Source organism: Microbispora corallina (genome assembly GCF_016863035.1).
GTDB classification, from domain to species: domain Bacteria; phylum Actinomycetota; class Actinomycetes; order Streptosporangiales; family Streptosporangiaceae; genus Microbispora; species Microbispora corallina.
The window spans coordinates 1-45,012 of the sequence record NZ_BOOC01000054.1 but is presented as its reverse complement, the minus strand read 5'-3'; the positions used below and the strand labels follow the sequence as shown (position 1 = coordinate 45,012).

Annotated in this window: 44 protein-coding genes and 1 pseudogene; 22 read left to right on the top strand and 23 right to left on the bottom strand. The window is 69.8% G+C overall.

Translation table 11 applies throughout. The features are described from left to right. Window positions 1–226: pseudogene (locus Mco01_RS35830) on the top strand (patatin-like phospholipase family protein); the annotation flags it as partial. A 123-nt stretch (window positions 227–349) separates the two neighbouring features. Here Mco01_RS35830 and Mco01_RS35825 read toward each other — a convergent pair. Beyond that, window positions 350–1,252: a helix-turn-helix transcriptional regulator gene (locus Mco01_RS35825; RefSeq protein ID WP_204061253.1), complete on the bottom strand. Its 903-nt coding sequence runs from the start codon at window positions 1,250–1,252 to the stop codon at window positions 350–352. Between the two features lie 178 nt (window positions 1,253–1,430). Here Mco01_RS35825 and Mco01_RS35820 point away from each other — a divergent pair, with 178 nt between their 5' ends. Next, the gene (locus Mco01_RS35820; RefSeq protein WP_204061252.1) at window positions 1,431–2,882 is read left to right on the top strand and encodes an MFS transporter; all 1,452 of its coding nucleotides are present in this window, start codon (window positions 1,431–1,433) and stop codon (window positions 2,880–2,882) included. A 25-nt stretch (window positions 2,883–2,907) separates the two neighbouring features. Here the strand turns inward: Mco01_RS35820 and Mco01_RS35815 are convergent, their stop codons facing one another. The 7 genes from Mco01_RS35815 to Mco01_RS35785 form a co-directional block, all read right to left on the bottom strand. Next, entirely contained in the window at window positions 2,908–3,291 is a 384-nt protein-coding gene (locus Mco01_RS35815; protein ID WP_239104171.1) for an MmcQ/YjbR family DNA-binding protein, read from the bottom strand. 252 nt (window positions 3,292–3,543) lie between these two features. Next, window positions 3,544–4,191 carry a nitroreductase family protein gene (locus tag Mco01_RS35810; protein ID WP_204061251.1) on the bottom strand — a complete coding sequence of 216 codons (648 nt, stop codon included), beginning with the start codon at window positions 4,189–4,191 and terminating at the stop codon, window positions 3,544–3,546. Window positions 4,192–4,251: 60 nt separating this feature from the next. Then, on the bottom strand, window positions 4,252–5,076 hold the full coding sequence (locus tag Mco01_RS35805) for an isocitrate lyase/PEP mutase family protein (RefSeq protein WP_204061250.1): 825 nt from the start codon (window positions 5,074–5,076) through the stop codon (window positions 4,252–4,254). A gap of 216 nt (window positions 5,077–5,292) precedes the next feature. Continuing rightward, window positions 5,293–5,847 carry a carboxymuconolactone decarboxylase family protein gene (locus Mco01_RS35800; RefSeq protein WP_204061249.1) on the bottom strand — a complete coding sequence of 185 codons (555 nt, stop codon included), beginning with the start codon at window positions 5,845–5,847 and terminating at the stop codon, window positions 5,293–5,295. Window positions 5,848–6,250: 403 nt separating this feature from the next. Continuing rightward, window positions 6,251–6,619 (bottom strand): GNAT family N-acetyltransferase, encoded by a 369-nt coding sequence (locus Mco01_RS35795; protein ID WP_204061248.1) that lies wholly within the window; start codon window positions 6,617–6,619, stop codon window positions 6,251–6,253. 197 nt (window positions 6,620–6,816) lie between these two features. Further along, window positions 6,817–7,443 carry a TetR/AcrR family transcriptional regulator gene (locus tag Mco01_RS35790; protein WP_239104174.1) on the bottom strand — a complete coding sequence of 209 codons (627 nt, stop codon included), beginning with the start codon at window positions 7,441–7,443 and terminating at the stop codon, window positions 6,817–6,819. Continuing rightward, entirely contained in the window at window positions 7,443–7,892 is a 450-nt protein-coding gene (locus Mco01_RS35785) for a hypothetical protein (RefSeq protein WP_204061246.1), read from the bottom strand. The genes Mco01_RS35790 and Mco01_RS35785 overlap by 1 nt, the downstream gene beginning before the upstream one ends. A gap of 200 nt (window positions 7,893–8,092) precedes the next feature. Here Mco01_RS35785 and Mco01_RS35780 point away from each other — a divergent pair, with 200 nt between their 5' ends. From Mco01_RS35780 to Mco01_RS35755, 6 genes are all read left to right on the top strand, one after another. Continuing rightward, a complete protein-coding gene (locus Mco01_RS35780) occupies window positions 8,093–8,419 on the top strand; it encodes a hypothetical protein (RefSeq protein ID WP_204061245.1) in 327 nt (108 codons plus the stop codon). Continuing rightward, entirely contained in the window at window positions 8,409–11,162 is a 2,754-nt protein-coding gene (locus Mco01_RS39965; protein WP_204061244.1) for a tetratricopeptide repeat protein, read from the top strand. Before Mco01_RS35780 ends, Mco01_RS39965 begins: the two co-directional genes overlap by 11 nt. Window positions 11,163–11,351: 189 nt before the next feature. Next, entirely contained in the window at window positions 11,352–12,269 is a 918-nt protein-coding gene (locus tag Mco01_RS35770; protein WP_204061243.1) for an NADP-dependent oxidoreductase, read from the top strand. A 202-nt stretch (window positions 12,270–12,471) separates the two neighbouring features. Further along, window positions 12,472–13,416, top strand: a complete 945-nt coding sequence (locus tag Mco01_RS35765) for an NADP-dependent oxidoreductase (RefSeq protein WP_204061242.1) — start codon at window positions 12,472–12,474, stop codon at window positions 13,414–13,416. Window positions 13,417–13,475: 59 nt separating this feature from the next. Further along, the gene (locus Mco01_RS35760; protein ID WP_204061241.1) at window positions 13,476–13,928 is read left to right on the top strand and encodes a GNAT family N-acetyltransferase; all 453 of its coding nucleotides are present in this window, start codon (window positions 13,476–13,478) and stop codon (window positions 13,926–13,928) included. An 83-nt stretch (window positions 13,929–14,011) separates the two neighbouring features. Continuing rightward, window positions 14,012–15,310 carry an MFS transporter gene (locus tag Mco01_RS35755; RefSeq protein ID WP_204061240.1) on the top strand — a complete coding sequence of 433 codons (1,299 nt, stop codon included), beginning with the start codon at window positions 14,012–14,014 and terminating at the stop codon, window positions 15,308–15,310. A 138-nt stretch (window positions 15,311–15,448) separates the two neighbouring features. On the opposite strand, the gene Mco01_RS35750 is transcribed toward Mco01_RS35755, so the two are convergent. Then, window positions 15,449–16,087 carry a sigma-70 family RNA polymerase sigma factor gene (locus Mco01_RS35750; protein ID WP_204061239.1) on the bottom strand — a complete coding sequence of 213 codons (639 nt, stop codon included), beginning with the start codon at window positions 16,085–16,087 and terminating at the stop codon, window positions 15,449–15,451. A gap of 573 nt (window positions 16,088–16,660) precedes the next feature. Beyond that, window positions 16,661–17,836, bottom strand: coding sequence for an endo-1,4-beta-xylanase (locus Mco01_RS35745; RefSeq protein WP_204061238.1), 1,176 nt, complete (start codon window positions 17,834–17,836; stop codon window positions 16,661–16,663). A 915-nt stretch (window positions 17,837–18,751) separates the two neighbouring features. Between Mco01_RS35745 and Mco01_RS35740 the strand changes: the two genes are divergently transcribed. Further along, window positions 18,752–20,209: an MDR family MFS transporter gene (locus tag Mco01_RS35740; RefSeq protein ID WP_239104170.1), complete on the top strand. Its 1,458-nt coding sequence runs from the start codon at window positions 18,752–18,754 to the stop codon at window positions 20,207–20,209. An 86-nt stretch (window positions 20,210–20,295) separates the two neighbouring features. Here Mco01_RS35740 and Mco01_RS35735 read toward each other — a convergent pair whose 3' ends face one another. Together Mco01_RS35735 and Mco01_RS35730 are read right to left on the bottom strand one after the other, a co-directional pair. Beyond that, entirely contained in the window at window positions 20,296–21,471 is a 1,176-nt protein-coding gene (locus Mco01_RS35735; protein WP_204061237.1) for a hypothetical protein, read from the bottom strand. Next, complete coding sequence (locus Mco01_RS35730; RefSeq protein ID WP_036324976.1) at window positions 21,468–21,797, bottom strand: PadR family transcriptional regulator; 330 nt, start codon at window positions 21,795–21,797, stop codon at window positions 21,468–21,470. Before Mco01_RS35730 ends, Mco01_RS35735 begins: the two co-directional genes overlap by 4 nt. 234 nt (window positions 21,798–22,031) lie before the next feature. Between Mco01_RS35730 and Mco01_RS35725 the strand changes: the two genes are divergently transcribed. Next, window positions 22,032–22,955 (top strand): Ppx/GppA phosphatase family protein, encoded by a 924-nt coding sequence (locus tag Mco01_RS35725; RefSeq protein WP_204061236.1) that lies wholly within the window; start codon window positions 22,032–22,034, stop codon window positions 22,953–22,955. A gap of 505 nt (window positions 22,956–23,460) precedes the next feature. Here Mco01_RS35725 and Mco01_RS35720 read toward each other — a convergent pair. Next, entirely contained in the window at window positions 23,461–23,631 is a 171-nt protein-coding gene (locus tag Mco01_RS35720; RefSeq protein WP_204061235.1) for a hypothetical protein, read from the bottom strand. Between the two features lie 271 nt (window positions 23,632–23,902). Here Mco01_RS35720 and Mco01_RS35715 point away from each other — a divergent pair, with 271 nt between their 5' ends. The 3 genes from Mco01_RS35715 to Mco01_RS35705 all read left to right on the top strand — a co-directional run bounded on the left by Mco01_RS35715 (window position 23,903) and on the right by Mco01_RS35705 (window position 25,921). Beyond that, window positions 23,903–24,421, top strand: coding sequence for a GNAT family N-acetyltransferase (locus Mco01_RS35715; RefSeq protein WP_204061234.1), 519 nt, complete (start codon window positions 23,903–23,905; stop codon window positions 24,419–24,421). Between the two features lie 93 nt (window positions 24,422–24,514). Next, on the top strand, window positions 24,515–24,949 hold the full coding sequence (locus tag Mco01_RS35710; RefSeq protein WP_204061233.1) for an ester cyclase: 435 nt from the start codon (window positions 24,515–24,517) through the stop codon (window positions 24,947–24,949). A gap of 126 nt (window positions 24,950–25,075) precedes the next feature. Next, complete coding sequence (locus Mco01_RS35705; protein WP_204061232.1) at window positions 25,076–25,921, top strand: MBL fold metallo-hydrolase; 846 nt, start codon at window positions 25,076–25,078, stop codon at window positions 25,919–25,921. A gap of 45 nt (window positions 25,922–25,966) precedes the next feature. On the opposite strand, the gene Mco01_RS35700 is transcribed toward Mco01_RS35705, so the two are convergent. Further along, window positions 25,967–26,989 carry a LacI family DNA-binding transcriptional regulator gene (locus tag Mco01_RS35700; RefSeq protein WP_275410672.1) on the bottom strand — a complete coding sequence of 341 codons (1,023 nt, stop codon included), beginning with the start codon at window positions 26,987–26,989 and terminating at the stop codon, window positions 25,967–25,969. Window positions 26,990–27,239: 250 nt separating this feature from the next. Between Mco01_RS35700 and Mco01_RS35695 the strand changes: the two genes are divergently transcribed. Together Mco01_RS35695 and Mco01_RS35690 are read left to right on the top strand one after the other, a co-directional pair. Beyond that, the gene (locus Mco01_RS35695) at window positions 27,240–27,497 is read left to right on the top strand and encodes a hypothetical protein (RefSeq protein ID WP_204061231.1); all 258 of its coding nucleotides are present in this window, start codon (window positions 27,240–27,242) and stop codon (window positions 27,495–27,497) included. A 151-nt stretch (window positions 27,498–27,648) separates the two neighbouring features. Further along, on the top strand, window positions 27,649–29,361 hold the full coding sequence (locus Mco01_RS35690) for an RICIN domain-containing protein (protein WP_204061230.1): 1,713 nt from the start codon (window positions 27,649–27,651) through the stop codon (window positions 29,359–29,361). Window positions 29,362–29,508: 147 nt separating this feature from the next. On the opposite strand, the gene Mco01_RS35685 is transcribed toward Mco01_RS35690, so the two are convergent. From Mco01_RS35685 to Mco01_RS35665, 5 genes are all read right to left on the bottom strand, one after another. Beyond that, on the bottom strand, window positions 29,509–30,576 hold the full coding sequence (locus tag Mco01_RS35685) for an MFS transporter (protein ID WP_275410673.1): 1,068 nt from the start codon (window positions 30,574–30,576) through the stop codon (window positions 29,509–29,511). Between the two features lie 142 nt (window positions 30,577–30,718). Then, window positions 30,719–31,975: a calcium:cation antiporter gene (locus Mco01_RS35680; RefSeq protein ID WP_204061229.1), complete on the bottom strand. Its 1,257-nt coding sequence runs from the start codon at window positions 31,973–31,975 to the stop codon at window positions 30,719–30,721. A gap of 216 nt (window positions 31,976–32,191) precedes the next feature. Continuing rightward, window positions 32,192–33,067, bottom strand: a complete 876-nt coding sequence (locus tag Mco01_RS35675; protein WP_204061228.1) for an NUDIX hydrolase — start codon at window positions 33,065–33,067, stop codon at window positions 32,192–32,194. A gap of 38 nt (window positions 33,068–33,105) precedes the next feature. Further along, entirely contained in the window at window positions 33,106–33,354 is a 249-nt protein-coding gene (locus Mco01_RS35670) for a hypothetical protein (RefSeq protein ID WP_036324994.1), read from the bottom strand. A 330-nt stretch (window positions 33,355–33,684) separates the two neighbouring features. Continuing rightward, the gene (locus tag Mco01_RS35665; protein ID WP_239104168.1) at window positions 33,685–34,476 is read right to left on the bottom strand and encodes a M15 family metallopeptidase; all 792 of its coding nucleotides are present in this window, start codon (window positions 34,474–34,476) and stop codon (window positions 33,685–33,687) included. Between the two features lie 311 nt (window positions 34,477–34,787). On the opposite strand from Mco01_RS35665, the gene Mco01_RS35660 reads away from it, so the two are divergent. The 5 genes from Mco01_RS35660 to Mco01_RS35640 all read left to right on the top strand — a co-directional run bounded on the left by Mco01_RS35660 (window position 34,788) and on the right by Mco01_RS35640 (window position 39,858). After that, window positions 34,788–35,621 carry a prolipoprotein diacylglyceryl transferase gene (locus Mco01_RS35660; RefSeq protein WP_239104167.1) on the top strand — a complete coding sequence of 278 codons (834 nt, stop codon included), beginning with the start codon at window positions 34,788–34,790 and terminating at the stop codon, window positions 35,619–35,621. Window positions 35,622–36,081: 460 nt separating this feature from the next. Next, window positions 36,082–36,372, top strand: a complete 291-nt coding sequence (locus tag Mco01_RS35655) for a hypothetical protein (RefSeq protein WP_204061226.1) — start codon at window positions 36,082–36,084, stop codon at window positions 36,370–36,372. Between the two features lie 70 nt (window positions 36,373–36,442). Next, a complete protein-coding gene (locus Mco01_RS35650; protein WP_239104166.1) occupies window positions 36,443–38,011 on the top strand; it encodes a radical SAM protein in 1,569 nt (522 codons plus the stop codon). Continuing rightward, complete coding sequence (locus Mco01_RS35645; RefSeq protein ID WP_239104165.1) at window positions 38,008–38,430, top strand: hypothetical protein; 423 nt, start codon at window positions 38,008–38,010, stop codon at window positions 38,428–38,430. Before Mco01_RS35650 ends, Mco01_RS35645 begins: the two co-directional genes overlap by 4 nt. Before the next feature lie 246 nt (window positions 38,431–38,676). Next, window positions 38,677–39,858, top strand: coding sequence for an ATP-binding protein (locus Mco01_RS35640; protein ID WP_204061225.1), 1,182 nt, complete (start codon window positions 38,677–38,679; stop codon window positions 39,856–39,858). Between the two features lie 106 nt (window positions 39,859–39,964). Here Mco01_RS35640 and Mco01_RS35635 read toward each other — a convergent pair whose 3' ends face one another. After that, a complete protein-coding gene (locus tag Mco01_RS35635; protein WP_204061224.1) occupies window positions 39,965–40,780 on the bottom strand; it encodes a MauE/DoxX family redox-associated membrane protein in 816 nt (271 codons plus the stop codon). Between the two features lie 3 nt (window positions 40,781–40,783). After that, a complete protein-coding gene (locus Mco01_RS35630; protein WP_204061223.1) occupies window positions 40,784–41,722 on the bottom strand; it encodes a hypothetical protein in 939 nt (312 codons plus the stop codon). A gap of 287 nt (window positions 41,723–42,009) precedes the next feature. On the opposite strand from Mco01_RS35630, the gene Mco01_RS35625 reads away from it, so the two are divergent. Beyond that, complete coding sequence (locus Mco01_RS35625; protein ID WP_036325003.1) at window positions 42,010–42,513, top strand: SigE family RNA polymerase sigma factor; 504 nt, start codon at window positions 42,010–42,012, stop codon at window positions 42,511–42,513. A gap of 8 nt (window positions 42,514–42,521) precedes the next feature. Here the strand turns inward: Mco01_RS35625 and Mco01_RS35620 are convergent, their stop codons facing one another. Both Mco01_RS35620 and Mco01_RS35615 read right to left on the bottom strand, forming a co-directional pair. Continuing rightward, on the bottom strand, window positions 42,522–43,358 hold the full coding sequence (locus tag Mco01_RS35620) for a thermonuclease family protein (protein ID WP_204061222.1): 837 nt from the start codon (window positions 43,356–43,358) through the stop codon (window positions 42,522–42,524). 223 nt (window positions 43,359–43,581) lie between these two features. Beyond that, window positions 43,582–44,064 (bottom strand): MarR family winged helix-turn-helix transcriptional regulator, encoded by a 483-nt coding sequence (locus tag Mco01_RS35615; protein WP_204061221.1) that lies wholly within the window; start codon window positions 44,062–44,064, stop codon window positions 43,582–43,584. Between the two features lie 100 nt (window positions 44,065–44,164). Between Mco01_RS35615 and Mco01_RS35610 the strand changes: the two genes are divergently transcribed. Next, window positions 44,165–44,728: a YceI family protein gene (locus Mco01_RS35610; protein ID WP_204061220.1), complete on the top strand. Its 564-nt coding sequence runs from the start codon at window positions 44,165–44,167 to the stop codon at window positions 44,726–44,728. The last annotated feature ends 284 nt before the right edge of the window (window positions 44,729–45,012 follow it).

The following is a 45,012-nucleotide window of genomic DNA, read 5'->3' as shown; positions in this document are numbered from 1 at the left end:
TGCGGATGTGTTGATCGTTGCTGAGCCGATGGCACACATGTCTGGTACGAACGGTGTTGCGGCAGGTGCGGGGGTGGTCATACGGCTGGTTCCGGACGCCGAGGCGATCGAGGCGTTCGGTCCGAACATCACCGACCGGGCCACCTGGGCACCCGCATATCAGGCCGGCCTCAGGCAGGCTTCCGACGCCGCCGAGCGTATTAGGGCAAGCTCCGTGATCATGTGATGGGTCCCGGAGCCAGACGCGGATCGAGGCGGCGGAGTAGGCCTTGTCGGCCATCGCCCGCGCCGGTCGGGTGTGCGGCTTGCGTTCCTACGGAAACCGGAGGGGCTCGGCCCGCCCCGGCGATCAGAGGCGTTCGCCGGTTTGGCGTGCCGTGGTGGCCTCGTCCGGGCCGGTCAGGGCGGGCCGGGCGTGGGCAAGGGCGCTGAGCAGCCGCAGAGCAGCGTCAGAGGGGCTGCCGGGGATGGTGTGGTAGGTCATGATCCGCTGCCAGCTGTCGTCGGGAACGTGCAGGATCCCGAACTCCAGCTCCATGTCGCCCGCCTGGGGGTGGCGGAACCGTTTACGGCCGGAGAAGCAGGTGCGGATGGGGTGGTCGGCCCACAGCGACGCGAACTCAGGGCTTTTCACTGTGAGTTCGCCGACGAGCTCGGCGAGACCGCGGTCGTCGGGGTAGCGGCCGGCGACCAACCGCAGTGAGGCGACCGCGCGCAGGGCCTCGCGCTCCCAGTCGGGATACAGGGCGCGCGTCCGGTCGTCGAGAAACAGCATCCGGGTGAGGTTGGGCGGCCGCCCGGCGGAGATACCGAAGTCCAGATGGCAGGCCAGGAGCGCGTGCCCCAGCCGGTTCCAGGCCAGCACGTCGCTCCGCCGGTCCAAGACGGCGGCCGGGACGTCCGTCATCGCCTCGATCAGCCGGACGGTGCCGGCCCGGCCGCCGCTCGGACCCTGGGGTTCCCGGCCGCGCCGGATCGGGCGGGCCAACGTGTGCAGGTGGGCCCGTTCGTCGTCGTCGAGGTTGAGGACTCTGCCGATCGCGTTGATCACCGCGTCCGACACGTTCATGGCCTGTCCCTGCTCCAGGCGCGTGTAGTAGGTCAGGCTCACTCCGGCCAGCTGCGCCAGTTCCTCCCGCCGCAGACCCGGGACGCGGCGGGTCCCGTAGGACACCATCCCGACCTCCTCGGGGGTGAGCCGGGCCCGTCGGCTGCGCAGAAACCCGCCCAGAGAATCACCGGAGTCGCTCATTTCCCCATTGTCGCTGCTCAGCGGCCATGCAATCACCGTGAGCCTGTCACTGGCAGTGCCAGGCACCACGAGGCTGGGCTGCTCGGGGACCTGGCTGCACGCATGGCCCGCTGGTCGGATGGGTGACCGGAACCGAAAGCGCGTTCACCGTCCGTCGACGAAAGGCGTCCCTGCGATCATGACCAGCACCTTCCCGGCGCGCTCCTCGGGCGGCCCGCGCGGCCGGGCCGACCGGACGACCGTTCGGCAGGGCCTGGCCCTGGCCGTCCTGCTGACGGCCAACTTCACCGTGACGGCCGACTTCTCGATCCTCAACGTCGCCCTGCCCCGCATCGGCGCGGAGATCGGCTTCTCCCTCGGCGGGCTGCAGTGGGTCGCCACGTCTTTCTCGCTGTGCTCGGCCGGGTTCATCTTGCTGTTCGGCCGGATAGCCGACCTGTTCGGTCGCCGCCGCATCTTCCTGCTCGGTATCGCCGCCCTCGGAGCCTCCTCCCTGGCCGGAGGCCTCGCAGCCGCACCTTGGATACTCATCGTCGCGCGTGTGATCCAGGGGTTGGCGACCGCAGCGGTGACCCCGGCCGCCCTGTCGCTGCTGACGACGTCGTTCCCCGAAGGGCCGCTGCGCGAGCGCGCGCTCGGACTCAACGGCGCACTGATGGCCGGAGGATTCACCACCGGCGCCGTTGCCGGAGGGCTGCTGACCGACCTGCTCAGCTGGCGATGGGCGTTCTTCGTCAACGTGATCATCGCGGTCGCCGTCCTGGCCGCCGGGCCGACCGTCCTGCCCGAGAGCAGGCCACGACGCCGCCCCCGGATGGACATCCCTGGCGCGCTGACCGTCACCCTGGCCCTGCTGGCCCTGATCTACGGTCTCACCCAGGCCGGCGAACGCTCCTGGACCGACCCGCACGTCTACGCCGCCCTCGCCCTGGGCGCCACGCTTCTGGCCCTGTTCGCCGCCGTCGAAAAACGGGCGGACGAGCCTCTGATCCCCACGCGGATCCTGCGCCTGCCCGCCGTCCGCTGCGGCAACATCGCCGGGCTCCTGGCCTTCGCGACCATCACCTCCGTCGTCTACCTCCAGACCCTCTACTCCCAGGACGTCCTAGGCCACTCCCCGCTGTGGACCGGGTGTTCCTTCACCGCCATGGGCGGCGGCAGCATTCTCGGTGGCGCGCTCGGCCCGAAGATCATCGCCCGCATCGGTATCCGCACCGCCTTCACCTTGGGTCTCACCCTCCAGGGCGTGACCACCCTGCCCCTGGCCTTCCTGGGCTTCGATGGCGCCTGGACGGCCGTGCTGCTGGCCGCGACGTTCCTGGCCGGAGCTGGCAACCTTGTCGCGATCGTCGCGTTCATGGTCACCGCCACCAGCGGCCTGTCCGATCGGGACCAGGGCATTGCCACCGGCCTGGCCACCATGAGTCAGCAGATCGGCTTCACCGTCGGCATCCCCGTCATGTCCGCGATCACCACCGCCCGCCTCCATGCCCTGGGCGCCTCCACCCCTTACACCCTCCTGCACTCCCTGACGCTGGCCCTGGCTGTCAACGCGCTTATCTGTCTGGCCAGCGCCCCCCTCCTCCATCGGGTTCTGCCCGCCTCCGGTCCCCGCCCGGCCACATCATGATCACCGCTGATGGGCACGACGAAGGTCAGGCGCGGCGGCCGTAGGTCCGCGGATCCACGGGCTGCTCGGACTTGGGAAGCCCGTCGACCACGAGACGGTAGGAGTCGAGCACGAGCTCCTTCACCAGCTTCTCGTCGACGGTGCCCCCGCCTTGCACCGTGATCCAGTGCCTCTTGTTCATGTGATAGCCGGGGGTGATGTCTGCGTACTGCTCACGCAGGGCTGCGGCGTTGTCCGGATCAGCTTTCAGGATCACGACGGGGCGCCCCGGCATGTCGGTCATGAGCATGAAGACCTTGCCGCGCACCTTGTAGAGCTCCCAGTCGGGGTCGAAACGACGCTCCAGGTCGGCGCCAGGCAGTTCCATGGTGCAGTCGCCCGCGATCTTCTGCAGTTCCTGTCCGTCCAAGGTGATCAACTCCTCTGTCGATCCGAGTGCCCCGACCGGCGGCACAAGGCCCAACGTGGCGTCTGGCGCATGGCCGCCACGAACGGCGGCGTCCGCACGCCGGCAACAGTGACGGCCAGGACAGTGGCGATGGCCGAGACGATGACCGGCGGCGCCTGCCGCCGGTCTGGTCGTCCCGGCTGGGCCGACTCGAAGACCGAGGTGCCCGCGGTCCGCGTACTTCGGCCACAGTCGTTCCGATGTGGGGGATGCTCAGGCGAAGGTGAACAGCTGGTCGGCGTCGAAGCGCGAGATCGGGTCGGTGTACACCTTCGTAAGGTCGGGGTAGCCGAGGGCCAGCAGCACTGTCGTGGTGTGTCCGGTTTCGCGAATCTTGAACGCCTTATCGACGCTGGTCGGGTCGAACCCTTCGAGCGGCATGGCTTCGACGCCGAGTTCGGCGGCCGCCATCATGGTCATGCCCAGCGCCATATAGGTCTGTTTCTCCATCCAGTGGTTCACGTCCTTGTAGCCGTAGTTGCGCAGGTTGAGGAAGTCACGGGTCATTGACTGCCACAGCGCGCGCTTCGCCGGGTCGCCGAACCGACCGTCGGCGGTCTCCTTGTCGAACACCTCTCTGATGTGGCTCTCGGGCAGATCCGCCCGGGTGGTGAGGATGATGGTGTGCGACGCGTTCAGGATCTTCCCGCTGTTGTCTTGGAAACGTTCGCCCAGGTTGGCCACGAGGTGTTCTTTGGCTTCGGCCGTGGCGAGTACGTAGAAGTGGTTGGGCTGGATGTTCGTCGACGACGGCGTGGACCGCAGAAACCTCAACAGTTTTTGAAGGGTTTCTTCCGGGATGGTCTTACTGGGATCGAAAGCCCTGGTGAGGTGCTTGCTCATGAGCTTGTCGAGATCCATGTCAACCTGCCTTCTTCGTGCAATCAGTGGGTGAAGAGCCCGTGATTCGTTGGGTTTGGGCTAGTTCTTGGCGCAGGCGAGTAGTTCGCTGATGCGCTCGAAGCTGATGCCTGTCGTCGCCGAGGCGAGGTCGCCCGCGACGAGCGCCTGGGTGGCCTGTTCCAGTGCCCCCATCACGTGGACGTAGAGGAACGGACCCAAGCTGATGCGTTTGACCCCGGCCTTCTGCAGTTCGGCAACGGTCAGCACCTCGTCCGACGGTGACACGAGCACGTTGACCGGTGTCGGCGCGACCGCGGCGACGATCTTCTCAAGTGCGCCTAGGTCGGGCGGGTACGGAGCGTAGAGCACATCCGCGCCGACCTCGGCGAAGGCCGTCAGACGCCGAATGGTGTCGTCGAGATCGGGACGCCCCTGGATGAAGTTGTCGGTGCGGCCGGTGACGACGATGCGCCCCTTGGCTGCCTCGACGGCGCTACGTACGCGGCTGACCGCCTCGTCGAAGTCGCGGATGGGTTGATCGGGATTGCCCGAGGTGTCCTCGATCCCGATACCGGCCAGACCAGACTCCACGGCGGCCTCAACGGTCGCCGCGACGTCTTCAAGCGTGTCGCCGTAACCGTCCTCGAAGTCTCCGTTGACGGGCAGCCCGGTGAGTCGGCCGAGCAGTCGCGCATGCTCGAGATGCTCGTCGCGGGTGACTTCGTGACGTCCGTCGGACCGGCCGAGCGTGGCGGCGAGCGCCGCCGACGATGTCGCGATCGCCTCGAAGCCGGCATCGGCCAGCATCAGCGCTGAGAGGCCGTCCCAGGCGTTCGGCATGACGAACCCACCGTCGCGGAGGTGCAGCGCCATGAATTTCTCATAGAGTTCGGAGCCCGACATGTCGAACCTTCCTGGATGATCGATGAGTCGGTGAGCGGTTTGCCGGCGGGTGCGCAGACCGCGTCGAGAGTTCAGGTGGGTGTTTCGATGACGTCGCCTGCCGCCTAGAGATCGGCGATCTTGTTCGCGTTCCGGGCCGGCACAGCTTCGTGCCATGCGCGTGCTCGATCGTGCTCTCGCTCGCCGCGTCGGGCGCCGTCGGCTCCGGGTCCGGGTTTACTGAGCCACGGCTGTATCGGCCGAACCGACGGCGGGGATGTCGAGGTCGGTCTGGTTGACGTTGTTGATGAAGTTGGTGAGCAGGAATTGCACTGCCAACGCGACGATCGCCAGGATCTGCGGATCGGTGTACCCGGCGCCTCGCACGTCCGCGAGCTCGGCGTCGCTGACCTTCCCGCGGCTGTCGACCACCCGTTGCGCGAAGCGGGCGGCCGCGGCGCGTTTGGGATCGACCGAGCTCCCGAGGCGGCCGAGTTCGATGTCGTCGCCTGACATGCGGCTGAATTCGGTCGCGACGTGGGTGTGCATCGCCAGGCAGTAACCGCAGCCGTTGGCTTGCGACACGGCCAGCGCGATGCTGTGCCGGGTCTTCGCGTCCAGAACCCGGCTCAAGGTGCCTTGCAGAGTCGTGACGACCTCGAGAACGGTCGGGTTCGACGCGATGGTCTTGAACATGTTGGGGACGAAGCCGAGCTGCGCACCAACGGTGTCGAGTATTCGCTGCGCGCCGGCGGGTACATCCTCTGGGGCGGGAACGTTCAGTCGTGACACAGCGAATCGACCTCCCGGTCGTGGCGTAAGTAGTCGTCGTCGAGCCGAAGTCGGGCTCTTAGTGCTTGAGAGTTCCGCCGCAGGCCTTACCTGCGCCGGCCGCAACCTGGCCGGTGGCGTCAGTGCGCCGGGCGCCGGGTGCCCTGCATTGCGAGGGGTGACTCCGTCGGCGCCGAAGTCGGGATCTCTTCCAACGGGAACCGCTGTAACAGGACTATATAGTCCAAAAACTGCGGTTACAACCATCTGTCGTAACGAAAGCCCCAAGCCGCACGGGGCGACGCCCATCCGGATCCCTGGCGTGCACCCCGAGTGGGAGGTTGATCAGAGCGCCGAGTCGTTCTCGCAAGCGACCTGACAGGTGAGACATCGATCTCGGTCGGCCGGTGATGGCTGCGTGGTCTCAGCCACGGGCCTTCGCGAGCGCCGCCTCGGCGGACGCACGATCGGGGTAGCCGGGGTTTCGAGCGTCGATCAGATCGGCATAGGCGGTCGTTCGCGAGAGGTAGTCGACCACAAAGGGGCAGATTGCGGTGATCGTGCCCTCGCGGGCGCGGATCTCGTCGAGGACTCGCAGCACCATCGCACCGGCGACACCTTGGTGTTGATGACTGGGCTCGACTTCGGTGTGCTGGAGGGCGTACCGGTTGGGCTTCAGATGGGTGTAGTAGAGCCAGCCGACCAGTTCGCCGTCCCGGTACAACTCGAAGCGGCCTCGGCTGGTGTTGTCGATCAGATCTTTGGCCGCCGGTGCCTGTTCTTCCCTGCTCATCGGCCCACTCCTTCGACGTGCATCTGCGGCGTGCGTTCAGATAGTCCTCGTCTTGGACTCTGAAGTCCAACTATGGCGTGCGAAAGCCCTGGGAGCAAAGCTGGAGTGTGTAAGTTGGACTGTACGGTCCACTGGCCCCTCGCTGGTGCCTGGCTAGGGCTCGCGCGTGCGAGTGGTGAGGTCCAGTGGCGATGAGCTCAACGTTCAGACAGGCTCTCGATGTACGCAAGTGCCATGTCGATTGACGTTGCCATCGGTGTGACATCGCGCGCAGTCTGGGCCAGCATGTACCCGCCCTGGAGGGCGGCCATGAGCCCGGTCGCGAGCTGGTCTATCGACGCCTCGGGCGGAAGCGCGCCACCGTCTTGAAGCCGTCGCAACACGGCTGCCAGGAGTCCCTGCCATTCGGTGAACAGTTGAGACAGGGCTTGGCGCGCGAGAGCGTCTTGATCGGAGACCTCGGAGGCCAGCGAGCCGAGCGCACAGCCGTAGGCTCCATGCCGAACCGCATTGTTCTGGACCAACGCGTCCCGCCAGCGTCGCAGGCCTCGGATCGTCGAGACACGGCCGAGGGCCTCGCGCTCGCGTTCGATGACGCGTTCTCCCACGTGGTCGATGACGGCCCGTACGAGCGCGTCCTTGCCGTCGAAGTGGTGGTACAACTGCGACTTGCTCACTCCGCTCGCCGCTAGCACCTCATCAAGCGTGGTAGCCCCGACTCCTTGGACGTACATCAGGTCGGTTGCCGCGGCGACGATTCTTGCCCGCGTCTTTGCACCGCGCGCCGTCAGGCGTCTGCCATTGTGCGAGTCCGCGGTCGTCATCACGGGTTCATGCTACCGATCGGGCAGTTGTCCTCGGTTGCCGCAAAAGGCGCGAGCGCGAGGTCGAGCGCGGCGTTGAGTGGCCAAGGGTCTTGTGAAATCTGACTCAGGGTGCTGCCTCCATGCAGCGCCGCAAGAATCAGCACCGCAGTCTTCTGGGCGTCGACATCGGCCCTATGAGACTGGTCTGAGGAGAAGTGCGTGTCGCCCGTGGTGCCGGACTGCAGCAACCGGTCAACCGTCTCGGCGATGAGATCGCGCCACCGATCGAGGAAGTCGGCTCGGTCGGGCACATCACCTGCTTGCCGCATCGCCAGCACGTACGGCGACAGTGGGGTCATGAGCTCCTCGACCACCCGGCGGCGCCAGCCGGCCAGCTTCGCCCCGTCAGTGACTCCAGCCAGACATGCGCTCTCGCGGGCCAAGACTTCCGCGAAGTGCGTCCTCATCGATCCCTCCTGGCCCGTCGACAACACACACGTATGCTGCCACATTATGGGACTAATTAGTCCACTTTGAGCCGTTGGGCCTATCGACTGCAACGCTCTGGACCGCCTTATAAGAGCGCATCCCACCGTCCCGCACTGTTGATCCCGTGATATCCGGCAATCGCCCTCTGGCTTTGGGGCGGTGATTCATGATGAAGAGCATGGGACGCGGGCGAATGGCGGCGTGGGTCGGCGGCGCGGTGGCGGGTGCCGGGTGCATCGTGGCCGGAGTGCTGCTGGTACGGGCCGGGCTGGATGACGCCGACAAGTGGGCGAGCGTCATCGGGATGTGCATCGCGGCGGCCGGGCTGCCGCTGGCGGTCTACAGCATCGTCCTTGCCCGCCGCTCTCTCACCACCCCGCCCCCCACGCAGGTCTCAGCCCAGCCCGCAGCACAACCAGGTCACGTCGTGTCCGGATCCACCATCGAGGGGGACAACATCCAGATCGGCCGCGCCCGGGATGTGGACATTCGCCGTGAGCGCTGAGGCCACCTCCCCCGGCGGGTCACCGCCCGGTGTCCCAGCGGTGTCGGGCTCGCGGATCGGCGGGCACAACATCCAGATCGGTACGGTCGGCGGCGATGTGCTGATCGCGCTGGATCGGCCCGCCTATCGGTTGGAGATGCTCCAGGACACCCCGGAGGCCCGCCTGCCGCGTTCTCGGCGCGGTCCCAGTTATCTGCTGGACGTGCAGCGCCAGGTGGTGCCGTACCGGCCGCGCCCGGACGAGGAACAGGCGTTGAAGAAGTGGCGGGATGATTCCGCCGTACCCGTGTCGGTGGTCTTGTTGCATGGCCCTGGCGGGCAGGGCAAGACCCGCCTGGCCGCCCAGTTCGCCTCCATCAGCCATGCCGACGGGTGGGCAGTGGCCCAGGCGGTGGAGAAAACCCCCCGGCTACGTGACGGCACGGGCGCGGTGGAGCTGGATCGCGGCCAACCGCTGCTGGTGGTGGCTGACTACGCCGAACGCTGGCACCCGTCCGTCCTGGCCCAGATGATCGACGGGCTCGCGTGGGACCTGCCCGGCCGCACCATCCGTCTGCTGCTGCTGGCTCGACCGGGGGAAGGTCTGTGGCGGAGCCTGTGCGCGCAACTGGACCGTACCCCCGCCGATCTGGCCGACCCCATCGCCCTGGGCGACTTCGCAGGATCCGCCGACCGCGAGCAGGCCTATCAGCAGGCTGCCGCCGCATTCGCCGTCCATCTGGAGCACGCCGGCCCTCTGCCGGTGCCGCCGGCCGACCTGGACCACCCCGACTACGCTTCAGCGCTGACGTTGCACATGGCCGCCCTGGCCGCACTCTACGCCGACCAGCGGGACGCCCCGGGTCCGGACCGGGCGGGCCTGTCGGACTACCTGATCAACCACGAGATGCGCTACTGGCAGGCGACAGCGCCCGGCTTCGCCTCCCCGAGTGTCATCGAGCGCATGGTGTTCCTGTCCACCCTCTTCGGCCCCCTGGAGGATCTGGACCAGGCGCGCGCCCTGTTGCTCCTCGCTCACCTGGCCGACGGCCCCGCGCAAGCCGGGCTGCTGGTGGACGTCCATCACCGTCTCTACCCTCCTGCGACAGTCACCCGGCCCGATCAGGTGCCGGCCCGGTCCACGGGACGCATTGACCATGCCGCCACGGGCGGGTTCCTGCTTCCGCTGCTCCCGGACCGGTTCGGTGAGGACTTCGTCGCCGCCCTGCTGCGCCACCACGCGTCTGAGGCAGTTCAGACCCTGGTCACCCTCACAGCGACCGGCGACACGCTCGCTGAGAAAGGGAACACACCACAGGGTCTTTCTCCCGCGGCGCTGCGGCGCTGCTTGATCGTGCTCACCGCCGCCGCGGCCCGTCACCCCCAGGCCCGCACGCTGCTGCTGGAGTTGCTGGACCAGCGGCCGGAGTTGGCCCGGCACGCGACCGCGGACCTGATCGATCTGGTCATCGACCATGCCGGTCACCACCTCGCCGCCCGCTTCTATGACGCCCTCCCTGCCTACAGCACCGACCTGCTCCAAGCCGCCCGCGACCTCGCCCGCCACCTGCTGCACACCTTGCCAGCCGATGCACCCCCGGCTGAGCGCGCCTACCGGGTCGCCGCCCTGGGGATGCGGTTGGCGGAGGCGGGGGATAGGCGGGGGGCGTTGGAGCCTGCGCGGGAAGCGGTGGGGCTCTACCGTCGGTTGGCCGAAGCGGAGCCGGCGGCCTATCTTCCCTTCCTCGCGGCGAGCTTGACCGACCTGTCGATGCGGTTGTCGGCGGTAGGGGACAAGCGAGGGGCCTTGGAGCCTTCGCAGGAGGCGGTGGGCCTCTTTCAATGGTTGGCCGAAGCGGAGCCGGCGGCCTATCTTCCCTTCCTCGCGGGGAGCCTGAACAGCCTGGCGATCCGGTTGGCGGAGGTGGGGGACAAGCGAGGGGCCTTGGAGCCTGCGCGGGAGGCGGTGGGGATTCGGCGCCGGTTGGCGGAGGCCGACCCGGCGGCTTATCTCCCCGACCTTGCGGCAATCTTGAACAACCTGGGGATCTTCCTGTCGGCGGCGGGGGATGAGCGAGGGACGTTGGAGGTCTCGCGGGAGGCGGTGGAGATTCGGCGCCGGTTGGCGGAGGCCGACCCGGCGGCTTATCTCCCCGCCCTCGCGGCGAGCTTGAACAACCTGGGGATGCAGTTGTTCGAGGCGGGGGATGAGCGGGGGGCGTTGGAGGTCTTGCGGGAGGCGGTGGAGATTCGGCGCCGGTTGGCGGAGGCCGACCCGGTGGCCTACCTCTTCGACCTCGCGGGGAGCTTGAACAACCTGGGGATGCAGTTGTTGGGGGCGGGGGATGAGCGGGGGGCGTTGGAGGCTTCGCGGGAGGCGGTGGAACTCTGGCGCCGGTTGGCCGAGGCCGAGCCGGCGGCCTGTCTTCCCGACCTCGCGGGGAGTCTGTTGGGGTACGCATGGGTATGCGACGCGACGGGAACGGATCTTCCGGGTGGTCTCTCGGCAGCAGAAGAAGCGATCCGTTACTACCGCCGGTTGGCCGACGAACTCCCCGCGGCCTTCCACGAACTGCTCGGCGGCGCCCAGACCGCAGCAGCGAAAATCAGAGCGCGGTTGATGACGCCGGTCATCCGCCGAGACGACATCGGCGACCTCGACCGCAACGCCCCATGCCCGTGTGGCTCAGGCAAGAAGTACAAGCGCTGTCACGGCACGACCGGCGATGCCGCGGCAGCGCCGGACGACGAAGCGAAATCGTGAGAGGGCATCCAGCAACCCAGCGTTGCGGGGTATGGGCGGGATGATCTTCCCGGGCAGCGCACCCGGGGGCGCACTCCACATCACAGATCCTTCCGGCCGGCTGAGGTAAGACACCGACGTCTGGCGTCACTAAATGTGCGAGCTGAAGTGCCGTGCAGGTGAGCGACAGATACGGGGAGAGGCGTCCGAGTGAAGGCGATTGTGGTGACGGACGAGGCCGCGGGAACGGCTGGGATGACGCTGGCGGAGCGGCCGGAGCCGGAGGCGACCGGGAACGATGTCCTCGTTGAGGTACATGCGTCGGGATTCACCCCCGGCGAACTGACGTGGCCCGGAACCTGGACCGATCGCCTCGGCCGCGACCGGACGCCGTCGATCCCCGGACACGAGGTGGCCGGAGTGGTCACCGCGCTCGGCTATGGCACGAGGGGGCTGTCAGTGGGGCAGCGGGTGTTCGGCCTCGCGGACTGGACTCGCGACGGCACCCTGGCCGAGTACGTAGCCATCGAGGCGCGTAACGTCGCGCCGCTGCCGGGTGACGTCGACTTCACGGTTGGGGCAAGCCTGCCGATCTCGGGGCTGACCGCCTGGCAGGGGCTGTTCGTGCACGGCCGCTTCCAGATGGGGCAGAGCGTCCTCGTGCACGGCGCGGCCGGCGGAGTCGGCTCGATGGTGACTCAACTCGCCAAAGAGGCCGGCGCCTACGTCATCGGCACTGGACGTGCCGCTGACCGGCAGATCGCCCTCGACTTCGGCGCGCAGGAGTTCGTCGACCTCGACAAGGACGCCCTGGAAGACGTCGGCGGAGTCGATCTGGTCTTCGACGTGATCGGCGCCGACATCGGGAGGCGGTCCGCGAGCCTCGTTCGGGCCGGCGGAATGCTGGTGACCATCGCCGGCCCGCCCAAGGCGCAACCGGCGGAGGGTCTGGCGGTCGACTTCGTCGTCGAGGCCGATCGCGCGCAGCTGGGTGAGATCGTCCAGCGGATCCGGGATGGCCGGTTGCGGACCAACATCGGCACCGTCGCGGCGCTCGACGACGCCGTCGCCGCCTTCAACCCGGCCGCGCGGATCAAGGGAAAGACCATAATCCGCGTTCGTCCGTAAGGACGCGGCGCCCGATGTCCTGAGGCTGCGGACGAACATCGGCACCGTCGCGGCGCTCGACGATGCCGTCGTCGCCGTCAACCCGGCCGAGCCGGTCCAAGGCAAGGGCATCGTCGGCGTCCGCCGAAGGGACGCGGAGACCACACAGACACTCATCACGACGTGACAGGTGTCTGTGAGCACTGTTGCAGAGAGGTGTTCAGTGAAAGCGATCGTGGTGACGAACCGGTCCGCGGGAACGGCCGGGATGAAGCTGGTGGAGCGGCCTGATCCGGATGCGGCGAGGCTTGCCAGTCTTGAGGGCGCGACCTACGGCGATGTCGTCGTCGACGTTCACGCGTCGGGATTCACCGGGAACGAGCTGGAGTGGCCCTCGACCTGGATCGATCGCCTCGGCCGTGACCGCACGCCGTCGATCCCCGGACACGAGGTGGCCGGTGTGGTCACCGCCCTCAGCTATGGCACAACCGGCCTGTCGGTCGGGCAGCGGGTGTTCGGCCTCACGGACTGGACTCGCGACGGCACCCTCGCAGAGTACGCAGTCGTCGAGGCGCGCAATCTCGCGCCGCTGCCGGGTGATGTCGACTTCACGGTAGGCGCAGGCGTCGCGATGACGGGCCTGACCGCGTGGCAGGGTCTGTTCGACCACGGCCACCTTCAGGCCGGCCAGAGCGTCCTCGTCCACGGCGCGGCCGGCGCTGTCGGCTCGATGGCGACTCAACTCGCGCGTGAGGCCGGCGCCTACGTCATCGGCACCGGACGCTCCAGCGGCCGGCAGACCGCGCTCGACTTCGGCGCGCACGAGTTCGTCGACCTCGACAGCGACACGCTGGAAGACGTCGGCGGAGTCGACCTGGTTTTCGATGTCATCGGCGGCGACATCCAGCGGCGGTCCACAGGTCTGATCCGAGCCGGGGGAACGCTGGTGACCGTCACCGGACCACCGCAAGCACGGCCTGCGGACGGCCTGGCGATCGACTTCGTCGTCGTGTCCGACCGCTCTCAACTGAATGAGATCGCCCAACGGGTGCGGGACGGACGCGTGCGAACGAACATCGGCACCGTCGCGACCCTCGACGACGCCGTCGCCGCCCTCAACCCGACCGAGCGGGTCAAGGGCAAGACGATCATCCACGTTCGCCCCTGAAGGACACAAGAACAAGCGGCCCCGGCCGGCGAACGAGCAATAAAGGAAGGAACAGCCCGATGACCGACGAGACTGATGCGGCGCGACACGCCTTCGAGCACCCCGACGAAGCCGGATACCCCGACGGGAAAGGCACCCTCAGTCAGGATCAGAGCGTTCTCATCGACGAGCTGCTCGACCATCCCCACGCCCCCGCGTTCGAGTTCGACGTCGTCAACGACGAGAAAGCCGGTATCTACGAAGCCGTCGCCGGCGACCGCGCGATCGCCGGTCTGCCGTACAACGTCGCCGGCGACGACCGACTCGTGTTGCTGGCCACCTCGGTGTTCCCCGAGTTCCGCAAACGGGGCATCGCCACCGAGCTGATCCGACGCGTCCTCGACGACGTGCGCGCGCACGGCAAGACGGTCACCGTCATGTGCCCGATCGTGCGCACCTTCATCGAGAACAACCCGGAGTACGCCGAGCTCGTCGATTCCAAGCACCCAGGAGTAACCAAAGGCCACGGATGACCATGGTTGCTCTCCTCCGCGGTGCGCGGCCACGTCGACGTGCGCGATCCGAAGCTCCAGAAACTTCGGGATGGTTCAGAACAATGGAAAGGCACGGCTCGATGCAAAACGTGGCACCGGCGCTCAACCCGGCTCGTCGGGGCAGAACGTTCCGGCTGGCATTCTTTTCTGCGGTGGTGTCCCTGGTGGCCGCGTTCGCCGCGGTGGGCTCGACGATCCCGCTTTTCAACATCTACCGGGCCGAGGACGGGTTCACCAACGCCGGTATCTCGATGACCGTCGTCGCCTACTCCGCTGCCACTCTCATCACCCTTTTGGTGATGGGACGGCTGTCGAATCATCTGGGCCGCCGGCCCACCTCGATCACGAGCCTCGGCCTTCTCGTGCTGGGTTGTCTGCTGCTGCTGAATGTGCACGACATCGGCGTCCTGATCGCCGGTCGACTCCTGATGGGCCTCGGTGCCGGGCTGGCCAGCAGCAGCCTCACCTCCTACATCGTCGATGCCGCACCGGCCAGGCCGGCCTGGTTGGCCTCCGTCGCCTCCAGCCAGACAGTCATGCTCGGCCTCGCCGTCGGCGCCACCGCCTCCGGAGCCCTGGTCCAGTTCGGCCCCTGGCCACGCGAGCTCATCTACCTGGTTGCCGCCGGCTTCCTCGTCCTGTCCGCCGCACTCGTCGCCGTCAGCCCGGAGACGGCGACTCCGTCGCCGGGCGCTTGGTTGTCACTGCGTCCCCAGGTCCGCGTACCGGCCCGGGTCAGGCACCTGCTCCCCGTCGCGGCAGCGGTGCTCCTGGCCACCTGGGCGACCGGGGCCTTCTACCAGGCCTTCGTGCCGGCGCTCGTCGAAGATCAACTCCACACGCGCAGCCCGCTCGTCCTCGGGCTGGTGTTCGCCGCCTACATGGGTCCCAGTGCTCTCGGTGCTCCCCTCGGCGGCCGGTTCACATCCGCGGCCGCCCAACGCCTCGGCATGGTCGTCTTCCTGAGCGGATGGAGCGGCATCATCACAGCGACCGCCACCGGCACACTGGCGCTGTTCATCGCCGCGACCATCGTCGCGGGCGCCAGTCAAGGCATCGCCATCAGCGCCGCCACCCGCGGTCTGCTGTACGGCAGCACCCTGGCCGACCGGGCACCGATCTTCAGCGCGATCTACCTGCTCTGCTACAGCGGCGCTGCCATCCCCGCCCTGGTCTCCGGCCAACTTTCCGGCACCTTCTCACTGCCGCAGATCGCCCTCGGATACGGCGCACTTGCCCTGGTCGCCACCGTGTTCACCGTCATCGCTGCACGCGACCCCCACCCCGACACGAGCGGGAACAGCCGGCACGGAACTGGTCACGACGAACCTCGCCGTCATCCGGACCCCACTCGACCCTGAGCCGCGGGTCAAGGACGCGCTCGACATGGCGCTCGCGCACATCGAGAGCCCGTCCGCTGGTTGAGCCGACGTCGGCGGCAGGCAATCCCCGGGAGTATCCATCTCAAGAGGTCCAGCCCTGGCGCCCACTGGGCTGTGTCAGGTCGAGCGGGCCTCAGGCGCCTCGGGCAGGTAGCCACTCGCCACCAGCGCGGCGCGGAGTTTCTTCCGGGCGTCGAAGAGCACCTTGTACAGCGCGTTGTGGGTCGAGCCCAGCTCGTCAGCCAGAACATCCATCGGCATGCCGTTGAGGACTGTCGCGACGAACACAATGCGCTGTCGCTCCGACAGATTCTCTTCGACAGCGGTCGAGACCGCCGTCACGAACTCCCGGACGTGCGCCTCGTCGTCGGGGGCCACGTTGAACCTCGAAGCGATCCTGGACCAGTCCTCGTGATCGTAGGGGACCTCGTGGCGACGCCAGAAGTGACGATTCATTTTGGTGGCCACGTTGAAGATCACGAATTTGCTCGCCCACGTGGTGAACCTTGCCTCACCCCGGAACCTGTCCAGACGCTCGCCGATGGCCATCAACGCGTCAGCGGTGGCCTGGTGAGCGATGTCCTCGAGCTCCGGGCCGTCCAGGTCCAGGGCCGGCGCGCGTCGACGTGCCTCATACCTCGCGATGCGAAGCAGCAACGGATACAGCTCCCTGCACGCCGCCTCTCTGACGGGGCCGGCGGCAGCGAGATCACGCACCCATCGACGGTTCTCCCGATCAGTCTCTGGGTCGTCCACTGCCTCCTCTTTCGCCAGAGCACTCCTACACGGCAACTGAGCGGCCGCATAATGGACGAATCAGTCCAGGCAGAAGTGTAGCTGTCGAGAGATTCAACCAATAATTGGACTGTGAAGACCAAAACGCCCGGTGACGGACGCCGGGCCGCGGAGCCGGCTGAGACTCAGATGGCCGGCTCACCTGGCACGCTGCCCCCGTCCTCGTACGCGACCTGCTCGTGCGCTATGGCGGGCTGGGTCGCGAGGAGGTCTCGCCCGTGAGTGCCGTGAGCAGGCCGTTCAAGTCCTGGGCGCATGGGCCGCATGCCAGGAAATGAGCGTGTGGGCCCGGGAACCGCTCGCTCGGGTCGCTGCCCGTAGCAAGGCACTCCGCGTAGACGTCCAGCATGTCCTTGGTCGCGTCACAGCCGGCGTCGCGCGGATCGGTCCGCAGAAAGGCGTCGAGCCGAGCCCAATGATCAGTCAGCTGATCACCCGCCTCGTTCTGTGCGTTGTCAACCATGTCTCCTCCGTGGTTGGCGTACGGCGAACGGGGCCGCCTCCGTGGAGTGCGGCCCCGTTCTCGTCGTACGGTCAGTCGCGACCCGCGCCCGGGCCGGACCGGTGCGGCGCGCCCGAGGCAAGTGCCAGGTCCTGCTGGATCACGTAGTACTGCGACTTGGGCTGCAGGTTCCCGTCATACAGCAGGGCGGCGCCCTCCTGCGGGTCGTCGAACCAGCCGGGGATCCAGGAATACGTGTCGCCGAAGCCCCACGGGGTGAACGAGATGCACTCGCGCACCGCCAGGCAGGCCTTCAGGGCGCGCGACCAGTAGCTCTCCTGGGCGTACGGGGCCAGCGGGTCGGTGGGGGTGTTCTCGTTCGGCGGAGCCTGCGTGAACGTGCGGACGTCCACCTCGGTCTCGGCCACCTTCAGGCCGAGGTCCGCGAAGCGCTGCAGGTTGTTCTGCAGGTCGGGGAAGCCGTACTGGGTGTCCAGGTGGCCCTGGAAGCCGACGCCGTCGATGGGCACACGCTGCGCCTTGAGGCTCTTGACGAGGTCGTACACGGCGTTGCTCTTCACCCCGGTGAACTCGAGGTTGTAGTCGTTGTAGAACAGCAGGGCCTTCGGGTCGGCCTCGTGGGCCCAGCGGAAGGCGTCGGCGATGTAGCCGAGGCCGCCCCACGCCTTGTACCAGATGGTCTGGCGGGGCTGCCCGTTGTCGTCGAACGCCTCGTTGACCACGTCCCACTGCCAGATGTCGCCTCTGAAGTGCTTCACCTGATCCTGGATGTGCTTCTTGAGCAGGACCTTCAGCTCGCTGTTGGACAGGGTGGTGGTGAACCCGTCGGAGGAGAGCCAGGTGGGCAGCTGGTTGTGCCACACCAGCGTGTGGCCGCGGACCAGCTGCTTGTTGTCCTTCGCGAAGGCGACCAGCCGGTCGGCCGCCGCCCAGTCGTAGGTGCCGCGGTTGGGCTCAACGAGCTGCCACTTCATCACGTTTTCGGGGGTGACGGTGGAGAACTGCTCGGCCGCGATCCGGGTGTAGGCGGCGTTGCTGCCGAGCTCGTCCATGTTCACGGCGGTGCCGAAGCGTAAACCGACCCGCGCGCTCAGGGCGCGCAATGAGTCGGCGGGGTAGTGGACGGGCTGTCCGGAGGCAGGCGCGGGGGCGGGGCCGGGTTCGGCCGAGGCCGAGCCGCTGAGAGCCACCCCGCCCAGCAGGATCGTGGCGCTCAAGACGCCGATGGGCAGTGCGGAACGAAGCACAGGTACTCCTCGGGTTGGATGCAGGGATCTGATGGGTACTGTGATCAGGTCAGTCCCGTCGGGCCGGCGGCGCCCTTCGGATCCGAGGCGCGGGGACGACCGTGCCGACGGCGTCAACGGTCTGACTCCGGTCCCCGTCGCCGCCGTGCGTCAGGACCACCACGCGCGGTGTGATCCCTTCTCACAGGCGGCGGATCGGCTCGGCGCCGCCCGGCGATCCCCCGTCGCCTGAAACCCGCGTGCCGAGAACGGCCGCGACGGTCGGCGTCTGCCCCCAGCCGCCGTACGGGACTCGGACGTACGGGACGCACGCCGCCGGGCGGACGGTCGTCTCCGACGGATCGGAGGTCCGCCGGGGCTGGATGCGCCCTGCCCGGCAGCAGTCCTGTCGCGGCCGGCGGAACTACGAGGAGACGTGGCCTGCGCGGGCGCCGGCTTCGGTTGGCCACGATGACTCCATCTTCGCGCGACGAGGACGCCCGAAAGTTTCGACAACATTACGAAAGTAATGCAGACCATAGGAAGCCGGTTGTTGTACGTCAAGACTTGCGATCACCAGTCATTTCATGGTCGCGGCTGGCTCTGGGTCGCTGGATGTGGAAGCCGGCTCCTCGCCTGCGTCAACGCGAACGGAATCTCTGCCGAAACGTTTCGACACCTCTTCCATTGCCGGGAGGGGAGATGATCACGTGAGACGGCGATCTCGACCGGGTCCCCGGCACCGCTCCATGCACGCACCCGGGAGATCGCATCCGCCGCGGGGAAAACCGGGTGACACTTCACGTCCCTTGCCGCGATGCTCGGCATGAGCGCTCAGTTTTGTCGGTGGCATCCGTCAGGATTTCCATGACCGCAACGTCCTGCGAGGCCCAAGGCTGGGGATCCAGCCCCGACAACCACCCTGATCGAGGTGCCGTGACCATCGCACAATCCGACTCACCCGCGAAAGCCGCACCCGCCGTTTCGGGGCGCACCCCGGACGTGATCCGGCTGCTGGTGCTCGCCACGTTCGTGGTCATCCTCAACGAGACGATCATGATCAACGCGATCCCGCGGCTGATGGGCGCTCTGCGCATCACCGAGCAGACCGCGCAGTGGCTCTCGACCGCCTTCATGCTGACCATGGCCGCTGTCATCCCGATCACGGGATGGTTCCTGCAGCGGGTGTCCACCCGTCACGCGTACGCCACCGCGATGGGCCTGTTCCTGCTCGGCACGGCGTTGGCCGCCGCCGCGCCGTCGTTCGAGGTGCTGCTGGGCGCCCGCATCATCCAGGCGTCCGGGACGGCCGTGATGATGCCGCTGCTGATGACCACGTTGATGCAGGTCGTGCCGGAGGGAGACCGCGGCCGGGTGATGGGCAACGTCACCCTGGCCATCTCGGTCGCGCCCGCGATGGGCCCGGCCGTCTCGGGGGTGATCCTCCAGCTGGGGTCCTGGCGACTGCTGTTCGCCGTGGTGCTCCCCATCGCCGCGGTGATCACGTGGCGCGGCCTGAAGCAGCTCGAGAACGTGGGAGATCCCGAGGTCAGCGCCATCGACTGGTTGAGCGTGGTGACCGCCGCCGCCGGCTTCGGCGGCCTGGTCTACGGGCTCAGCCAGTTCGAGGGCGGCGACGTCCGCGTGGCCGCCGCGATGGTGGCGGCGGGCCTGGTGGCCATCGTCGTCTTCGTCGTCCGCCAGCTGTCGTTGCAGAGGCGCGGCGTGCCGCTGATGGATCTGCGGACCCTGCGTCATCGCACCTACACGATCGCGCTGATCCTGATGTCGGTCGCCTTCATGGCGATGCTCGGTTCGATGATTCTGCTCCCGCTGTACCTGCAGAACGTCCGCGAGCTCAGTCCGCTGGAGACCGGGCTCCTCGTGATGCCGGGCGGCCTCGCGATGGGACTGCTCGGTCCGACGGTCGGCCGCCTGTTCGACCGGTTCGGCGGCCGGGTTCTGGTCATTCCCGGCGCAGTCGGAATCACGCTCGCGCTCGCCGGCTTCACCCAGGTCACGATGACCATGCCGTACTGGCAGCTCCTTGGTCTGCACGCGCTGATGATGGTGAGTCTGGCCGCGACCTTCACCCCGGTGTTCACCCTCGGGCTCGGAGCGGTTCCTCCGCACCTCTACTCCCACGGCAGCTCGATCCTGAGCACGCTGCAGCAGGTCGCCGCGGCTTTTGGCACCGCGCTCGTGATCACCGTGATGAGCGCGCGAGCCGATGCCCTGAAGTCCGCAGGAGTCACACAGGTGCTCGCCAACCTCGACGGCATGCGGCTGGCCTTCGTCATCGGCGCGGTGCTGTCGCTGGCTGTGGTGGTCACCGCCGTGCTCCTCCCGGCCCGGGCGGACAGCGTCGTCGAGGTTGAGGAAGCCGGCCGCTGAGACCGGTGTGACAGCGGTGAAGCGACGAGCGGCGCATCCGCGCCCGGTCGACTCGCCCGACAAGCGCCGGCGCTGAGTCAGCCTGGTCAACGACGGGATGTGATGCGAGCTGTGGTGGTGCCGCTCCGACGGAGATCATGCGCCGCGCTGACCAGAGTGAGCATCCCCGTCGTCGTGGCGGCGAGGACGGCCGCGACGGCCGCGTCCACGTGCCCGGTCGGCGCGGCCAGGAGGACCAGGCACGCACCGGTGATCGTCGCCGCTCGCAGGACGCGGGTCCGCCCCCGGACGGCAGGGCGGATCAACGAACTGAGCACGCCCACGAGCAGGCAGCCCCAGATCAGGGCGGCCACGTACTCGTCCCCCGCTTCGAGCCTGGACAGGGCTCTGCGGACGTCGGGCGGCCCCGCGTTGAGCGGAACCAGGCTCGGCATCTGGTCGGGGAAGAGCAGAAAGGCTCCATAACCGAGTACGGCGACCACCCCGGCGCAGACGGCTCCCGCACACATCAGGGCGACGACGGTCTGGAGGGCGTCCCGGGTGGACAGGGCGACCACGATCATCGCCGCCGCGGGCGCCGCCACGAGGGCCGCGATCAGCCATGCCCCGTTGCCCGGCAGGTGCTCCGCGAGCGGCGGCAGTGCACGCTCGAAGGGCATGAGCGCGAAGCATGCCGATCCCGCGACCAGGCCGGCGACGATGCCGGACATCAGGGTGACGGAACGCGCGGTGGACGCGCGTGCGGTCATCGCGAGCGTGGCCACGAGGTACAGCACGAGGGTGATCATGCCCGGCAGGAGACCGTCGCCGGATCCCAGCGGTTGAGGACCACGGTGGTCCAGGAAGGCGACCAGCAGGTACGCGCACGCGACCGCGAATCCCGTCGTCCGCACCACCCGGGCGGTTCTCGACGGCCGCACCGGGCCCAGCAGCCCGGGCCTGCCTCCCCGCCAGGCCAGCAGCACCACGACCGACAACAGGCCGGCCAGCTCGAGACGGGCCGCGGGATAGGTGACGCCTCCCGCCAGCAGGAGCGTCACCGCGCCGGCCACGCCGGCGGAAAGGGCCAGGCGGCGCAGTGCCGCCGGTTGCACCGCGGCCGCCCGGACGCAGCCGAACGCGAATCGCAGGCGCGCCGCGGGCCGTTCCAGGTGTGCGAGTTCGGCCCGCATGGCCAGCCCCCAGTCGTACCGGGCGGCAGGCAGCAGCCACAGCGCGAAGGCGAGGAGCCGCCCCGCCGCGTCGCCTGCGGGGCGGCTCACCAGGCACCGCGCAGGGAACGCCGCGTGCCGGGCCTGTCCCGTTCGGCAGCCGAATCCGCACGTGCCGCCACCTCGGCGGCAGCCTCCAGTCCCGCGCCGGTGAGGCGGTACAGGTGCCGCGGAGGGCGGCCCGCCACGGGGGCCTTCTCCCAGGACGACTCCAGCAGCCCGCGGTCGGCCAGCCGCATCAGGATCGGATAGAGCGAGCCGGCCTTGAGGTCCACCTCCCGCCCGAGCTCGTAGCCGTAACGCCACTCGGAAGGGTCGGCGGCCAGCGCGCGCAGCACCGCTTCCGTCTGAGGAGAAAGACGCCGTGTCCGAGTCACAGCGAGACTCTATCTATATAGACTTTTCGGGTAAACCCGTCGGGCGGGGAATCGGGCGGCTCGTGTCGGCCCTCGACGTGATGATCGACGTAACCCGAAGCGACTACCCTTGGGGGGAAGGGTTCCCCGGTTGTTCGCGCGACGTGGTGAAACGCGCCCCGGTCTCCGGCTGGCGACGCACCACTGAGCGGCGACCCGTCCCCCACGGGTGGACCCGCTGAGAGGTGATACAGGATGCGGCAGGCGGCTGTTCTCGACGTCGGCTGTCACAGTGCCCTGCTGACGGTGGTCCGCCGGCCCAGGGATCACAACGGCCTGGAGACGGTGCTGTCCCACAAGGTACGGCTGAGCCTGCACCGGATGCTCGCCCCGGACGGTCAACTCGACGAGCGCGCGATACGCAGCGTCCTGCGGGCGGTGGCCGAGACGATGGACGCCAGCCCGGCCGCGCAGTCCCGCGTCTTCGCCTTCGCCACCTCCGTCATCCGCGACGCGCCCAACCGCGACGAGGTCATCGCCCGGATCGCCGGGGCCACGGGCACGCGGCTGCGGGTGCTGCCCGGCCGCGAGGAGGCGCGGCTGGCCTACGTGGCCGCCCGCCACTGGACGGGGACCGCGTCCGGCCCCCTGCTGGTGCTGGACATCGGGGGCGGCACCGTCGAGATCGCCTCCGGCGACGGCCAGGAGCCCCAGACCGTGCATTCACTGCCACTGGGAGCACGGACGATCACTCGTAGATGGCTGCCCGGCGGAGCCGTCTCGTCCTCACGCCAGCTGCGCAGGGTCCGGGAGCATCTGCGCCGGGTGCTGAGCCGGCAGCCAGGACTGCCGAAACCTGAGCCGGACGGGCACGTCCTCGCGAGCTCGAAGACCTTCGCCCAGCTCGCCCGCCTCGCCGCCGCCCAGGGCGAGCCGTCCTGCTCACGCGGCCGTCTGTCCCTGAGCGGAGTGAAGGCGTCGCTCGCCCTGCTGGCCGACCTGGACCCCGCCCACCGTGGAGAACTGCCGGGCATCAGCGCCCACCGCGCCGAGCAGTCCCTCGCCGGAGCGCTGATCGCCGAGGCGCTCATGGAGGTGTGTGAGGCCACGAGCGTGACGATCTGCCCCTGGTCCACCCGGGAGGGGCTCCTCCTGGAACGCCTCGAATCGCGTCGTTGAGGAAGCGCCCGCGCGGGTCGGCGTGTGAATACCGCTAGGAACGGAACGTAGTCAGGTGAATACTCTACGTTATCATTCCGTGTCTCCGGCCCCGCCGATACGAAGCGCAGGGTATTCATCCCGTGCGGGCCGTGAAGGCCCTGCGTGATCACGATCCTGGAGGTGTCTCCATGGGGAAGGACCGACAGGGAAGCCAATCCAACCGCCCTCGGGAAGACCGGGAGGCTCCGGACTGCCCCGGCCACCGGGATGACGCCTGGAGCGGTAGAGGGAAAGCCCCGGAAGTCGAGGAACCGCCGGAGTACGACCGAGGCAGCCGTACGGACGGACGAAGGGCTGCTGAGCCTGAGGGCGGCCGGAACAGACGCGGCACGTAGCCCGGATCCCGCCTCGGGCGACCGGGGCCGGAGTGGGGCGAGCCCGGTGCCGAAGAATCGGCGCCGGGCTCTTCGTGCGTCCGGGGACTCGTCGCCGTCCGCGGAAACGCGCAGGCGCCGGTGACCGTTCAGGTGACCGCAGGCTTCGGGCTGGTCCAGGTGGTGCAGGCGCCGGGCCTGCCCGAGCGGAATCCCCGCTCCATCCAGAGCAACTGCGTGCTCAGCCTGCCGTGGTCGCGTACCCACCTGCGGGCGAGCGTCCCCGAGTAGAGCCCCTCGAACTGCTCCCATGGCGGCATCGTCCGCTCCATCGCCCTGATGGCCACGCCGGAGAGACATTCCGCCTGAAGCTCTAACCGCGGAGAAAGGCGAGCATGATCAGGGGACGCCGCACGCTGAAGGGTCTTATCCAGCCGAACCGTGACGCCAAGGGGCGAAGCCATGGCTCACGGAGACGGCCGGACAGGCTGATCACATACGGCCGGCATTCCGGGGGCGAGCCGTACCCCGGAGATCGGTGAGAGGCGTGTGGGAGGATCGGGCCGCGCGAGACGTGAAGATCGGAGGGGTATGGGGGAAATCGTTCGGCTGTCGGCGGAGGAGCTGGTGGAGTCGGCGAAGGGGCTGGCCGTGCTGCTCCAGGACGCGGTGGAGGGCGGCGCGTCGGTGGGCTTCCTCGCCCCGCTCGACCTCGGGACGGCGGCGGCCTGGTGGGAGTCGCTCGCCCCCGCGGTTGCCGAGGGGCGGATGATCGTCTGGGTGGCCCGGGACGGCGGTGAGATCACCGGGACGATCACGCTGCGGCTGGAGCAGTACCCGAACGGCCGGCACCGCGGCGAGATCGCCAAGCTGCTGGTCCACCGGAGGGCCCGCGGGCGGGGACTCGGCCGCGACCTGCTGGCCGCCGCCGAGCGCGCCGCGATCGAGGACGGGCGGACCCTGCTGATCCTGGACACCGAGACCGGCAGCCGCGCCGAGGAGCTCTACCGGCGGAAGGGGTGGACGCCGCTCGGCGTCGTGCCCGGCCACGCCGCCGACCCGTCCGGGGTCCTCAAGCCCACCACCTTCTTCTACAAGCGGCTGGCCTAGGACCCGGCAAGGCCGTTCGGCGGAGGAAGCGCCGCCCGAGCCTTTGCCCTGCCCGCGCTACGTTGATAGTGAGGCGTTGGGGGTGATCGCGGGATGGCCGACGCGCGGGAGCTGGCGGACGAGGTGCTGAGCGCTGTCAACGACCACGACGTGGACCGGGTCCTGCGGTGCTTCCGCTCCGACGCCGTCCTCGTCACCCCGATCGGCGTCGCGGAGGGGCGCGAGCAGATCGCCTGGTACTACGAGCACCTCATCAAGGGGTTCCCCGACATCTGCATGACCGTGTGGAACAAGGTCACGTGCTCGGATCCGGCGTTCACCGAGTGGACGCTGACCGGCACGCACACCGGTCCGTTCCTCCTGCCGGACGGCGAGGTGCTCGAAGGCACCGGCCGACGGATCACCGTACGCGGCTGCGGGGCCTGCACCGTGGAGGACGGCCGGATCGTCACACACCGGGACTACTTCGACCAGCTGGAGCTGTTGTCCCAGCTCGGGTTCGAGCTCCTGCCGCCACCCCCGCCGTGACCGCCGTCCCCCTCGCGGACGTCGTGGCGCGCGCGTGAGCAGCGGCGACCATCCCCAACCGCCCCCCGCGTCGACCTCTCCGGCGGCCGCCTACGTAGCCTGAAAATCGGGAGAGGGGAGGCCGACATGCCCGATACGGCCGACGCGAGCCTGTACTTCATCGGGAACGCCACGATGCTCATCCGCTGTCGAGGGCTGACCCTGCTGACCGATCCGAACTTCCTCCACCGCGGCCAGCGCGCCTATCTCGGCTGGGGCCTCAGCACCCGGCGGCGTACGGAACCGGCCATGGACGTGTCGGAGCTTCCTCCGATCGACCTGGTCGTACTCTCGCACATGCACGGCGACCACTGGGACAGGATCGCCAAGAACTCCCTGGACAAGAATGTCCCGATCATCACGACCCACCACGCCGCGCAGCGGCTCCGGCGGCAGGGCTTCGACAACGCCCTGGGCCTGGAGAAGTGGGAGGACCACCACGTACGGCGGGGGGACGCGACCCTCACGGTCACGGCCACCCCGGGACGCCACGCGCCCGGGCCGGTCCAGGCCCTGCTGCCGCCGGTCATGGGCAGCGTCCTCGACTTCGGCCACAACGGGCAGGTGGACCTGCGCCTGCACATCAGCGGGGACACGATCATGGATCCCTCGCTGCAGGAGATCCCGCGGCGCTTCCCGGACATCGACGTGGGCGTCGTCCACCTCGGCGGGACGCGCGTGCTCGGCGTGCTGGTCACGATGGACGGCATGCAGGGCGCCGAATGGGTGAGCCTGATCAAGCCGCAGGCCGCCCTGCCGATCCACTACGACGACTACGAGGCGTTCACCTCGCCGCTCACCGACTTCCAGCATCACGTACGGCGGATGGGCCTGTCCCATCTCGTCCACTACCTGATGCGGGGGGAGACCTACCACCTGCCGGCCCGGCAGGAGGGCGCCCCGCGGCGCCCTCCGACGTCCGGCCCGGTCTAGAGGCCGGTCTAGAGGCCGGTCTAGAGGCGGGCCGCCCGGCCGGGCTCAGGCGGAGTCGCGGACGACCAGCCTGCAGGGGATCCGGTGGATCCCTGGTGTGGGCTTGTCGTCGATGGCGTCCAGGAGGCGCAGGGCGGCGATCCGACCGATCTCGGTCAGGTTGACGTCGATCGTGGTGAGCGGAGGGCGGGCGGCGAGGGTCATGGTGTCCCAGTTGTCGTAGCCGACGACGGCGACCTGGTTCGGGACCGAGATGCCGCGTTCGCGAAGCGTGTCGGTGACGCCGCGGGCGATCTGGTCGTTGCCGCAGAAGAAGGCATCGGTGTCCGGTGCCGTGCGCAGCACCATCTCCGCCGCGCGCCGCCCCCAGGCCTCGCTCCAGTCGCCGAAGTGCGGCTTGCCGGTAACCAGTTGAAGGGAGGCGTCCGCGAGGAACTGCTCGGTGTAGCGGGCTCGATCGGCGGCGGCGGCGTGGTGGGCGGGTCCGGTGACGTGCGCGATGCGGGTGTGCCCGGCCGTCACCAGGTGGTCGATGGCGAGTTGGCAACCCTGCGCGTCGTCCGACACCACCGAGATGTCGGCGGGGCCGGTCGAGGGAGACAGGGCGTAGACCACGGGTACGCCGACGTGGACGCCTTCGAGCGGAGGGCGGGGGTCGGTGCGCCGGCCGGTCACGATGATCCCGTCGACGCGCCGGTCCATCAGGTTCTGCAGGTGGTGCTGCTCGCGGATCACGTCGCCACGGGTGTCGCACAGCAAGACGGAGATCTTGCCGGCGCCCAGCGCGTCCTCGGCGCCGAGCAGGACCGGAGTGCTGAAGCGGCCGATGCCGTCGGTGGTCATCAGGCCCACCGTCCAGCTACGGCCGGTGTACGGGCTCGGCGCCTGCTGGCTGGGTCGGAAGTCCAGGGTGTGGACGGCGTCGAGGACGCGCTGACGTGTCTCGGGTCGCATACGCCCGGTTCCGCTGAGGGCCCTCGACGCCGTGCCCACACTGACGCCCGCCAATGCGGCGACGTCGCTGAGGGTGGCCCTCGCCTTTGTGACCGTACGACTCGACTCCGACACACACAGTCCTTTTGCTCTCCACCACTGCTGCGGTCATGGTCCCACCGCTTTCCCGTCTTGGCCAGTCGTGCGCAACGTTTCCCAAGCCTTGGCCAAGTGGGGGCGGGTGAAAACGCGCCCCGCTACCAGTCTTGACGCACGGCCATGTGCACCGTACGTTTCCGGCTGGAAAACTTTTGCGCAGTTGCTCAACATGGGTTGCGCACGTCGTCATCGCCCTCCCGCACTCGCCACTGGTCTGGGGAGCTCCATGTCCCGTGAGTCGTCCGCCCTGTCCGCGACCGGCCCGGTCCGGCTCGGCCCACAGGCGCGAACCGCGCTGCCGCCCACGGCCGCGCGGACGCCGGCCACGGGCTCGTGGAACGGCCGCCACCAGGTGTTCGCCCCGATGCGCACACGGCAGGGCCGCCGGCCGCCGGAGCCGCCGGAGAACCCGTGCAGCCCGCGCCTGTTCCCCGTCCAGCCCCATGTGACCGCCGGCGTCGCCGCCGGCGCGGCCGAGGACTGAGGCCCGTGGCCACGCGGCCGGCGCCGTTCCGCGGACGTGGTCCCCCGCCCGAGCACGCGTCCAGGCCCTGAATCTTTCATCTCCTGCCGCCGACGTCCGCGGCTCCGCTCCGCTCACGACCACCCCCCTCACCTCATCAGGAGAGCTCGCAGTGAAGACCGTCACATCCCGAGCCCGGCAGGCCGCCGTCCTGCTCACATCGCTCGCACTCGCCGCGGCCGGCACCGCCCTCGCCGCGGCTCCCGCCAGTGCCGCCACCACCCTTGTGGTCAACGCGAACCAGCCGTTCCGTGCCGTGACGCACGTGGCCTCCGGCTCGCTGTACGGCCTCGCGGACGCGACGAACCCGTCGGACAGCCTGGCCCAGGCCATCAAGCCGAACACCTTCGTGCAGAAGCCCCAGGGCGGCAAGCAGCAGGGGACCGGTGACATCCTGACCGTTGCCCCCAAGGCGGCCAGGGTCGGCGCGAAGGTCGTGAACCGGCTGTCCGACGTCTACGCGGGCTGGCCGTACCAGTTCAGCTGGAACGACTGGTTCACCCTGGTCGACCAGCAGATCGCGCAGACCAAGTCGTCGGGGATCACCAACCTGGCCGCCTGGGAGCTGTGGAACGAGTCGGACAACACCTGGAAGTCGTCCAACGGCACGTACGAGGACTTCTGGACCAGGACCTACCGGGAGGTGCGGGCCAAGGATCCGACGACCCCGATCCAGGGTCCGAGCTTCTCGGACAACATCAGCGACATGGACAACTTCCTGCGGAACGCGGTCGCGACGAACACCGTCCCCGACATCATCGCCTGGCACGAGCTGATCAGGTCGTCGAAGATCGCCGGTGACGTCGCCACGGTTGTCAGCCTCGAGAACAAGTACGGCATCAGCCCGCGTCCGATCGCCATCGAGGAGTACGCCGCCCCGTCCGAGGTCGGCGTCCCCGGCGCCCTCGTCGGTTACATCGCCAAGTTCGAGCGGTTGGGCATCCACGACGCCGAGCTGGCGTTCTGGAACCAGTCCGGCACGCTCGGCGACCTGCTCACCGGCCGGGGCGGCTCGCCCAACGGCGCCTACTGGCTCTACAAGTGGTACGGCGACATGAGCGGCAGCATGGTGACGACCACTCCGCCCGCGCAGACCGGCCTCGACGGCGCCGCGGCGATGAACAGCGCGGGCAACCAGCTCAGCGTCATCTTCGGCGGCGGCTCCGGCGACACCGCTGTGACCGTCAACGGACTCGGCTCCTTCGGCGGCACCGTCCACGTGAAGCTCGAGTACACCCCCTCGCCCGGCCGTACGGTGGCCGTCTCCGGGCCGTCCACGCTGAGCGAGTCGAACTACACCGTGTCCAACGGCTCCATCACCGTGCCCGTCTCGGGGATGAACTCCACGTACGGCTACCACCTGGTGGTCACCCCGGGCAGCGGCGGCGGCGGGACCTCGCTCGCCGGCACCTACCAGATCAAGAACGTGAACAGCGGCCTCGCCCTGGACACCGCCAACTCCGGGACGGCTCAGGGCACTCTGGTCGACCAGGCCACGCCCTCGTCCAGCAGCACCCAGACCTGGACTCTCACCGACGCCGGCTCCGGCCTCTACAAGATCGTGAACAAGGCCAGCGGGCTGGTCCTCGGCATCACCAACATGAACACCGGCAACGGCGGGACGGCTCTGATCTGGGGCGATAGCGGCACCGCCGACCACCTGTGGCAGGTCACCCCCGACGGGAGCGGCCACTACAAGATCCGCAACAACAACAGCGGCCGGGTGCTCGGCGTCCTGAACATGAGCACCGCCTCCGGCGCCCAGGTCCTCCAGTGGGATGACAACGGCACCGCCGACCACCTGTGGACTCTCACCGCCCGTTAGTCCGGGCTGTCGGTCCTTGATCGCGCCCGCTGCCGGCACCGGTTGTCGGTGCCGGCAGCGGGAGCAGCGCACGGCCGGGACATACTCGGGTCACACGCGGCGGGCGGGGCCGCTTTTGTCATGTACGGCGAGCGGGGCGCGCCCGGGTCACACGCGGCGGGCCGCGACGGCCGCCAGGAGGTACGGCACGGCCGTGACCGAGAAGATCAGCCATGGCGGGGCCCAGGCCGACCCGGCGCCGTACCCGGCGTAGACGCTCAGGGCGACCACCTCGGCGCCGAGCCCGGCCATCGAGGTCACGGTGGCGCGGGAGCCGTCCGCGATCCGGTCCTGCAACCGGGCCTCGATGCCGGCGACGGCCCAGTGGACGACCCCGAACGCGGCCGCCACGAGCACGAACCCCTCCGGCCTCCGGACGGCCGCCCCCGCCGCGAGGCAGAGCGCGCCGGCCGCCAGAACGGGCGCGAGCGCGCGCGGCGCGCGCCCGGCCGCCCATCCCCCCGCCGTCATGCCGGCCGAGACCAGGAGCACGAGCAGCGGCACCGCCGGGGTGGCGACGCCGGTGGACTGCGCCAGCAGCGGGACGTACTCGTCCAGCGACCCGAGACCCGAGACGACCGAGATCAGCAGCAGGGCCCGCCGTACCGGGACGGATCGCCGCACCTCGGCGAGGCCGTCGCGGAGCACGTCGAGGTAGCGCGCGCCCTCCTCCCGGCCCCGGCCCCTGGACTCGGGGAACGCGAGCCCGGCGGCCGCGCACAGCAGGCAGGCCAGCACGCTGGCCAGCCCGGCCGCCCGGTAGCCGCCGAAGGAGAGCACGGGCCCCGCCACGGCGCTCGCCGCCATGAACGCGGTGGTGCCCAGGGCGGTCGAACGGCCGACCAGACGGGCGTAGGAGCCGGAGGCGCCCAGGCGATCGAGCTCCTCGTACACCAGGGCCTGCAGGGTGCCCGACCGCAGCGCGCTCCCCGCGCCCCACAGCACGAAACCGAGCGCGAACGCCGGGTACGAGGGGAGGAACGTCCACAGGGCGTACCCGGACCCCGTCAGCAGGGGCGCGGCGACCAGGAGGCGCCGCCGGGAGAAGACGTCGGCCCACACGCCCGACGGGATCTCCAGCGCGAAGCCGGTGACCGACCAGATCGCGAACAGCGACGAGATCTCGCCGGGGGACAGCCCGGTGTCGGCGAACAGCACGGCGTAGACCGGGTACAGGACGATGAAGTCCTCAAGGAAGGCGTACGTGTAGAGCCGCGCCGCGATCCCCGACTCGGGTGAGCGTCAATGTCGCCACGTCATGTCCGCACCTTAAACCGCCTCCTGCCTCGCCGCGACACCATTTCGGCCGCTCGCCGCCTCAGGGCCGTACGGCGAGGAACACGAACGCGGCGAGCAGCGTGAGGTGGACGGCGCCCTGGAGCAGGGTCGCCCGGCCCGGCACCACGGTCAGCGTGCCCACCGCGATGGTCAGGCCGAGCAGCACGACGTGGGTGGGGGCGAGGCCGAGGACCAGCGGGCCCGACAACCACAGCGACGCCACGGCGATCACCGGGATGGTCAGCCCGATGCTCGCCATGGCCGACCCGAGGGCCAGGTTGAGGCTGGTCTGGATGCGGTCGCGGCGGGCCGCCCGCACCGCCGCCAGGGTCTCCGGCAGCAGCACGAGCATGGCGATCACCACGCCGACCACCGGCTGGGGCAGCCCGGCCGTCTTCACGGCCACCTCGATCGACGGGGACTCGACCTTCGCCAGCCCGACCACGGCGACCAGCGCGAGCGGCAGCAGGACGAGGCTGGTCAGCGTCGCCTTCAGGGACGGCGGAGCGGCGTGCCCGACTCCCGTCGCCGTGCCCCGCGTGCCTGCCGTCCCTGGTTTCCCCGCGCGCCCCGGAGTCCCCGCCGCCGTCCCCCGCGTGCCTGCCGTCCCGCCTCCCGCCGCCGCGATCCCGCCCGCGCGCGGCCGCTCGGCGGTGTCCCCGTCGCCGTCCCTGTCGTCGTCCTCCACGGGGAGGAAGTAGTCGCGGTGGCGGACGGTCTGGGTGAGCACGAACAGGCCGTACAGCGCGAGCGAGACCACCCCGGCGAACGCCAGCTGGACCGGCGTGAACGCGGGCCCGGGGGAGCTCGTCGTGAACGACGGCAGGACGAGGCTGAGCGTCGCGAGGGTGGCCACGGTGGCCAGCGCCCCGCCCGTCCCCTCGGCGTTGAAGACGGCCAGCCGCCGCCGCAGGGCCCCGATCAGCAGCGACAACCCGAGGATGCCGTTGCAGGTGATCATGACGGCGGCGTAGACCGTGTCGCGGGCGAGGGACGCCGTCTGCGGGCCGCCGGACGCCATCAGGCTCACGATCAGCGCCACCTCGATGACCGTCACCGCGACCGCGAGGACCAGCGACCCGAACGGCTCGCCGACCCGGTGGGCGATCACCTCGGCGTGATGAACGGCCGCGAGGACGGCCCCTGCGAGGAACACGGCGGCCACCACCACCATGACCGGCGCGAGCGCCCGTCCCCAGGTGAGGGCGAGCGTGATGAGAGCGATCGCGGGGACGAAGAGCGTCCACCGCCACCGCAGCCACCGCCGCACCCTGATCATGCTCCCGAAAACGCCCATATAGGGATTAAATGGACGCTAGACAATCAGGTGAAACGCCCGACGAGGGCGAACGCCGTCTCCGCGACCTTCTTCCAGCCGCTGTCGGCGGTGAGCGCGGGCCGGCGATCTAGGGCTGGTCGGGAGTGGGCAGCGGTGCGGCGGTCTGGAGCTGGTCGAGGCGTCGGCGCGGTGCGGCGGCCTAGAGCTGGTCGGGAGTGGGCGCGGGCAGGCGATCTAGAGCTGGTCGAGCAGCCAGCGCGGGCCGGTGACCGTCGCCCCGAGGGCGGTCACCCGCTCGCGCAGCTCGCGGTCGGCGGTGACCACCAGCACCTTCTCCCATGGCCTGGCCGCGCGCACGGTGTCCACGATGGCGTCGTCGCCGCTGCCCGGGGCCACGACGACCTCCACGCCCACGCTCGCCGGCCCGGGGTCGGCGGCGCGGGCCGCGGCCCCTTCGAGCACGACCACGAGCCGGGGGAACCACCGGGCCAGCTCCGGCAAGTGGTCGGGGTTGCGGGACAGGCCGTCCCGCGCGAGCGGCACGATCTCGTTGAGGAGCCGGTTGGCCGCGCCCGCCCGGTCCTTCCACCAGCCGTGCTCGGCCCGCGCGCCGATGATGTTCGCCATGTCGAGGACGACCACGAGCGGGGCGAGGGCCGGGCGGATCGTCGGCCAGGTGTGCGCGAACCCGGGATGCAGGTTCTTCGCTGTGACCTCGTCGGCGGCGACCCAGCGCAGGTCGATGCTCTCGGCGTTCGCCGGTGCCGCGTCCAGCAGGCCCTCGGCCTCGGCGATCACCGTCTCGAACGCCCAGCCGCCGTGGTCGTCGACGTACAGCCCCTGGATCCGCAGCAGGTCGGCGCGGAGCGCGGCCTCCTCCAGCGCCTCCCGCAGCGCGCCGGCGATCGCGTCCTCGTGGCTGTCGCGGGCGCCGCCCGGCAGGCCCCAGGTCCCTCCGTGATGGCTCCACCAGGCCCGCTTCTGCAGCAGGACGTACGGCATGCCGTCGAGCGTGTGGTGGACGGCGAGCAGGCCGGTCGCGCCGTGGAGTCCCCAGTGCTGGTGGCCGAGTCCGCACAGGGCCCAGCCGTCGCCGTCCTTCGCTGCCATGACCTCATCTTGCCACCGCGCTCATCGTGAGCCCCCGCTCACCAGGCCTCGAGCGGCTCCTCGATCCCGGCCGCCAGGTCGAACAGCGTGACGCCGTCGTCGAGCCTGATCACCTGGATCTGCGTGCACAGCCCGGCGTCCCGCAGCCGCAGGGCGGCCTCGTACGCCTGCTCGGCCAGGTTGTAGCGGTCCGCCGTACCGCGCTCCTGGGCGGGCCGCAAGGAGCGGACCTCGTATCGATCTCGCGGCCAGATCGGGGGAAGGGGACCTGAATGGAGCCAGCTCATGCGTCTCCTGTCACACACGTGTGGAGAAGCAGTTGACCCGTGGACGGTGTCTGATCGCCACCGTGTGATGGGCTCGATGGCCGATCGTTATGAAGTGGTAAGCGATCCTTCCAGGTCATAGCTCCCAGTCCCGTTAGCGTTTGAGCCCTCACTCGTGGTTCTCCTCGTCACAGGGGAATCAGGAGTCGCCATATTCGGATAGACGCCCGCTTCCTTCCGGCCGGAGGAGCGGGCGTTCGTTCTTTCCCCGCCGGTTCCTCCGCTCGTGCTCATCCCCGCCGTTCCTCCGCTCGTGGGCCGCGCCCCTCACGGCGGCGCGGACAGGCCTGCTCACCGTCCGTTGGACGAGAAGTGCTGGAAGTCCTTGGCGCCGGACCAGGACCCGCCCCAGCCCCAGCCGATGCCGTCGAAGGTCCGCACCACGAAGTCGCCGGCGTTGACGACGCCCGGCTTCTTCAACGGCCGCTCGACGAACCCCGTGGCGTTCTTGTGCGCGTGGGAGCCGTCGGCGTAGACGTACGGGTTCTCCCGCGGATTGACGTCGACGGCCAGGCCGTACGCGTGCTGGGACCAGCTGCTCGACCCGGTCGCGCTGCGGCAGTTGAACGCCGAGGTGTTGTCGGCGTCGATCGAGTCGTAGTCGCTGCCCTTGTAGACGTCGACGGACTCCATCCGGCGGATCGGGTAGCGGTGGTCGTACAGCTTGCTGAAGACGGACACCAGATCGTCCGCGGCCGACTTGTTGACCACCAGCTCACCCGTGTGGCTCTTGTCGTCGAAGCCCCAGTAGGTCATGGTGATCTTCCTCAGGTCGCCCACGGAGACGGGGCAGCCCTCGTGCCACGAGTACCGGACCTCGGCCCGTGACACCTTCCCGATCTTCGCGGCGAACGGCGGCGGGACGATGGGGCGCGGCGACGCCGACTCCGTGGGTGACGCCGGCTCCGTGGGCGAGGCGGGCGACGCCGAGCCGGCGGGTGTCGCCGTCGCGGTTCCCGGAGTCGTGGCGGACGCGGCAGGCGGCGATTCCACCGGAGCCGCCGCGGGCGAGGCGGCGGCATCGGGCGCCGTGGCGCCGCCGCCGCACGCCGTGGCCAGGCCCGCGAGGACCGTCGCCACCACCGCTGACCTGGGATTCCTTAAGGAAGCCATACGCGCAGAGTACCCGCGCCCGCCACCTGAGGAGCCGCTTCCGCCGCCCCTGTGGAAAACCTCGCCGTTCCGGGCGGTCCCCGGAAATCGCCGTCGCGCGTCCTCCGGTCCCACGGCATTGCGGACGGCCTGCCCTCGCCGGGAAATTCCGGACGCATTATGGGCCACCCGCCGTTCCCGGGAAACCGGATCGCCGTTCGGAGTAGTCGCCGAAAGGGAACGGGGAAAGCCGTTCATCTTTGGGGATCGGAAACGTCGGAGGGCGCCGCTATGGTGGCGTCGTGATTCCGGAGCTGCGTTTCGGCGGATTGGCGGTGCCGACCCACGACTTCTTCGTGGGGCTCGCCGTCGTCGTCGCGGCGGTGGTGTTCGTGCTGGAGGCGCGGCGCCGGGGCGCGTTCCGGGAGGAGTCGCTCGTCGCCGTGGCCGGAGCGCTCGTGGGCGGCGCCATCGGCATGCGCCTGTCCGGCTGGGCCGAGCACCTCGACTTCTCGCTGAACCCCAGCCTTCTCGAGGCGTGGATGTTCGGCTCGCGCAGCATCCTCGGCGGCCTGACCGGGGCGTACGCGGGGGTGCTGATCGCCAAGAGGCTCATCGGCTACCGGGAGCGCACGGGCGACCTGTTCGCCCCGGCCGTCGCCATCGGGATGGCCGTCGGCCGCGTCGGCTGCTTCCTCACCGAGGCTCCCGGCCGCCCGACGAGCCTCCCCTGGGGGATCCACGCGTCGGCCACCGTGCCCGAGTGCCCCGGTTGCCTGGCCGGGCAGGCCATGCACCCCTCGTTCCTGTACGAGATCGCCTTCCAGCTCGCGGCGTTCGCCGCCGTCCTGTGGGCGAGGAGCCGCGTCAGCCGGCCGGGCGAGCTGTTCACGCTGTACGTCGGCGCGTACGCGGTGTTCCGGTTCCTCGTCGAGTTCACCAGGGCCAACGAGACGGTCTGGCTCGACCTCACCCGTCCGCAGTGGTTCCTCATCCCCGGCCTGCTGCTGGTCGCCCTGCGGCTCCGCAAGGGCTACCGGAACGGCTACTACGACCGCCTTCTCGGCCGTCCCGCCCCCGTCTCCGTCGCCACGCGGGGTTACCTTCCCGGCCACATCAGTGAGGAGACGGCGTGACCGAGCCAGCCGGCAGCCACGACGTTCGCCGGGCGACCGTTCCGGTGCGGCCTGAGGAGGAGTCGTGACCACACCCCCCGAGCACCCCGACGACGACTCGCGAGGCGGGCAGTGGCCCCCGCCCGACGGGCCGCATCACCGGCCCCCGGCTGAGCCGAACGGATCCCCAGGAGGTGGCGGCGGCCCGGCAGCGGGTGGGCCTGCCGGCCCTGGTGGGGGTGGGCCGGGCGGATCGGGTGGCTCCCCGGGGCTGGGCGGATTCGGTGGGCCGGCAGGGCCTGGCGGGTCCGGTGGACCCGCAGGACCGGGCGGACCTTCAGGGCCGGTTGGGCCTCCGGGACCCGGTGGGCCGCATGGGCCGGGCGGGCCGCACCAGCCGCCCGGCGGGCCGCATTACCCCCAGGGGTGGGGGCCTCCGCCGCCCCCTCCGCCGTCCTCCTCGACGGGGGTCGTGGTCGGCATGACCTTCCTCGGCCTCGGCGTCTTCCTGGTCGTCAACCTGGCGGCGTTCCTGCTCACGCTCGCCGTGGCCGACGGCGTGGGGAGTAACAAGGAGGTCGTCGTCGGCGTGGCCGCCGCGATGCTGGCCCTGCTCGCCCTCGGCGGCGGATTCCTGCTGATCCGCCTGCGTAAGCCGTGGACGAGAGGGCTCGGCCTCGGCCTGATGATCGGATGGGCGCTGATGTCGATCGTCTCGGCCGGCTTCTGCACCGGCCTCAACCCGGAGATCTACTCGGGCGGCACCCTGTGACGCCGCGACGCCACCGCGCCGACCCGCCGGCCCACGCGAGCGGACCCCCGACCGACACGATTGGACGGCCATGACGACCGGCATGCCCCTGCGTGGCGACCGCCTGCTCCGCTACGTCAACGCGTTCTGCCCGCGCTGCCATGACGAGCGGCCGGACCGGCCGCTGGCCGACGTGCCGCGCCTGTCCGGCTGGCTGGCCGAGCGCGACGGCCGGGTCTACCTCGAACGCGGCTGCCGCACCCACGGCCTGGTCCGCACCCTCTACGACGAGGACCCGGAGATCCTCGCCTACCTGGAGGAGTGGACCGCGCCCACCAAGGCCCACCTGCCCGACGTGCCGGGCAACTTCGACCCCGTTCCCTCGGCGTACCTGCGCGGGCTGCCCGAGATGCAGACCCAGCACACCTGCATCCTCCTGGAGGACATCGCCGAGGCGTGCAACCTGCGCTGCCCGACCTGCTTCACCGAGTCGTCGCCCGACCTGCGGGGTGTCGTCCCGGTCCGGGAGGTGCTCGCCAACGTCGACCAGCGCCTCGCCCGCGAGAACGGCCGCCTCGACGTGCTCATGCTCAGCGGCGGCGAGCCGACCTTGCATCCCGAGCTCCCGCTGCTGCTGTCCGAGCTCGTCGCCCGGCCGGTCACCCGCATCCTGATCAACACGAACGGCCTGCTGATCGCCCGCGACGACGCCCTGCTCGACCTGCTGACCGAGCACCGCGAGCGGGTGGAGGTCTACCTGCAGTACGACGGGACGTCGGCCGAGGCGTCCCGGCACCACCGGGGCGGCGACCTGAGGCGGCTCAAGGCCCAGGCGGTCGAGCGGCTGTCGGAGCGGGAGATCTTCACGACGCTCGTCATGGCTGCCGCCCTCGGCGTGAACGACGGCGAGATCGGCGACGTCGTGCGGCTCGCCCTCGACACGCCGTACATCGGCGGGGTGTCGATCCAGCCGCAGTTCGGCTCGGGACGGTCGGGCGTCATCGACCCCCTCGACCGGCTCACCCACACCGGCGTCCTGAAGCGCCTGGGCCCCCAGACCGACGGGCTGGTCACCTGGCGCGACCTCACGGCCCTGCCGTGCTCCCACCCCCACTGCTGCTCGGTCGGTTACATGATCAGGGACGACGCCGACCAGTGGCGGTCGCTCACCGCGCTGATCGGCCACGACCGCCTCAAGGAGAACCTCGGGCTCGTCTCCAACCGCATCGCCGACTCCGAGATCCCGCGGCAGCTCCGCATGGCCGTCCAGGAGTCGCTGCTCGGCCTGCTGTCGGAGCAGTCGTCGCTGTCGCACCCCGAGATCGGCACGCTGTGGCGCGACATCTGCGAGAACTGCGACCTCGGCCTGACCACCCTGCTGACGCTCGCGTCCTCGGCGCTGCCCGGACGCCGCCGACGGCTGCGGCGCCTGCTCGGCGAACGCGTGGTGCGCATCACGGTCAAGCCGTTCATGGACATGTCGACGATGCTGGAGGAACGCCTCATCCAGTGCTGTGTGCACGTCGGCACCCGCTCCGACCAGGACCAGTGCGCGCCGTTCTGCGCCGTCCAGGCGTGGCCGGCCCTGTCGCGGCAGCGCCTGTCCGCCGTCGCCGCGGCCGATCCCGGTGTACGGCTCCCGCTCGTGGAGATCACATGACGCCCGAACCCCCCAGGGGCGTGGCGTACGAACAGGCCATGGCGAGCGCCGCCGGCACTCCGACCGGCGCGGCTTCGACCGGCGCGGCTTCGACCGGCGCGGCTTCGACCGGCGCGGCTTTGGCGGGCGCGGTTCCGGCGGGCGCGGCTTCGACGGGTGCGGAGGAGGTCGGCGCCGCGCCGTACGACCCGTTGCGGCTGTGCGTCTACACGACGGTCGCGCTGCTGGCCTGGCTGCTGGGGCCGTGGGCCGTGCTCGGCTTCGCGGTCCTCGGACTGGTGGGCTACGCCAGGGCGCGCCGGGCCGGGCTCACCCGGAGCAGGTGCCTGCTGCGCGACACGCGGCTGGTGCTGACCTATCTCGCCGTCATCGCGGCCGTGGCCGTAGCGGCCCTGGTCATCCGGTATCTGCCGCACTGAACGACGGCCTTTGCCGGAGCTTTTCGGCGGAAAGCCTCGCGCACATGTTCGATGTCGCGCTACAGTCTTGGCCATCGGATCGAACACGGGTTCGGTCTCGTCTCGCCAGGTAAGGGGTGTGCGATGGCTGTGCTGGCGACGTCGGCTCCGGCCCGGTGCGCGCCCCTTCGCCCGCGGGCGACACGCCGTAGCTCTTTCTACGGAAATCTACGACGGCCGCTATATCCCGTCATAAAGTCCGAGAGCGTGGACCCCGTGCGCAACCCCTACGCCCCCGGCGCGGGGCAGCGGCCGCCCGAGCTCGCCGGGCGCGATCGCGAGCTGCAGCAGTTCGAGATCGTCCTGGAGCGGGTCGCCCGCGGACGCCCCGAGCGGAGCATGGTCCTGACCGGCCTCCGCGGAGTCGGCAAGACCGTCCTGCTCAACACCTTCAAGTCGATGGCCATGCAGCGGCTGTGGGGCACCGGGAAGATCGAGGCCCGGCCCGACCAGTCGATCCGGCGCCCGGTCGCCGCCGCGCTGCACATGGCCGTCCGAGAGCTCGCCCCCCGGCACCGGGCGCCCGAGCGCATCGAGGAGTTCCTCGGCGTGCTCAAGGCGTTCGCGATGCGCGACCCGGCCGCCGCGAAGGGCACCTCCCACTGGTCGCCCGGCATCGACGTGCCCGCGGCGCGCGGCCGCGCCGACTCCGGCGACCTGGAGATCGACCTGACCGAGCTGTTCGTCGACGCCGCCGGAGTGGCGACCGACCTCGGCGTCGGCATCGCGCTGTTCATCGACGAGATGCAGGACGTGCAGGCGCCCGACATCTCGGCCCTGTGCGCCGCCTGCCACGAGCTGTCGCAGAACGGCGGCCCGCTCATCGTGGTCGGCGCGGGCCTGCCCCACCTGCCGAGCGTGCTGTCCGCGAGCAAGAGCTACTCCGAGCGGCTCTTCCGCTACGCCCGGATCGACCGTCTCGACCGGGAGGCCGCCGATCTCGCCCTGATCGTCCCGGCCGAGCGGGAGGACGTGGAGTTCACCCCCGAGGCGCTCGACGCCCTGTACGAGGCGGCCGACGGCTACCCCTACTTCGTCCAGGCGTACGGCAAGGTGGCCTGGGACCTGGCGCCCGGAAGCCCGATCACCGCCGACGACATCAAGGTGTCGGCCCCCGAGGCCGAGGAGGAGCTGGCCGTCGGCTTCTTCGGCAGCCGCTACGAGCGGGCCACCCCGGCCGAGCGCGACTACATGCACGCCATGGCCCAGCTGGGCGACGACCCCGTCCCCACGGCGGACGTCGCCGAATCCCTGGGCCGCAAGCCGTCCAGTCTGTCCCCGGCGAGGGACAGCCTCATCAAGAAAGGCCTCATCTACAGCGCGGAGCGCGGCGTGATCGGCTTCACCGTGCCGCACTTCGGGAGGTTCCTGCGCGCCCAGCCGCTGTAAGCCGGGCCGCCCATCGACCTCTCTACGGCTTTCTAGAGGGGAAGCTAGAGAGCCGTAGAGAGCTGAATTCCGCCGCCTCGATGCAGGAATCTATGACTGTATAGCGTCAGGCCGATACAGGCATAGATTCCTGCAGAGAGGCCGGCGGCCCGTCCGGGGTGACCAGGGCCGCCCTCACCGCGGGCCGCCGTCCGCTCAGGTAGACGGCGAAGACGACCTCCGCGCCGTTCCGGGCGGGGAAGACGAAGAACCGCCAGCACAGCTCGCGCCACATGTCCGCCGGCTCGTGTGACTCCAGCAGCACGGCATGGGTGCGCCAGGCCGAGCTGGCCCGCAGGCGCGACAGCGCCCGCTCGGGAGGCAGCGGCCGCAGTTCGCAGGGCGCGCGGTATCGCAGCCGCGCCAGGCTCTCCTCCAGCTCGGGGGACAGCGCGAGCAGCAGGACGACGATCCCGCCGAGCGAGGCGGCGAACGCCCACGAGATGCCGGCCACGACCTCGGCTCCGGTCGTGCCCTCGACCGCCACGGCCACCGCCGCCGCGGTGAGAACGGCCGCCCGCAGGATCGAGCGGACGCCGACCGGGGCCGCGCTGACCTCGCCGAAGCAGCCGCATCCGACGTCCGGACGCCGCCGTCGCAGGTCCTGCAGCACGTACGTCGCGACCGCGAAGAACGCGACCGGCAGCCAGCGCGCGGCCGGGTGGTCGACGGCGATCAGTCCCGCGGCCAGGCCGAGCTCCCCGCAGGCACAGATGAGCATCGCCGGTTTCACGAATCGCTCCGGCGCGAGCACGGCGGGGCCGAGACGCCCCAAGGCGCCGGGCGTGCCGTCGCCTCCCGCCGTGACGATCTTCGCCACGCCGCCGAGGAGCAGCATGACCACGAGAACGGGCAGCGCCGCCGCCGCGATGGTCGAGAGCACGGGTCACCCCAATCCGATGCGGGCGTTGAAGCACCCCTTGATCAAGTCGCCGCCGAGTTCCACGTACGCGGCGGCGGACAGTTCCACGATCCGGCCGCGCGGCGACGTCCCGCACTCCAGGCACCGGTCGCAGAAGCGCCCGGTGACGCAGCCGCAGGCCACGATCGGCAGCGCGTCGGCGCGCCCGTCGCACACGTTCCGGACGTACAGCGTCGAGCCGAGCGCGAGGTACGGCAGGCCGACGCAGGAGACGCCGGCGTCGGCGCATCCGGTGTCGGACGTCTCCAGCATCGGGTAGGCGACACCCCGCTCGGGAAGGTCGCCCCAGACGGCCGTGCCGGAGATCTTCGACTGCACCCCCCGGTACGCCGGAGGCGGCGGGGGCACCGCGGCGGCCCGGTACGGGGGCTGGGAGGTCGCGGGGAGCAGCGCGAGCGGGGCGCCGCCGTCGACCATCCCGATGGCGTCGAAGAGGTACCCCGGTTCGAGCTGTGGATGCCGCACCCGGATCCGCCCGGAGGAGCGGTACGGCACCGTGATGGACCGTTCCCCGCGATGGGCGCCCATGTCCAGGACGATCGTCAGGTCCCGCCGGCCGGTGACCGCTTTGATCGTCCCGGTGAGCCGGGTGGCGTCGGCCCAGATCCGCTCGGCCACCGTGCCCGCCTTCAGCGCCCGGATCACCACCCGCGCCCCGACCGGGAGGTCCGCGGGGGCGACAGGGCCGCCCCGCCACGCGGTGGCCCAGGGTGCGATGACCAGGCGCCGCTGTCCGCCCGCGGCGTCCTCGACGATGATCAGATGAGGGCTGACGTCAAGGATCACCCCGGTGACCGCGTCGAACGGCACCCCGTCGTCCGCGCTCAGCCGCGGCGGCTCGGCGTCCCGCCCGAGCGCCGCCGCCGCGAGCACCCGCCGTCGTTCCACACTCCGGTACGGCATGGCCCCTCCCACGTGTCCAGCCTCACATGCCGAGCGGAGCGGGCGGAGCGGAATTCCCGGCAATGGTCACATGCGGGAGCAATATTCCTCCTCACAGTGGAAGCCATATCTCCCACTTCTGGGCAAAACAGTGCCCGCGGCATGAAAGGCTCCCGCGCCTGGCGCGCCACCGAGCTTGCGGGGTCTTTGCTGTAGGTGGTGCGAAACCTGGATTTCGGTTCAGCCGGATTCTGGGGCCTGGCTGCCATTCTGGCACGAGATGCCTCTCAGGCCGGGTTGGTGATCGCATGATCGTGAACCATGAGGAGTTCCGCGCGTACGTGGTGTCCCGCGGGGCGGCCTTGTTGCGCGTCGCCAACCAGCTGACCGGCAACCCCTGCGACGCCGAGGACCTGCTGCAGGCCGCCCTGGCCAAGACCTACCTCGCCTGGGACCGGATCAAGGACCCGTCGTCCCTCGACAGCTACGTGCGCCGGGCCATGGTGAACATCAACATCTCCTGGTGGCGCCGCCGCAAGATCGAGGAGTACCCGTCCGACGAGCTTCCCGACGTCGTGGTCCAGTACGACCACCGGCACCGGTACGACGAGCTGGAGCAGGCCCTCGACCGGCTCCCCCTCCGCCAGCGCACCGCCATCGTGCTGCGCTACTACGAGGACATGAGCGAGCCGGAGATCGCCAGGACGCTCGGCATCAGCGTGGGCACCGTGAAGAGCTCGGTCTCGCGGGGGATGGCCAAGCTCCGCGGCGACCTCGTGGTCCGGGCCGCCGCCGGCGAGCACGTGAACTGACCCCGTCCTCAGGTCTCGCAGACGATCCCGTCGCTGTCGGCGTCCACATACCAGTCGTACTCGGGGTCGACGCCGCGGCGGTACGGTCCGTACCCGGCGTCGTTCGCCTCCTGGCAGGTCTGGAAGCGGGGGTCGGTGCCGCCGGACGGCGAGGGGCTCGGCGACGGGCTGGGCGTGGGGGTGCCGGTGGTCTGGGGAGCCGGCTCCGGCGTCGCGGACGTGCCGGGCGCCGCGGGCGAGGGGTCCATCGGCTCGACGGGGGCGGGCGACAGGGCGGCGTCCCCCGCGCCGGGCGGGGTGTCCAGCGCGTCACGACGGTCGTAGGTGTCGGGCGCCCAGCACGGGCCCGACCACATCCCCCGCCGCTCGGACTGCGCCCTGAGCTGCTCGGCGAACTGCCAGTCGGTGTACACGTGCTCCGGGTAGTACGCCACGGCCTGCGCGTAGCCGTTCCTGACCAGGTCGCCGTTCACGTACGCGCCCTTGCCGGTCCAGGTGTACAGGAGGTAGCGCCCGTCGTCCCCCGCCCGCTCCTTGCCGGGCAGGACGTAGGCGGCCTTGCCCACGGGCAGCAGCGCGGACAGCCGCGCGACCGCGTTCTCGTACCAGCACCAGCCCTGCTCCGGGGCGTCGGCCTCCAGCAGGCCCACCCGTACGGTCACGCCCTTGGCGGTGACGACGTCGAACGTGTCGCCGTCCACGATCTTCTTGACCTTCACCTCGACGGCGTCCTTGGGGACGGTCTTGGGTCGGGTGGCCGCTCCCGCGGGGGCGGCGGTGGCGACGGGGATCGCGAGTGTGACGACGGCGGCCAAGACGGCGAGGGCGCGTGGGAGGGCACGCACGGGCGCTCCAGGGGGATCGGCGGCGTTTTCGGGGGGATAACGGAGTCCATCAGATATTGATCGTCTTCGCCACCCCAACTGCCCGTTTCATCCTCTATGTCCGATAGCCGGTACGGCGAAGGGCGTGCACGCGCGTGCCTGCGGGCGTGTGCGGCCTTCGGGGGTGTGCTGCGGTGGGGTGTGCGCGCGGGGACGCCGGTCGGGCCGAGTGGTGCGGGGTCCCTCAGGAGGCTTCGACGCGCTGCTGCACGCCCGCTGTCGCGCAGGGCCGTACGACGTCGCGGATCCGGCGCAGGGTCGCGAGGAAGGCGTCCAGCTCCTCCGGCGTCAGCAGCCCGGTGAACCAGGTCTCGATGTCCTCGATGTGCCGGGGGAGCACGCGCTCGAGGCGTTCGGCCCCCGCCGCGCTGAGGACGGCGAACGACGCGCGGCGGTCGGTCGCGCACGCGTGCCGCTCGACCAGGCCCTCGCGCTCCAGCCGGTCGACGACGCGGGTGATCCCGCTCGTGGACAACGACGTCTGGGCTGCGAGGTCGCTCATCCGCAGTCGCCGTTCGGGCGACCGGGCGAGCCGGATGAGGGTCTCGAAGTCGACCTCTGAGAGCTTGACGGCGGCGAAGGTCGCTGCCGACTTGGCCGACAGCCCCGCGTACACCTCCGCCAGCAGGCCCATCGCCGTGAGCCGTGGGTCGTCGAATGTGTCCATGAGCAAAGTCTACGGGACGATAGTTGACGCGCGGAATACTTCTCGTGTAGACAGTTGTTGGCGCAGACATCCGCACAGCAAATACTTCAGGAGAGCAGCCATGAGCATCCGTGAGTGGGAAGGCCTCAAGATCCCGGCCGCCGGTGAGTTCGCCCTGGACAAGGCGCACACCCGTGTCGGCTTCGTCGTCAAGCACATGATGGTCAGCAAGGTGCGCGGCCACTTCGGCGACTTCGACGGCAAGATCGTGATCGGCGAGAACCCGCTCGACTCGAGCGTCGAGGCCGTCATCAAGGCCGACACCATCAGCACCGGTGTCGCCGACCGCGACGGCCACCTGCGCAGCGACGACTTCCTCGGCGCCGACAAGTTCCCCGAGGTCACCTTCCGCAGCAAGCGTGTCGTCAAGCACTCCGGTGACGAGTTCGTCCTGGTCGGCGACCTGACCATCCGCGACGTCACCAAGGAGGTCGAGCTCAAGGTCGAGTTCGGCGGCGCCGGGACCAACCCCTGGGGTCAGGAGCTCTTCGGCTTCTCCGCCGAGACCGAGATCGACCGCGAGGCGTTCGGCCTGACCTGGAACCAGGCCCTGGAGACCGGTGGCGTCCTGGTCGCCAGGAAGGTCAAGATCGAGATCGAGGGCGAGGCCGTCCGCCAGGCCTGACCTTCGCGCGCCGGCTCGGGCACGCCGTTGTGCCCCCGGCGTCCATGGTCCGCACACAGCCCTTGTCCACACCCTGTGGACAAGGGCTGTGCACTGATCACAGAATGGTTGCGGCCACCGATGGCACAGCCCCGTACGGCGCCCGTCGGTGCCCCGTGACCTGGGATCGGACCGTTGACGCGCCCGGCGGGGATTCCGCTTTGCCGCCTTGCACGATCGCCGGTACGCTGTGCTGAGCAACGCGCTACCAGGAGGCTTCGCCTAGTCAGGTCTATGGCGCCGCA

What these genes read in the sequence shown, in the direction of transcription:
- Mco01_RS35825 (WP_204061253.1), bottom strand. Translation starts at nt 1,252, where the DNA reads ATGAGCGACTCCGGTGATTCTCTGGGCGGGTTTCTGCGCAGCCGACGG.
- Mco01_RS35820 (WP_204061252.1), top strand. Translation starts at nt 1,431, where the DNA reads ATGACCAGCACCTTCCCGGCGCGCTCCTCGGGCGGCCCGCGCGGCCGG.
- Mco01_RS35810 (WP_204061251.1), bottom strand. Translation starts at nt 4,191, where the DNA reads ATGGATCTCGACAAGCTCATGAGCAAGCACCTCACCAGGGCTTTCGAT.
- Mco01_RS35805 (WP_204061250.1), bottom strand. Translation starts at nt 5,076, where the DNA reads ATGTCGGGCTCCGAACTCTATGAGAAATTCATGGCGCTGCACCTCCGC.
- Mco01_RS35795 (WP_204061248.1), bottom strand. Translation starts at nt 6,619, where the DNA reads ATGAGCAGGGAAGAACAGGCACCGGCGGCCAAAGATCTGATCGACAAC.
- Mco01_RS35790 (WP_239104174.1), bottom strand. Translation starts at nt 7,443, where the DNA reads ATGACGACCGCGGACTCGCACAATGGCAGACGCCTGACGGCGCGCGGT.
- Mco01_RS35785 (WP_204061246.1), bottom strand. Translation starts at nt 7,892, where the DNA reads ATGAGGACGCACTTCGCGGAAGTCTTGGCCCGCGAGAGCGCATGTCTG.
- Mco01_RS35780 (WP_204061245.1), top strand. Translation starts at nt 8,093, where the DNA reads ATGGGACGCGGGCGAATGGCGGCGTGGGTCGGCGGCGCGGTGGCGGGT.
- Mco01_RS35760 (WP_204061241.1), top strand. Translation starts at nt 13,476, where the DNA reads ATGACCGACGAGACTGATGCGGCGCGACACGCCTTCGAGCACCCCGAC.
- Mco01_RS35755 (WP_204061240.1), top strand. Translation starts at nt 14,012, where the DNA reads ATGGAAAGGCACGGCTCGATGCAAAACGTGGCACCGGCGCTCAACCCG.
- Mco01_RS35725 (WP_204061236.1), top strand. Translation starts at nt 22,032, where the DNA reads ATGCGGCAGGCGGCTGTTCTCGACGTCGGCTGTCACAGTGCCCTGCTG.
- Mco01_RS35720 (WP_204061235.1), bottom strand. Translation starts at nt 23,631, where the DNA reads ATGCCGCCATGGGAGCAGTTCGAGGGGCTCTACTCGGGGACGCTCGCC.
- Mco01_RS35715 (WP_204061234.1), top strand. Translation starts at nt 23,903, where the DNA reads ATGGGGGAAATCGTTCGGCTGTCGGCGGAGGAGCTGGTGGAGTCGGCG.
- Mco01_RS35710 (WP_204061233.1), top strand. Translation starts at nt 24,515, where the DNA reads ATGGCCGACGCGCGGGAGCTGGCGGACGAGGTGCTGAGCGCTGTCAAC.
- Mco01_RS35705 (WP_204061232.1), top strand. Translation starts at nt 25,076, where the DNA reads ATGCCCGATACGGCCGACGCGAGCCTGTACTTCATCGGGAACGCCACG.
- Mco01_RS35695 (WP_204061231.1), top strand. Translation starts at nt 27,240, where the DNA reads ATGTCCCGTGAGTCGTCCGCCCTGTCCGCGACCGGCCCGGTCCGGCTC.
- Mco01_RS35680 (WP_204061229.1), bottom strand. Translation starts at nt 31,975, where the DNA reads ATGGGCGTTTTCGGGAGCATGATCAGGGTGCGGCGGTGGCTGCGGTGG.
- Mco01_RS35675 (WP_204061228.1), bottom strand. Translation starts at nt 33,067, where the DNA reads ATGGCAGCGAAGGACGGCGACGGCTGGGCCCTGTGCGGACTCGGCCAC.
- Mco01_RS35670 (WP_036324994.1), bottom strand. Translation starts at nt 33,354, where the DNA reads ATGAGCTGGCTCCATTCAGGTCCCCTTCCCCCGATCTGGCCGCGAGAT.
- Mco01_RS35655 (WP_204061226.1), top strand. Translation starts at nt 36,082, where the DNA reads ATGACCTTCCTCGGCCTCGGCGTCTTCCTGGTCGTCAACCTGGCGGCG.
- Mco01_RS35650 (WP_239104166.1), top strand. Translation starts at nt 36,443, where the DNA reads ATGACGACCGGCATGCCCCTGCGTGGCGACCGCCTGCTCCGCTACGTC.
- Mco01_RS35645 (WP_239104165.1), top strand. Translation starts at nt 38,008, where the DNA reads ATGACGCCCGAACCCCCCAGGGGCGTGGCGTACGAACAGGCCATGGCG.
- Mco01_RS35630 (WP_204061223.1), bottom strand. Translation starts at nt 41,722, where the DNA reads ATGCCGTACCGGAGTGTGGAACGACGGCGGGTGCTCGCGGCGGCGGCG.
- Mco01_RS35625 (WP_036325003.1), top strand. Translation starts at nt 42,010, where the DNA reads ATGATCGTGAACCATGAGGAGTTCCGCGCGTACGTGGTGTCCCGCGGG.
- Mco01_RS35615 (WP_204061221.1), bottom strand. Translation starts at nt 44,064, where the DNA reads ATGGACACATTCGACGACCCACGGCTCACGGCGATGGGCCTGCTGGCG.
- Mco01_RS35610 (WP_204061220.1), top strand. Translation starts at nt 44,165, where the DNA reads ATGAGCATCCGTGAGTGGGAAGGCCTCAAGATCCCGGCCGCCGGTGAG.